This is a genomic window from Neogemmobacter tilapiae (assembly GCF_014652215.1).
Lineage (GTDB): Bacteria > Pseudomonadota > Alphaproteobacteria > Rhodobacterales > Rhodobacteraceae > Neogemmobacter > Neogemmobacter tilapiae.
Genome location: NZ_BMYJ01000009.1, coordinates 63,351 through 113,251, shown reverse-complemented (window position 1 = coordinate 113,251; position 49,901 = coordinate 63,351). Strand labels below are relative to the sequence as shown.

51 protein-coding genes, 2 pseudogenes and 1 riboswitch are annotated in these 49,901 nt (G+C 63.3%); of the genes and pseudogenes, 34 read left to right on the top strand and 19 right to left on the bottom strand.

The window, feature by feature from the left end:
* The 5 genes and pseudogenes from IE095_RS18425 to cobJ all read left to right on the top strand — a co-directional run.
* Positions 1 to 403: pseudogene (locus IE095_RS18425) on the top strand (cobaltochelatase subunit CobN); the annotation flags it as partial.
* Complete coding sequence (cobG, locus tag IE095_RS14325) at positions 400 to 1,686, top strand: precorrin-3B synthase (protein WP_229804808.1); 1,287 nt, start codon at positions 400 to 402, stop codon at positions 1,684 to 1,686. The pseudogene IE095_RS18425 and the gene cobG, both read left to right, overlap by 4 nt.
* A complete protein-coding gene (locus tag IE095_RS14320) occupies positions 1,686 to 2,315 on the top strand; it encodes a precorrin-8X methylmutase (RefSeq protein ID WP_189412355.1) in 630 nt (209 codons plus the stop codon). Before cobG ends, IE095_RS14320 begins: the two co-directional genes overlap by 1 nt.
* The gene (gene cobI / locus IE095_RS14315; RefSeq protein ID WP_229804807.1) at positions 2,315 to 3,040 is read left to right on the top strand and encodes a precorrin-2 C(20)-methyltransferase; all 726 of its coding nucleotides are present in this window, start codon (positions 2,315 to 2,317) and stop codon (positions 3,038 to 3,040) included. The genes IE095_RS14320 and cobI overlap by 1 nt, the downstream gene beginning before the upstream one ends.
* An 11-nt stretch (positions 3,041 to 3,051) precedes the next feature.
* The gene (gene cobJ, locus IE095_RS14310) at positions 3,052 to 3,783 is read left to right on the top strand and encodes a precorrin-3B C(17)-methyltransferase (protein WP_189412411.1); all 732 of its coding nucleotides are present in this window, start codon (positions 3,052 to 3,054) and stop codon (positions 3,781 to 3,783) included.
* On the opposite strand, the gene IE095_RS14305 is transcribed toward cobJ, so the two are convergent.
* Complete coding sequence (locus IE095_RS14305; RefSeq protein ID WP_189412353.1) at positions 3,762 to 4,499, bottom strand: cobalt-precorrin-6A reductase; 738 nt, start codon at positions 4,497 to 4,499, stop codon at positions 3,762 to 3,764. The two genes, cobJ and IE095_RS14305, sit on opposite strands and share 22 nt — an antisense overlap.
* A gap of 1 nt (position 4,500) precedes the next feature.
* Here IE095_RS14305 and cbiE point away from each other — a divergent pair, with 1 nt between their 5' ends.
* From cbiE to IE095_RS14230, 15 genes are all read left to right on the top strand, one after another.
* Positions 4,501 to 5,676: a precorrin-6y C5,15-methyltransferase (decarboxylating) subunit CbiE gene (gene cbiE / locus IE095_RS14300; protein WP_189412352.1), complete on the top strand. Its 1,176-nt coding sequence runs from the start codon at positions 4,501 to 4,503 to the stop codon at positions 5,674 to 5,676.
* Positions 5,673 to 6,062, top strand: coding sequence for a cobalamin biosynthesis protein (locus IE095_RS14295; protein WP_189412351.1), 390 nt, complete (start codon positions 5,673 to 5,675; stop codon positions 6,060 to 6,062). Before cbiE ends, IE095_RS14295 begins: the two co-directional genes overlap by 4 nt.
* Before the next feature lie 9 nt (positions 6,063 to 6,071).
* Positions 6,072 to 6,851 carry a precorrin-4 C(11)-methyltransferase gene (gene cobM / locus IE095_RS14290; protein ID WP_189412350.1) on the top strand — a complete coding sequence of 260 codons (780 nt, stop codon included), beginning with the start codon at positions 6,072 to 6,074 and terminating at the stop codon, positions 6,849 to 6,851.
* 136 nt (positions 6,852 to 6,987) lie between these two features.
* A complete protein-coding gene (locus tag IE095_RS14285) occupies positions 6,988 to 8,292 on the top strand; it encodes a cobyrinic acid a,c-diamide synthase CobB (RefSeq protein WP_189412349.1) in 1,305 nt (434 codons plus the stop codon).
* On the top strand, positions 8,289 to 9,020 hold the full coding sequence (gene cobA / locus IE095_RS14280) for a uroporphyrinogen-III C-methyltransferase (RefSeq protein WP_189412348.1): 732 nt from the start codon (positions 8,289 to 8,291) through the stop codon (positions 9,018 to 9,020). The genes IE095_RS14285 and cobA overlap by 4 nt, the downstream gene beginning before the upstream one ends.
* Positions 9,021 to 9,166: 146 nt before the next feature.
* Complete coding sequence (locus IE095_RS18630) at positions 9,167 to 10,189, top strand: calcium-binding protein (RefSeq protein ID WP_189412347.1); 1,023 nt, start codon at positions 9,167 to 9,169, stop codon at positions 10,187 to 10,189.
* A 56-nt stretch (positions 10,190 to 10,245) separates the two neighbouring features.
* Positions 10,246 to 10,459: riboswitch (cobalamin riboswitch) on the top strand.
* A gap of 33 nt (positions 10,460 to 10,492) precedes the next feature.
* Entirely contained in the window at positions 10,493 to 11,170 is a 678-nt protein-coding gene (locus IE095_RS14270; RefSeq protein ID WP_189412346.1) for an energy-coupling factor ABC transporter permease, read from the top strand.
* 57 nt (positions 11,171 to 11,227) lie between these two features.
* The gene (gene cobF / locus IE095_RS14265) at positions 11,228 to 11,971 is read left to right on the top strand and encodes a precorrin-6A synthase (deacetylating) (protein ID WP_189412345.1); all 744 of its coding nucleotides are present in this window, start codon (positions 11,228 to 11,230) and stop codon (positions 11,969 to 11,971) included.
* Positions 11,972 to 12,056: 85 nt separating this feature from the next.
* Positions 12,057 to 13,079 carry a calcium-binding protein gene (locus IE095_RS14260; protein WP_189412344.1) on the top strand — a complete coding sequence of 341 codons (1,023 nt, stop codon included), beginning with the start codon at positions 12,057 to 12,059 and terminating at the stop codon, positions 13,077 to 13,079.
* A gap of 114 nt (positions 13,080 to 13,193) precedes the next feature.
* Complete coding sequence (locus IE095_RS14255) at positions 13,194 to 14,234, top strand: LacI family DNA-binding transcriptional regulator (protein ID WP_189412343.1); 1,041 nt, start codon at positions 13,194 to 13,196, stop codon at positions 14,232 to 14,234.
* A gap of 91 nt (positions 14,235 to 14,325) precedes the next feature.
* Positions 14,326 to 15,600: an ABC transporter substrate-binding protein gene (locus tag IE095_RS14250; RefSeq protein WP_189412342.1), complete on the top strand. Its 1,275-nt coding sequence runs from the start codon at positions 14,326 to 14,328 to the stop codon at positions 15,598 to 15,600.
* Positions 15,601 to 15,717: 117 nt separating this feature from the next.
* Entirely contained in the window at positions 15,718 to 16,614 is an 897-nt protein-coding gene (locus IE095_RS14245) for a carbohydrate ABC transporter permease (RefSeq protein WP_189412341.1), read from the top strand.
* Positions 16,614 to 17,432, top strand: a complete 819-nt coding sequence (locus IE095_RS14240; protein ID WP_229804805.1) for a carbohydrate ABC transporter permease — start codon at positions 16,614 to 16,616, stop codon at positions 17,430 to 17,432. Before IE095_RS14245 ends, IE095_RS14240 begins: the two co-directional genes overlap by 1 nt.
* 3 nt (positions 17,433 to 17,435) lie before the next feature.
* The gene (locus IE095_RS14235) at positions 17,436 to 19,634 is read left to right on the top strand and encodes a glycoside hydrolase family 2 protein (RefSeq protein WP_229804804.1); all 2,199 of its coding nucleotides are present in this window, start codon (positions 17,436 to 17,438) and stop codon (positions 19,632 to 19,634) included.
* Positions 19,635 to 19,647: 13 nt separating this feature from the next.
* Entirely contained in the window at positions 19,648 to 20,721 is a 1,074-nt protein-coding gene (locus tag IE095_RS14230) for an ABC transporter ATP-binding protein (protein WP_189412339.1), read from the top strand.
* 12 nt (positions 20,722 to 20,733) lie between these two features.
* On the opposite strand, the gene rbsK is transcribed toward IE095_RS14230, so the two are convergent.
* From rbsK to IE095_RS14215, 3 genes are read right to left on the bottom strand one after another with little or no spacing between them, the layout of a single operon-like run.
* Positions 20,734 to 21,651, bottom strand: coding sequence for a ribokinase (rbsK, locus tag IE095_RS14225; protein WP_229804803.1), 918 nt, complete (start codon positions 21,649 to 21,651; stop codon positions 20,734 to 20,736).
* A gap of 2 nt (positions 21,652 to 21,653) precedes the next feature.
* Positions 21,654 to 22,106, bottom strand: coding sequence for an RbsD/FucU family protein (locus IE095_RS14220; RefSeq protein ID WP_189412337.1), 453 nt, complete (start codon positions 22,104 to 22,106; stop codon positions 21,654 to 21,656).
* Positions 22,107 to 22,120: 14 nt separating this feature from the next.
* A complete protein-coding gene (locus IE095_RS14215) occupies positions 22,121 to 22,765 on the bottom strand; it encodes an SGNH/GDSL hydrolase family protein (RefSeq protein WP_189412336.1) in 645 nt (214 codons plus the stop codon).
* 83 nt (positions 22,766 to 22,848) lie between these two features.
* Between IE095_RS14215 and IE095_RS14210 the strand changes: the two genes are divergently transcribed.
* On the top strand, positions 22,849 to 24,120 hold the full coding sequence (locus IE095_RS14210; RefSeq protein ID WP_189412335.1) for a glycosyltransferase family 4 protein: 1,272 nt from the start codon (positions 22,849 to 22,851) through the stop codon (positions 24,118 to 24,120).
* Positions 24,121 to 24,199: 79 nt separating this feature from the next.
* The gene (locus IE095_RS14205) at positions 24,200 to 25,030 is read left to right on the top strand and encodes a PfkB family carbohydrate kinase (RefSeq protein WP_189412334.1); all 831 of its coding nucleotides are present in this window, start codon (positions 24,200 to 24,202) and stop codon (positions 25,028 to 25,030) included.
* On the opposite strand, the gene IE095_RS14200 is transcribed toward IE095_RS14205, so the two are convergent.
* From IE095_RS14200 to IE095_RS14170, 7 genes and pseudogenes are all read right to left on the bottom strand, one after another.
* Positions 25,031 to 26,071, bottom strand: coding sequence for a GlxA family transcriptional regulator (locus IE095_RS14200; protein ID WP_189412333.1), 1,041 nt, complete (start codon positions 26,069 to 26,071; stop codon positions 25,031 to 25,033).
* Between the two features lie 4 nt (positions 26,072 to 26,075).
* A complete protein-coding gene (locus tag IE095_RS14195; protein ID WP_189412332.1) occupies positions 26,076 to 27,479 on the bottom strand; it encodes a protein adenylyltransferase SelO in 1,404 nt (467 codons plus the stop codon).
* Complete coding sequence (gene msrA, locus IE095_RS14190; RefSeq protein ID WP_189412331.1) at positions 27,476 to 27,976, bottom strand: peptide-methionine (S)-S-oxide reductase MsrA; 501 nt, start codon at positions 27,974 to 27,976, stop codon at positions 27,476 to 27,478. The genes IE095_RS14195 and msrA overlap by 4 nt, the downstream gene beginning before the upstream one ends.
* A 5-nt stretch (positions 27,977 to 27,981) precedes the next feature.
* Positions 27,982 to 28,422 (bottom strand): peptide-methionine (R)-S-oxide reductase MsrB, encoded by a 441-nt coding sequence (gene msrB / locus IE095_RS14185; protein WP_189412330.1) that lies wholly within the window; start codon positions 28,420 to 28,422, stop codon positions 27,982 to 27,984.
* Positions 28,423 to 28,552: 130 nt separating this feature from the next.
* Positions 28,553 to 29,170: a class I SAM-dependent methyltransferase gene (locus tag IE095_RS14180; RefSeq protein WP_189412329.1), complete on the bottom strand. Its 618-nt coding sequence runs from the start codon at positions 29,168 to 29,170 to the stop codon at positions 28,553 to 28,555.
* A gap of 3 nt (positions 29,171 to 29,173) precedes the next feature.
* On the bottom strand, positions 29,174 to 29,926 hold the full coding sequence (gene pssA / locus IE095_RS14175; protein WP_189412328.1) for a CDP-diacylglycerol--serine O-phosphatidyltransferase: 753 nt from the start codon (positions 29,924 to 29,926) through the stop codon (positions 29,174 to 29,176).
* Positions 29,927 to 30,609, bottom strand: a pseudogene (locus IE095_RS14170) (phosphatidylserine decarboxylase); the annotation flags it as partial.
* A 228-nt stretch (positions 30,610 to 30,837) separates the two neighbouring features.
* On the opposite strand from IE095_RS14170, the gene IE095_RS14165 reads away from it, so the two are divergent.
* Complete coding sequence (locus IE095_RS14165; RefSeq protein ID WP_229804802.1) at positions 30,838 to 31,509, top strand: LamG domain-containing protein; 672 nt, start codon at positions 30,838 to 30,840, stop codon at positions 31,507 to 31,509.
* A gap of 37 nt (positions 31,510 to 31,546) precedes the next feature.
* Here IE095_RS14165 and rpoH read toward each other — a convergent pair whose 3' ends face one another.
* Entirely contained in the window at positions 31,547 to 32,443 is an 897-nt protein-coding gene (gene rpoH, locus IE095_RS14160; RefSeq protein WP_189412326.1) for an RNA polymerase sigma factor RpoH, read from the bottom strand.
* A 546-nt stretch (positions 32,444 to 32,989) separates the two neighbouring features.
* Positions 32,990 to 34,054, bottom strand: a complete 1,065-nt coding sequence (locus IE095_RS14155; protein ID WP_189412325.1) for an RluA family pseudouridine synthase — start codon at positions 34,052 to 34,054, stop codon at positions 32,990 to 32,992.
* Between IE095_RS14155 and IE095_RS14150 the strand changes: the two genes are divergently transcribed.
* From IE095_RS14150 to IE095_RS14115, 8 genes are all read left to right on the top strand, one after another.
* Positions 34,053 to 34,361: a DUF6476 family protein gene (locus IE095_RS14150; protein ID WP_189412324.1), complete on the top strand. Its 309-nt coding sequence runs from the start codon at positions 34,053 to 34,055 to the stop codon at positions 34,359 to 34,361. The two genes, IE095_RS14155 and IE095_RS14150, sit on opposite strands and share 2 nt — an antisense overlap.
* Before the next feature lie 45 nt (positions 34,362 to 34,406).
* Entirely contained in the window at positions 34,407 to 35,855 is a 1,449-nt protein-coding gene (locus IE095_RS14145; protein ID WP_189412323.1) for an amidase, read from the top strand.
* A 170-nt stretch (positions 35,856 to 36,025) separates the two neighbouring features.
* Entirely contained in the window at positions 36,026 to 37,087 is a 1,062-nt protein-coding gene (locus tag IE095_RS14140; protein WP_308428905.1) for an ABC transporter ATP-binding protein, read from the top strand.
* Between the two features lie 3 nt (positions 37,088 to 37,090).
* A complete protein-coding gene (locus IE095_RS14135) occupies positions 37,091 to 38,023 on the top strand; it encodes an ABC transporter permease (protein ID WP_189412322.1) in 933 nt (310 codons plus the stop codon).
* A complete protein-coding gene (locus tag IE095_RS14130; protein WP_189412321.1) occupies positions 38,016 to 38,819 on the top strand; it encodes an ABC transporter permease in 804 nt (267 codons plus the stop codon). The genes IE095_RS14135 and IE095_RS14130 overlap by 8 nt, the downstream gene beginning before the upstream one ends.
* Positions 38,820 to 38,838: 19 nt before the next feature.
* Positions 38,839 to 39,864 (top strand): extracellular solute-binding protein, encoded by a 1,026-nt coding sequence (locus IE095_RS14125; protein ID WP_189412320.1) that lies wholly within the window; start codon positions 38,839 to 38,841, stop codon positions 39,862 to 39,864.
* A gap of 72 nt (positions 39,865 to 39,936) precedes the next feature.
* Complete coding sequence (locus IE095_RS14120; RefSeq protein ID WP_189412319.1) at positions 39,937 to 41,379, top strand: amidase; 1,443 nt, start codon at positions 39,937 to 39,939, stop codon at positions 41,377 to 41,379.
* 23 nt (positions 41,380 to 41,402) lie between these two features.
* A complete protein-coding gene (locus tag IE095_RS14115) occupies positions 41,403 to 42,566 on the top strand; it encodes a 3-deoxy-D-manno-octulosonic acid transferase (RefSeq protein ID WP_189412318.1) in 1,164 nt (387 codons plus the stop codon).
* On the opposite strand, the gene thpR is transcribed toward IE095_RS14115, so the two are convergent.
* Positions 42,563 to 43,105 (bottom strand): RNA 2',3'-cyclic phosphodiesterase, encoded by a 543-nt coding sequence (thpR, locus tag IE095_RS14110; protein WP_189412317.1) that lies wholly within the window; start codon positions 43,103 to 43,105, stop codon positions 42,563 to 42,565. The genes IE095_RS14115 and thpR overlap by 4 nt on opposite strands.
* Positions 43,106 to 43,364: 259 nt before the next feature.
* Between thpR and IE095_RS14105 the strand changes: the two genes are divergently transcribed.
* Both IE095_RS14105 and IE095_RS14100 read left to right on the top strand, forming a co-directional pair.
* Complete coding sequence (locus tag IE095_RS14105) at positions 43,365 to 43,814, top strand: NUDIX hydrolase (protein ID WP_189412316.1); 450 nt, start codon at positions 43,365 to 43,367, stop codon at positions 43,812 to 43,814.
* Between the two features lie 52 nt (positions 43,815 to 43,866).
* Complete coding sequence (locus IE095_RS14100; RefSeq protein WP_189412315.1) at positions 43,867 to 44,283, top strand: DUF1178 family protein; 417 nt, start codon at positions 43,867 to 43,869, stop codon at positions 44,281 to 44,283.
* A gap of 48 nt (positions 44,284 to 44,331) precedes the next feature.
* Here the strand turns inward: IE095_RS14100 and IE095_RS14095 are convergent, their stop codons facing one another.
* From IE095_RS14095 to IE095_RS14075, 5 genes are all read right to left on the bottom strand, one after another.
* Positions 44,332 to 44,655, bottom strand: coding sequence for a 2Fe-2S iron-sulfur cluster-binding protein (locus IE095_RS14095; RefSeq protein ID WP_189412314.1), 324 nt, complete (start codon positions 44,653 to 44,655; stop codon positions 44,332 to 44,334).
* Between the two features lie 65 nt (positions 44,656 to 44,720).
* Positions 44,721 to 45,674 (bottom strand): alpha/beta hydrolase, encoded by a 954-nt coding sequence (locus tag IE095_RS14090; protein ID WP_189412313.1) that lies wholly within the window; start codon positions 45,672 to 45,674, stop codon positions 44,721 to 44,723.
* 24 nt (positions 45,675 to 45,698) lie between these two features.
* A complete protein-coding gene (locus IE095_RS14085) occupies positions 45,699 to 46,586 on the bottom strand; it encodes a helix-turn-helix transcriptional regulator (RefSeq protein WP_189412312.1) in 888 nt (295 codons plus the stop codon).
* 24 nt (positions 46,587 to 46,610) lie between these two features.
* Entirely contained in the window at positions 46,611 to 47,096 is a 486-nt protein-coding gene (locus tag IE095_RS14080; RefSeq protein WP_189412311.1) for a hypothetical protein, read from the bottom strand.
* 158 nt (positions 47,097 to 47,254) lie between these two features.
* The gene (locus IE095_RS14075; RefSeq protein ID WP_189412407.1) at positions 47,255 to 48,712 is read right to left on the bottom strand and encodes a DegQ family serine endoprotease; all 1,458 of its coding nucleotides are present in this window, start codon (positions 48,710 to 48,712) and stop codon (positions 47,255 to 47,257) included.
* A 308-nt stretch (positions 48,713 to 49,020) separates the two neighbouring features.
* On the opposite strand from IE095_RS14075, the gene IE095_RS14070 reads away from it, so the two are divergent.
* On the top strand, positions 49,021 to 49,878 hold the full coding sequence (locus tag IE095_RS14070; protein ID WP_189412310.1) for a calcium-binding protein: 858 nt from the start codon (positions 49,021 to 49,023) through the stop codon (positions 49,876 to 49,878).
* Positions 49,879 to 49,901: the final 23 nt, after the last annotated feature.

The following is a 49,901-nucleotide window of genomic DNA, read 5'->3' as shown; positions in this document are numbered from 1 at the left end:
GGCGGCTTTGGGGGGGGAAGCGCCGGCGCTTTATCATCTGGACAGCACGGCGCCGGACCGTCCCCGTGCGCGGACCCTGCCGGAAGAGCTGGCGCGGGTGGTGCGGGCGCGGGCGGCCAACCCCGATTGGGCGGCGGGGATGATGCGGCATGGGTTCCGGGGCGGGGCCGAGATTGCAGCGACCTTGGACCATCTGGCGGCGTTTCAGCAATTGACGCGGGCGGTGCCGGGGCATCTGTTTGACCTTTATCACGAGGCGACCTTGGGGCGGGATGATCTGCGGGATTTCCTTTCGCGGGAAAATCCGGGGGCCTTGGCGGCGATGGAGGACAAGTTCCGGGCCTTGGCCGAGGCGGGGCTGTGGCAGACACGGCGCAATTCGATTGCAGTGGGGTTGGGATGATGGCTTCGGTTGTCAAAGGCCCAGAAACTAAGGGCCCGGAAATCAAAGGCTGGTGCCCCGGTGCGCTGCGGCCCATGCTTTCGGGCGACGGCTGGGTGGTGCGGGTGCGTCCCATGGCGGGGCGGCTGACGCAGGAACAGGCGGCGGGGATTGCTGGTCTGGCCTTGGCGCATGGGAATGGCTGGCTGGACCTGTCGTCGCGCGCCAATCTGCAAATCCGGGGAGTGACTGAGGCCACCCATACGCCCCTGATCGAAGGGCTGCGGGCTTTGGGCCTGCTGGATGCCACGCCCGAGGCCGAGACGCGGCGCAATGTGCTGGTGACGCCGTTCTGGGTGGCGGGGGATGGCGTGCGGGAACTGGCGCTGGCGTTGTCGCAGGCGCTGGTGGCGAGTGATCTGGCCCTGCCCGCGAAATTTGGCTTTGCGGTGGATTGTGGGGAAAGCCCTGTCTTGCGCGGGGCTTCTGCCGATGTTCGGCTTGAGCGGGACGATATGGGGTTGATCCTGCGGGCGGATGGGCTGGCTTGGGGCTGGCGGGTTTCCACAGATCAGGCTGTGCCGATGGCGCTGCAACTGGCGCAGTGGTTTCTGGATTCGGGCGGGTCGCAGGATGGGCGAGGCCGTATGGCGGCGCATCTCGCCGACCCTGATCAGGTCTTGGCCTTACAAGGCTGTTTCCCGACGGCGACCGTGGCGCAGCCCCCCCTCCCATCCTCCCCCACGCGGGGGGAGGAGAGGCCCGGCTTGCCGCTGGATGCGCGCGTGACCAAGGTTCAAAGCGCCCCCCTCCCCCCGCGTGGGGGAGGGATGGGGAGGGGGGGCGCAGCGCCCGGCACCTGCCCTGCGGGTTTTCTGACCGGTCTGGCCTTTGGCCAGATGCGCGCCGAAACGCTGGCCCATCTGGCCAGCCTTGGCCCCCTGCGCCTGACGCCTTGGCGGATGGTCCTGATCGAAGGGGTGAACCAAGCCCCCGAGGATCCTGATCTGATCACCGACCCGGCCGATCCCCTGCTGCGCGTCGTGGCCTGCACCGGAGCGCCCGGTTGCCCTCAGGCCCATCAACCGACCCGCCCCCTTGCCCGCCAACTGGCCCCGCATCTGCCGCGGGGCAAAGCGCTTCACCTCTCAGGCTGTGCCAAGGGCTGCGCCCATCCTGCCGCCTGTGATCTGACCCTGACCGCCGCCCCCGGCGGCTTTCATCTGGGCCGGAACAGCAAGGCCGGTCTTGACGGCCCGCTATTGCCTGCCCATGCCCCTATCTTGTTGGAAATGTTGACCTGATGCCCCACAGTTACGAAACCGACGGCGCGAAAATCTACTTGCAGTCCTTTGCCACCATCCGGGCCGAGGCGGATCTGGCCCGTTTCACGCCCGAGGAAGAAATCGTCGCCGTCCGCATGATCCATGCCGCCGGAATGGTGGGGCTTGAGGCGCATGTCGAATTCACCCCCGGCATGGCGATTGCGGCGCGGGCGGCCTTGGAAGCGGGTGCGCCGATCCTGTGCGATGCGCGGATGGTCAGCGAGGGGATCACGCGTTCACGCTTGCCCGCTGACAATGCGGTGATTTGCACGCTGCATGATCCGGCGGTGCCGGAAATGGCGAAGGCGATGGGCAACACCCGTTCCGCCGCCGCTGTCGAACTTTGGCGGCCGCATCTGGCGGGGTCCATCGTGGCGATTGGCAATGCACCGACGGCCCTTTTCCACCTGCTGAACATGCTGGAAGACCCGACCTGCCCCCGCCCTGCGGCGATCATCGGTTGTCCGGTGGGCTTTATTGGCGCGGCCGAATCCAAGGCCGCGCTGATGCACGCCCCGCCCTGCCCCGCCGTCATCGTGCGGGGTCGCCTGGGCGGCTCGGCGATCACCGTGGCGGCGGTGAACGCCTTGGCCTGCCGGAGGGAATGATGGCGCATATCATCTGCGCGGGCCTTGGGCCGGGCGATCCTGATCTGATGTCGGTGCGGTCTGACCGGGCGGTGCGCAATGCCCGTCTGGTGGCCTATTTCCGCAAGAAAGGCCGCAAAGGTCAGGCGCGCGCCTTGGTCGAGGGGATGCTGCACCCCGAGGCGATTGAACTGGCGATGGAATATCCCTTTACCACCGAAGTCCCTTTCGACAGCCCCGCCTATAACCTTGGCATGGCCCGTTTCTATGACGACTGGGCCATGAAGCTGGCCGCGATGCCGGGCGAAGTGGTGGTTCTGTGCGAGGGTGATCCGTTCTTTTACGGGTCGTTCATGCATCTTTACACGCGGCTGCGGGGGAAGGTTCCTGTGACGGTCGTTCCGGGGATCACGGGAATGCAGGGTTGCTGGCATGCGACGGGGGAACCCATCACCTGGGGCGATGATGTGATGTCGGTGCTGATGGGAACCTTGCCCGAGGAAGATTTGGTCACGCGGATGCAGGCGGCGGATGCTTTGGTGGTGATGAAGACGGGGCGCAACCTGCCCAAGGTACGGCGGGCCTTGGGCCGGGCCGGGCGGCTGGATCAGGCGTGGCTGGTGGAACGGGGGACGATGGCAGGGGAACGGGTGGCGCGGCTGGTGGATGTGGCGGATGACGACATTCCCTATTTCGCGATTGTGCTGGTGCATGGGCATGGGCGGCGGCCCGAGGTGCCGGAATGACTTTTGACAACATGAGCGGCTGGGTGAAAATTGCGGGCTTGGGGCCGGGGGATGCCGCACTGGTGACGCCCGAGGTGATGGCAGCCTTGGCCGAGGCAACGGATGTGGTGGGCTATATCCCTTATGTCGCAAGGATCGCGCCGCGCCCCGGCCTGACGCTGCATCCCAGTGACAACCGGGTGGAACTGGACCGCGCGGGCCATGCCCTGCAAATGGCAGCCGCAGGGGGCCGTGTCGTCGTTGTTTCTTCGGGCGATCCCGGCGTCTTTGCGATGGCCAGCGCGGTGTTTGAGGCGCTGGAGGCGCATCCGGAGTATGCTGATGTCCCCATCGCGGTTCTGCCCGGCATCACGGCGATGCTGGCGGCGGCGGCGCGGGCGGGGGCGCCTTTGGGGCATGATTTCTGTGCGATCAACCTTTCGGACAATCTGAAGCCCTTTGATTTGGTGCTGCGCCGTGTGCGTCTGGCGGCAGAAGGGGATTTCGCGATGGGTTTTTACAACCCGCGTTCGGCCAGCCGTCCGCATCAATTCGGGCAGGTTCTGGCCGCCCTGCGTGAGGCGGGGGCAGGCCCCCGGCTGATCACCTTTGCGCGGGCCGTTTCAACCCCCGAGGAACGCTTGCTGACCGTGACGGTGGATCAGGCGACCGAGGATATGGCCGATATGCGCACCGTGGTTCTGGTCGGCAATTCGGCGACGCGGCGGGTGGGGAATTATGTCTATACGCCGAGGTCGGCATGAAGCCAGCGGATCGCCTGTTCGGGGGTTTCGACCTTCGGCCTTTCAGGAATGAAAGGCCGGTCGATCAGGATGACGGGCAAGCCCAAGGCGCGGGCGGCTTCGATTTTCGCCACGGCACCGCTGCCGCCCGCATTCTTGGCGACGATATGGGTGATGTGATGGGCTTGCAGCAGCGTCCTATCGCCTTGGGTCGTGAAGGGGCCACGGTCGATGAGGACGTCATGGGGCGCGGTCAGATCGACCGCACCGGGATCGACAAGGCGCAGAAGGTAGTGGTGTTCAGGGCGGGGGTTGAAAGCCCCAACATGCTGGCGACCGATGGCCAGAAAGACGCGCGCCGGGTCTTTGGGCAGGGCTTTGACGGCACTGGCAAGGTCGGCAACACGGGTCCAGCGGTCGGCGGGGGCTTCCGCCCAGCCGGGGCGTTCCAATGCCAGCAGTCTGAGGCCCGTCAAAGCGCAAGCCTTTACCGCATGCCCGCTCATCTGCGCGGCGAAGGGATGGGTCGCGTCGATGACATGGGTGATGTGTTCAGCTTGCAAGTAAGCCACCAGCCCCGCAACCCCGCCAAAGCCGCCCACACGCATGGGCAAGGCCTGCGCCACGGGCTTTTCCGTGCGTCCGGCCAAGGAATAGACCGCCTCAAAGCCCTGTTCGGCCAAGAGCCGCGCCAAGGCGGAAGCGTCGGTTGTGCCGCCCAGCAGAAGGATGCGCATCGTGTCTGAACCTTGGGTAACGATCATTGGCCTGAACGAGGATGGACTGGACGGTCTGTCCGCCGCAAGCCGTGCCGCGCTGGAACAGGCGGAATTCGTCTTTGGCGGTGCCCGGCATCTGGAACTGGCGGGGGTGGGCGCAAAGGGCCAGCCTTGGCCCATCCCCTTTTCCACCGCCCCGGTTCCGGCCTTGAGGGGGCGCAAGGTTGCCGTTCTGGCCTCGGGTGATCCCTTCTGGTTCGGGGCGGGCGGCAGTTTGATGGCCGACCTAGGCCCCGGCGAATGGGTCAGCCATCCCGCGCCCTCGTCCTTTCAACTCGCCTGCAACGCCTTGGGCTGGCGGATGGAAGAGGTCCGCTGTCTGGCCCTTCACGCCGCCGATTTTCAAAGCGAAAGGGCGAAATTTCAGCGGGGGGCGCGGCTGATTCTGACGCTGCGGGATGGCGATGCGCCGGTCGCACTGGCCCATTGGCTGGAAAGCATGGGCTGGGGCGACAGTGTGGCCTTTGTCCTTTCCCGGCTGGGTGGTCCGCACCAGACCATCAACAAGGGCCCCGCCCGCGCCATGTCATTCGCGCAGGCCCCTGTCATGGTGGCGCTTGAAATCGCGGGTGCTGTCGGCCTGCCCCGCACGCCCGGCCTGCCTGACGATGGCTTTGTGACCGATGGGGTCATGACCAAGTCCCATATCCGCGCCCTGACCTTGGCCGCGCTTGCCCCCCGGCCCGGCGAGGTGCTTTGGGATCTGGGCGCAGGCAGCGGCACGATTTCGGTGGAATGGTGTCTGGCGGGTGGCATCGCCCATGCGGTTGAACCGAAGGAAACACGGCAGGATTTCATCCGGCTGAACCGCACGGCCTATGGCATTGAAAAGCGTCTGACCCTGCATTCGGGGAAAGCCTTGGACGTGCTGGCAGCCCTGCCCCACCCGGACGCCGTTTTCATCGGCGGTGGGGCCAGTGAGGCGCTGCTGTCAGCCCTTTGGTCGCAACTGCCCCCCGGCACAAGACTGGTGGCCAATGCGGTCACGCTGGAAACCGAAAGCCTTTTGACCCTTTGGCACGGACAAAAGGGTGGCAATCTTTACAGATTTCAGGTGTCACAGGCCGACAGCCTTGGCACAATGCGGGGATGGCAGGCGGAACGGCCTGTCACGCAATGGGTGGTGACACGATGATCATAGCAGGTTTCGGTTTCAACAGCGGGGCCACGCGGCAATCGTTCCAAGAGGCGGTGGATCTGGCCACAGCCTTTCTGGAGGTTCACGCGCAAGAAGGCATCGAGGCACTGGCCACGGCCGAAGACAAACTAGGTTACAACGCGCTGCAACATCTGTCGGGCGAAATGGGTCTGCCGCTCTGGGCCATTCGCCTTGGCGATATCGCGCAAGCCCCCGTCGGCAAATCGGAACACAGCCCTGACCGCTACGGCAACCGCCGTCTGGCGGAGGCGGCCGCGCTGATCGGGGCGGGGCCGGGCGGCAGTCTGATCGGCGACCGCATGGTTTCGACCGACGGAACCGTAACAATTGCACTGGCCAGCGGGCCGGGACGAAATGTGTAAGGAACGAGAATGACCATCCATTTCATCGGCGCGGGCCCCGGTGCCGCCGATCTGATCACCCTGCGCGGCCGCGACCTGATCGCCGCCTGCCCGGTTTGCCTTTATGCCGGTTCGCTGGTGCCCGAGGCTTTGCTGGCGCATTGCCCGCCCGGCGCGCGGATCGTGAACACTGCATCCTTGGACCTTGACGCCATCATCGCGGAAATGGCGGCGGCCCATGCGGCGGGGAAGGATGTGGCGCGGTTGCATTCGGGCGATCTGTCTGTCTGGTCGGCGATGGGCGAACAATTGCGCCGTCTGCGGGCCTTGGACATTCCCTATGACGTGACGCCGGGCGTGCCCTCCTTTGCGGCGGCGGCGGCGACGTTGCAGGCGGAACTGACGCTGCCGGGTGTGGCGCAGTCGGTGGTGCTGACGCGGACCAGCGGGCGGGCCAGCGCGATGCCGGAGGGGGAGGCCTTGGAGAATTTCGCGCGGACGGGGGCAGTGCTGTGCATCCATCTGTCGGTGCATGTTCTGGAAAACGTGGTGGAAACCCTGGTGCCGCATTACGGGGCGGATTGCCCGGTGGCGGTGGTCTGGCGGGCGAGCTGGCCGGATGAGCGGGTGGTCAGGGCGACCTTGGGGACGTTGCGGACGGCCATTGGGGCCGAGATGGAGCGGACGGCGCTGATCATGGTCGGACGGTCACTGGGTGCGACGGATTTCGACGAAAGCCGTTTGTATGCGGGGGATTATGACCGTCGCTATCGGCCCGTGGGCACCGCGCCACGGTTTCCGGGGACATGAGCGGGTTGCCCCCCCCTCCCATCCTCCCTCCAAGGGGGGGGGAGGGGGCGCTTCATGTTTTGGCTTGCGCCCCTGATCAAAGACGCGGCGCGGCCCCTCCCCCCCTGTGGGGGAGGATGGGAGGGGGGGCTTTGCCATGACGCCCGGCCTGCTGATCGCAGCGCCGTCATCCGGCAGCGGCAAGACGACCGTCAACCTTGGCCTGATCGCCGCCTTTCGGGCGATGGGCATCGCGGTGCAGCCCTTCAAATGCGGGCCTGACTATATTGATCCGGCCTTTCATGGGGCGGCGGCGGGGCGGGCTTCGTTCAACCTCGATTCATGGGCGATGGACGGCGCAAGGATCGCCGCCCGCGTCACCAGCCTGCCCGCCGATCTGATCTTGGCCGAAGGGGCGATGGGCCTGTTTGACGGCGTGGCCCGGCCCGGTCTGTCGGGCAATGGGGCCAGTGCGGATCTGGCCGCCCAGATGGGCTGGCCCGTGGTGCTGGTGCTGGATTGCGGCGGTCAGGCGCAATCGGCGGCGGCGGTGGCCTTGGGCTTTCGCGCCTTTCGCCCCGAAGTGCAGGTGGCGGGGGTGATCCTGAACCGCGTCGCCAGCGCGCGGCACGAGGCGCTGTTGCGCGACGGTATGGCGCAGGCCGGGATTGCGGTCTTCGGGGCCCTGCCCCGGCGCAAGGATCTGACCCTACCCGAACGGCATCTGGGTCTGGTGCAGGCCGAGGAAAGCGCAGGGCTTTCGGAAACCTTGGCCGCCTTGGGGGCATTCGTGGCCGAACATATCGACCTTGCCGCCCTGCGCGCCGTGGCTTTGGCCAAGCCGCTTTCGCAGAGGGTGCCAAGCGCCCTGCCCCCCCCCGGCCAACGCATCGCCTTGGCCCGCGATGTGGCCTTTAGCTTTGTCTATCCGCATCTTCTGGCCGACTGGCGTGCCCAAGGCGCGGAAATCCTGCCTTTTTCGCCGCTGGCGGATCAGGCCCCCGATCCGCAGGCCGATGTCTGCTGGCTGCCCGGTGGTTACCCTGAACTCCACGCCGGGGTTCTGGCATCGGCGCAGAATTTCAAAGCGGGGATGCGGGAATTTGCCCGAACCAAACCCATTCACGGTGAATGTGGGGGTTATATGACCCTTGGTGCGGGGTTGATCGACGCCCAAGGCCAGCGTCATGAAATGTTGGGGCTTTTGAGGCTGGAAACCAGCTTTCACGCCCGCAAGATGCATCTGGGCTATCGTTTGGCGACGCTTGCCCATCCCATCCCCGGCCTGCCCGCAGGCCAGCGCCTGACGGGCCATGAATTCCACTATGCGACGATCCTGCACCAACCCGACGCCCCCCTTGCAGAGGTTCTGGACGCCACCCATCAGCCCGTGGCAGAGACGGGGGCAGCCCGTGGTCTTGTGACGGGCAGTTTCTTCCATCTGATCGGCCCCGCAGCATGACCGGCTTTGTCTCCTTTGTTTCCTCTGGCCCCGGCGATCCCGAATTGCTGACCGTCAAGGCCGCCCGCCTGTTGGGGCAGGCCGATGCCGTGCTGTATGACGACCTTTCCGCAGGCGATCTGCTGGCCTTGGCCCGGCCCGAGGCGGATCTGGTCAGCGTCGGGAAACGCGCCGGGCGGCCTTCGCCGAAACAGGATCATGTTTCGCGCCTTTTGGTCGATTACGCGAAAACCGGGCAGCATATCGTGCGGCTGAAATCGGGGGACAGCGGCGTTTTCGGGCGGCTGGAGGAGGAAATTCTGGCACTTGCCGAAGCCGGCATTCCCTTTGAAATCATCCCCGGCGTGACCGCTGCCAGCTCTGCCGCCGCCGCCGCGCAAATTCCGCTGACCCGCCGCCTGACGGCGCGGCGCGTGCAATTCATCACCGCCGCCGATGTGACCGGCGGCCTGCCCGAGGGGCTGAACTGGGCCGCGCTGGCCGACCCTGATTGCACCACCGTCATCTATATGGGACGCCGCACCTTTCCCGCATTGGCCGCCCGCCTGATGGCCGAAGGCCTGCCAGCGGACACCCCCGCCTTGCTGGCCGAAGCGGTTTCGCAGCCGGGGCAAAAGATCGAACGGTTCACCGTTCAGACCCTTGCCAAGACCTTGGAAGGTTCAGGACCAGGCCAGCCCACGGTGATCATCTATGGGCCGCTGATGGAGGTTCCGCCCAGCGCCTGAGTGACAGGTCAAACAGGCTAAAACTCCAAAGAACGGCCCGGCCGGATTCCTAGGGTTGAAGGGGCGCAGTTTGTGCGTTGGCGCACTTGACCGACCCCAAAATCCGACGCTCATATGCTGAAAGCTTGCAGCGAAAAGGTTTGGACATGGCCTTACTTACCATCACGACGCCCGGCATTTACGATTTGCATGAAGCCCCTTGGCTGGGCGGCGAATTTTCCGGGGAAAAGGAAAACCGCATCACGCTGAGGTTTAGCTCGATCAGCCCCGGCGACAGCCTGACGATCATGACGCATGCGGGCGATGATTTTGTCGATGCCTCGGGCTTTGCACCGCAGCTTTACATCTACTTGGGCAGAGGAAACGACACGCTTTATCTGGGCGGCTTTAGCCCGTTCAACGATGGCAGGCCAATCTACTTTGATCAGGCCGGAAACGATGTCGTCCATACGGTTCAATATGCCTTTCTCCATGCGGGCTATGGCAATGACAGCTTTATTGGCGAAACGTTCGGCAGCCAGATTGTGAGTTTTCAGTTTTTGACCGATCTGCTGGAAAATACGACCGCCGCCACCCAAGGGATTCAGATTGATCTGGCCAAAAAGGTCCGGCAGGATCTGGGTGTGTTCGGCAAGGACCTGATCCTGAACTTTGATGGGGTTGTGGGCACCGAGGGGCACGACCGGATTGCTGGCAGCGCATCTTATAATGAGTTGGAGGGGGCGGGCGGCAATGACACGATTCTGGGTCGTGCCGGGGTTGACCAGATCAACGGCGGCGATGGCGCGGATATTCTGATTGGCGGGGCTGGTGCCGATACATTTGATCTGATGGCCCATGACAATGCCAAGGATACCGTGCGCTATCAGTCGATGCAGGACAGCGCGGCGCAGATGGCCTTGGGGGCGGGCGATGTGATCAACGGCTTTGCCGTGGGCGAGGATAAGATCGACCTTTCGCCCATTGACGCCAATGCGGCCCAAAAGGGCAATCAGGCCTTCGTCTTCCGCGCCACGGGCGACTTCCGCTCTAAAGCGGGCGAAGTGCTGGTTGAAATATCCGGCAGCGATTCCCTTGTTCTGGTCGATATCGACGGCGACAGTGCCCCGGAAATGGTGATCCGCGTGGCCGGTGTCACCAATCTGACGGCCAGCGACTTTATCCTTTAGCCGTCGCTTTTCGCCCGCGCGCTTCGCATCCGCGCTTGACCGGATGGGGCAAGGGGTGCGAACTGGCCTTGCAAGGTGTCACGAAGGCGTTACGCGCCAGACTTCATCGGGAACGGGACAGGGTGGACCCAAGCGGCACCCTTAACCCCGACCGCCCCCGCGACTGTAATGCGGTAGCGGGCTTTCAAGGGCCACTGGGGAAACCCCGGGAAGGCGAAAGCCCGCGTTCGATCCGCAAGTCAGGAAACCGGCCTTGCATGGGACGTAACATTCATCCGTCGGGTGGACGGAGAGGAGAGCAACATGCATATCGAAGAGGGCGTCGTCACGGGCGCCAAGATTTTCCTCAGCTATGGCACTGCCGGGGCCGCTGCGCTGTTTGGCGTGAAATTGGCTTATGAGGCGGCGCATCATTCCGGGCTGACCAGCCTGATCAGCCGCAGCGCGATGGCCACTGCCGCCGTCTTTGCCTTCTTTGAACTGCTGCCGCATTATCCGGTGGGCGTGTCAGAGGTGCATTTCATTCTGGGCTCGACCCTGTTCCTGCTGCTGGGCGCGGCCCCTGCCGCCTTTGGGCTGGCGCTGGGTCTGCTGATCCAGGGCCTGTTCTTTGCGCCCTTTGACCTGCCGCAATATGGGATGAACCTGACGACGCTGCTGGTGCCGCTGTTCGGGCTGCAACTGCTGGCGAAAAAGATCATCGCGCCGGATACGGCCTATGTCGATCTGGGCTATGGGCAGGCCTTGGCGCTTTCGACGGCCTATCAGGGCGGCGTTGTGGTCTGGGTGGCCTTCTGGGCGTTCTACGGCATGGGCTTTAACGCGACGACCCTGTCCTCGGTCGGCATGTTCGGCGGGGCCTATATGCTGGTCGTCCTGCTGGAGCCACTGGTCGATCTGGCCGTTTTGGCCGGGGCCAAGGGCCTGCGCGGGTTGAAAGACAGCGGACTGGTGACGCCCCGGCTTTATGCTGCGGCTTGAGCCTTTGCGACAACTGGGTTTAAGGGGGGCCATGCCCCCCTTTTTCATGGGATCAACATGCAGCTTTTCCTGATTGGCATCGGTTCGGGCAACCCGGATCATCTGACCCTGCAAGCGGTCAAAGCGATCAACGCCGTCGACCTGATCCTGATCCCCCGCAAGGGGGCGGGCAAAGAAGATCTGGCCGATCTGCGGCGGGATATTCTAGCGGCTGTGCTGACCAACCCGGCGACCAAACTGGTGGAATTCGACCTGCCGGTGCGGGATGAAGCGGTGGCGGATTATGCGGAGCGCGTGAACCTGTGGCATGACGCGATTGCCGGGGTCTGGGCTGAAAACATCGGCGGGGCCGAAAAGGTGGCGCTGCTGGTTTGGGGTGATCCTTCGCTTTATGACAGCACCCTGCGCATCGCCGCCCGCCTGTCCCCCGCGCCCCAGATCACCGTCATTCCCGGCATCACCTCGATCCAAGCCCTGACGGCGGGCCATGCCATTCCGCTGAACGAACTGGCCGAACCCGTCACCATCACCACCGGGCGGCAACTGCGCGACCATGGCTTTCCGATGGGCGTCAAGGCCTGCGTCGTGATGCTGGACGGCGAATGTTCCTTTCAGACCCTGCCGCAGGAAGGGCTGCATATCTGGTGGGCGGGCTATGCTGGTATGGCGCAGGAAATACGGCTGTCGGGGGCATTGGCCGAAACCGGCCCCAAGATCATCGCCGCAAGGGCCCAGGCGCGGGCCGAACACGGCTGGATCATGGACATCTACCTTTTGCGCCGCCGCCACGATAACATTTGACTTTGCCCAGACGGCAAAGGACATTTTCGCCATTCAGTCACATTCCGCCATTTTCGCGGACAAACTCATTTGAAAGGAAAATCCCATGGTCGAACGTATTCTAGATCCCTCTGGCAGCATGGATGCCGATCTGCGTGACCCCGGCGATGGTTCAGGCTTGGACAATGATCTGGTTTGGGTCGTGTCCTATGCCGGGATCGCCCCGGCCTTGCACAATATTTATACGGGCGCAGGCACCGATGTGATCGACACCTATGATGCCAACGCCAACAATGGTCACCTGATCCATGCCGGTTCCGGCAATGACACCGTCTATGGCGGTCGGGCGGCGGACAGTGCGCTCGATTCATCGGGCAACGATTTCTATGATCTGGGGGATGGCAACGATTCCGCCTATGTCGGCAAGGGCAACGATGTTTATCGTGGCGGGGCAGGCACTTATGATTCCGTCGTCTTTCTTTACACCTATGCGGACAACGGCAACTATACCCTTGCCACAAACGGCGTGACCTTTGATCTGGCCAAGACCGGTGCGCAAAACTTGGGGGCTTTGGGGCGCGATCAGTTTTCGGGTTTTGAGAATGTTGCCGGCACGCACAGCGCCGACCGCCTGTTCGGTTCCGGTGCTGCGAACCAGTTGGACGGCTATGATGGCAACGATCTGCTGGCAGGACGCGGCGGCAGCGACCTGATCACCGGCGGACAGGGCCAAGATCGGCTGATCGGCGGGGCCGGTGCCGATAGCATCATGCTGTTCGAATCCCTCCGCGCGCGCGACACCATCGTCTACTCCAGCCTGTCCGACAGCGGTCCGGGCGTCAGCTACAGCCGTCTGGACCGGATTCAGGATTTCGATGCCCGCAATATTGCGGCAGGCGACAAGATTGACCTTCGCGCCCTGGATGCGGTGGCCGGAACCGCCGCGAACGAAGCGTTCCAATATCGCGGTTCGGGCGAATTCGGCTCGGCCCAGGGCGAGGTGCGGGTGCGCTTTCTGAACGGGGCCTATCTGGTCGAGGTGGACACTGACGGTGATGTCGCGGCTGAAATGGCCTTCCGCGTCTATGTTGCGCTGGGAAGCCTTGACCGGCAGGACTTCTTGCTTTGAGGCGTGCAAGGGGGCTGCGGGCGATGCCCCGGCCCCTTTCCAAAGGAAAAGCTTGCCCCGTGGCCCTATTCCTGACAACAGTTACAAAAATTTACTAAAGAAACGCGTCGGGACATGGTCACGCTGAAGGAAATTGCCAAAGAGGTGGGGGTTTCGACCGCCACGGTTTCGCGTGTCCTGAACTTTGACGCGACGCTGGCGGTCACGCCGCAGACGCGGCAGGCGATCATCGAGACCGCTGAAAAGCTGGATTATGCCACGCCACGCGCGCGGCGCGGCGGCAGCAAAGCGGCGGCCCCTCCGGCCTTGGCCAAGATCGCGCTGGTGCATTTTCTGGGGCCGGAACAGGAGTTGATTGATCCCTATTATGTCGCCCTGCGTCTGGGCATCGAAAGCCGCTGTGCCGCGTTAAAGCTGGAAACGGTCAAGGTCTATCACACGGACCACATGCCCGATGCGGCGCTGCTGAAAGGCGCGGATGGGGTCATTGCCATCGGGCGGCATGACGGGGCCGAAATCAACTGGCTGCGCAAGCACAACCGCCACATCGTCTTTGCCGATTTCACCCCGCCGGGCGAGGAATTTGACAGCGTCGAAAGCGATCTGGGGCTGGCGACACGACGGCTTTTGCAGGCGCTGACCGACCTGCACTATCGCAAGATCGGCTTTGTGGGCTGGGTGGATCAGGCTTTGGGTCAGACCAGCGAACAGCCGGAAAAGCGCTATCTGGCCTATGTTGACTGGATGCAGGCGCATGGGCGTTATGACCCTTCGATCTGTCTGGCGGATCAGAACACCGAGGACAGCGGCTATCGCCTGACGCGGCTGATCCTTGACCGCAAGACCCGGCCCGACGCGATCATCACCTGCAACGACAATATGGCCGTGGGGGCCTATCGCGCCGCGCATGAACTGGGCCTGCGCATTCCCGAGGATGTGGCCATCGCCAGTTTCAACGACATTTCGGTGGCGCAGTTCCTGAACCCGCCGCTGTCGACCGTCCGTCTGCCCGCCGAGGAAATTGGCGAATCGGCGGTCGATCTGCTGATGGAACGGGTGGCCGGGCGCAAGATCGGCAAGCGCATTGCGCTGGGTTCGACGATGATCTGGCGCGGCTCATGCCTTGCGCCAAAAGGGAAATCTCGCGCCGACTAAATTTTTACTAAACTTGTTGCGCGAAGAGGCGCGGTCTTTTACCACTATGGAACGGGGGAGGAGAATCCCCGACGACATATGGGAGGAAGACATGAACCGTTTTGCGGCGCTTTCGCGCACGACAATGTTTGGGCTGATGACCGGAGCCAGCCTGCTGGCCGCCAGCGCAGCGATGGCCGAAGAGATCACCGTTTGGTGCTGGGATCCGAATTTCAACGGCGCGACGATGAAGGAAGCGGCGGCCCGCTATACCGCGATGCATCCCGATGTGACCTTTAACATCGTCGATTTTGCCAAGGCCGATATGGAACAAAAGCTGCAAGCGCAGCTGACCTCGGGCACGACCGAAGGTCTGCCGGACATCGTTCTGGTCGAAGACTACGGCGCTCAGAAATACCTGCAATCCTTCCCCGGCGCGTTTGAACCGCTGACCGACAAGGTCGATTACAGCGGTTTCGCACCCTACAAGGTGGAACTGGCGACGCTGGACGGGCAAACCTATTCGCTGCCCTTCGATTCGGGCGTGACGGGGCTGTTCTACCGCACCGACATTCTGGCCGAGGCGGGCTATAAGGCCGAAGATCTGCAAGACATCACCTGGGAGCAGTTCATCGAGATTGCCAAAGTGGTGAAGGAAAAGACCGGCCATCCGATGCTGGGGATCGACCTGAACGACGCCGGCGCGATCCGCATTCTGCTGCAATCGGCGGGAAGCTGGTATTTCAACGCCGACGGCACCGCCAATCTGGCCGGGAACCCGGTGTTCAAGGCCAGCCTTGAGACCTATGCCAAACTGCTGCAAACCCCGGAAATCTATAAGCCTGTTTCAGGCTGGGCCGATTACACTGGCGGCTTTACCAGTGGCGAGGTCGCCTCGGTCTTTACCGGCGTGTGGATGACCGGCACGATCAAGGCTGCGAATATGTCGGGCCAGTGGGGTGTCGCCCCCTTGCCGAAACTGTCGGGGGTTGAGGGCGCGACCCATGCCTCGAACCTGGGTGGGTCAAGCTGGTATGTGCTGGCCTCGTCCGAGGAAAAGGCGACGGCGGTGGATTTCTTGGCCGAAGTCTGGGGCAAGGATGCCGATTTCTATCAGAAAATTCTGGTGGACAACGGCGCTGTCGGTTCGCTTTTGGCGGCCCGCGATGGTGATGCCTATAAAGCCTCTGACGAATATTTCGGCGGGCAGGCTGTCTGGCAGAACTTCTCGGACTGGTTGGGGGCGATCCCGCCGGTGAACTATGGCCTGTTCACCAACGAAGTCGATGCTGCCGTGGCGGCACAGCTTCCGGGTCTGGCTGCGGGCGGTTCGGTCGATGACGCAATTGCCGCCATCGACGCGCAGGTGCAGCAGCAGATCCAATAAGCTCCTCCCGTTCGGGCAAGGGCCGGAAAGCATTGCTTTCCGGGGGTAAAGCCCGGACAATTCCGGGGGGCCGCAATGCCCCCCGGACATGATTTCCGTCAAAATGCGAGGGCAGCGATGGGCAAGTTCCGCCTTGGCCGCAGTGAAAATGTCTATGCTTGGCTGTTTCTGGCCCCGGCGCTGACATTGCTGGCCATCTTTATGGTCTATCCGATCCTCTGGTCGCTGTGGATGAGCTTTCAGACCGGCAAGGGGGTGAACACCCAGTTCGGCGGTCTGGCCAACATCTATCGCCTCACGCAAGACCCGGTTTTCCTGCGGGCGCTGACCAATACGCTGATCTTCCTGATCATTCAGGTGCCGATTATGATCGTGCTGGCCATTCTGGCCGCCGTCGCCCTGAATGACCCGAAACTGCGCGGCCGCGCCTTTTTCCGCACGGCGATCTTTCTGCCCTGCGTCACTTCGCTGGTCGCCTATTCCGTCCTGTTCAAGTCGATGTTCGCCACCGACGGCGTGGTGAATGACACGTTGATGTGGCTGCACATCATTTCCAGCCCGATCCCATGGCTGGCGCAGCCCTTTTGGGCGAAATGCCTGATCATCATCGCCATTACGTGGCGGTGGACGGGCTATAATATGATCTTCTTTTTGGCCGCGCTGCAAAACATCGACCGTTCGATCTATGAGGCAGCGCGGATTGACGGCGTGCCCGCTTGGGCGCGGTTCGTCTATTTGACGGTGCCAATGTTGAAACCGGTGATCCTGTTCACCACGGTGATTTCCACCATCGGCACGCTGCAACTGTTTGACGAGGTGAACAACATCACGGCCAGCGGTGGCGTCGGTGGGGCCCCGGCGGATTCGACGCTGACCCTGTCGCTGTATATCTACAACCTGACCTTCCGCTTCATGCCCAGCCTCGGCTATGCGGCGACAGTCTCTTACGTGATCGTGGTGCTGGTCGCTCTGCTGACCGCCCTGCAATTCTTTGTCGCAAGGGAGCGGAAATGATGAACCAGGCCCTTCCCCTGATCCGTCGCACGCTGGTTTATGGCGCGCTTTCGCTGGCGGCCTTCCTGTCGGTCTTTCCCTTCCTTTGGATGGTGATCGGGGCCACCAACCTGAGCGCCGACATCACCAAGGGCCGCGTCATGCCCGGCTCGGCGCTTTGGACGAACATCCAGAATTTTGCGGCCCAAGTGGACCTGCCACTGGTGCTGTGGAATTCGACTTGGGTCGCCGTCGTCGGCACGGCGCTGACGCTGCTGGTGTCCTCGATGGCAGGCTATGCGTTTGAGATGTTCCAGTCGAAATTCCGGGAACGGCTTTTCGGCAGCCTGCTTTTGATGCTGTCGATCCCCTTTGCCGCGCTGATGATCCCGCTGTTCGTGATGATGTCCAAGGCGGGGCTGATGAACAGCTATACTGCGATCATCGCCCCCGGCGTGGCCTCGATCTTTATCATCTTTTACTTTCGGCAGGCCACCAAGGCCTTTCCTGGCGAATTGCGCGATGCGGCGCGGATTGACGGGCTGAAAGAATGGCAGATCTTTTGGTATATCTACATGCCTGTGATGCGGCCCACCTATGCTGCGGCCACGATCATCGTCTTTATGGCGAACTGGAACGCCTATCTTTGGCCGCTGATCGTGCTGCAAACCAATGACATGAAGACGATCACGCTGGTCGTCTCGTCTCTCGCTTCGGCCTATGTCCCCGATTTCGGTGTGGTCATGGTCGGGGCCATCGTGGCCACCCTGCCCGTGGTCATTGTCTTCTTTGTCCTGCAACGCCGCTTTGTCGAAGGCCTGCTGGGTTCGGTGAAATAAGGAATGAACATGCGCGTGACGACCAACTTTAACGACGACTGGACCTTTGACGGGAACAAGGTCCGCCTGCCCCATAATGCGGTCGATCTGCCGTTCAACTATTTCGACGAGACTTGCTATCAAAAAGGTTTCACCTACGAAAAGACCTTTAGCGCCGATCCCGCCTGGGCGGGGCAAGAGGTGCAGGTGATCTTTGATGGGGCGATGGCGGACAGCCGCGTATTGCTGAACGGCGAGGAATTGGTCGCGCACAAGGACGGCTATACCCCCTTTGCGGCGCGTCTGACGGGCAAGTTGCGCGACGGGGCGAACACCCTGACCGTGCATATCAATGGCCGTGAAAACCCCCTGATCCCGCCCTTTGGCGGGCAGATCGACTATCTGACCTATGCCGGGATTTACCGCGATGTCTGGCTGCGGGTGACGGCCCCCGTCAGCATCGGCCTGACCAAGATTGAAACGCCGGATGTGCTGGCCGACCGCAAGACGGTGACAGCGCGGGTGGCTTTGGACAATCCCCAAGGGCTGGCGCTTTCCGGCCAACTGACCGCCACCCTGCGCGATAGCGCGGGGGCGGCGCTGGCGGAAACGACTTTGGAGGTGACCGGGGCCGAGGTTTTCCTGACCTTCACTGGGCTGGAAGGCATCACCCTTTGGGATCTGAACAGCCCCGCCCTCTATCGGCTGGACCTGTCGCTGCAAACGCCCCATGGCCATGACGCCACCGAAACGAGTTTTGGCTTTCGCTCGGCCCAGTTCACGCCAGAGGGCTTTTTGCTCAATGGCCGCCGCCTGAAACTGCGGGGGCTGAACCGTCACCAATCCTTCCCCTATTCCGGCTATGGCATGGGCCGCGCAGCGCAGGAACGTGACGCGGAAATTCTGAAAAACGAGCTGCGGCTGAACATGGTCCGCACCTCGCATTATCCGCAATCGCCCTGGTTCCTGGACCATTGCGACCGCATCGGCCTGCTGGTGTTCGAGGAAATCCCCGGCTGGCAGCATATCGGCGGTCTGGAGTGGCAGGCGGAATCGGTGGAAAACGTGCGGCGGATGATCACGCGGGACTGGAACCATCCGTCGATCGTGATCTGGGGCGTTCGGATCAACGAAAGCCAGGACAGTCACGATTTTTACGCCAAGACGAACGACTTGGCGCGTGATCTGGACAGCACGCGGCCCACGGGCGGCGTGCGCTACATCACCGACAGCGAGATGCTGGAAGATGTCTACACGATGAACGACTTCATTCTGGGGAATGAGGAATTGGGCGGCAATCGCCCCCGCACGCCGCTGCGCCCGCAGCAAGAGGTGACGGGTCTGGACCGGGTGGTTCCCTATATGATCACCGAATTCGGCGGGCATATGTATCCCACCAAATCGCAGGATCAGGAACAACGCCAAGCCGAACATGTGCGCCGTCACCTAGAGGTTCTGAACGCCGCCTATGGCGATACGCAAATCTCCGGGGCCATCGGCTGGTGCGCCTTTGACTACAACACCCACAAGGATTTCGGATCCGGCGACCGCATTTGCCATCACGGCGTGATGGACATGTTCCGCGAGCCGAAATTCGCGGGCCATGTCTATGCCAGCCAATCGGACATCGCTGAGGGCGTGGTCTTGGAACCCGTCACCTTCTGGGCGCGGGGGGAACGCAACATCGGGGGCATCCTGCCGCTGATCATTCTGACCAACTGCGATGAAATTGAACTGGTCTATGGCGACAAGCCGCCGAAACGCGTCGGGCCGGACCGCGAAAACTTCCCCCACCTGCCGCATGCACCGGTGGTTCTGGACCGCCGCCATTTCACCGATGCCGAACTGGGGCTTTGGGGCATGTCCTGGGAACATGGGACCATTCGCGGCTATGTCGATGGCAAGCTGGTCGCCGAACGCAAATTCGCCGCTGACCCTGTGGCGCATGAATTGCAGGTGGTGGCGGATGCTACGCAAATCGGCGTGCATGACGAGGTGCGTGTGATGATCCGGGCGCTGGATCAGGTGGGGAACAAACTGCCGTTCTTTACCGACCCCGTGTCGATCAGCGTCAAGGGTGCCGAACGCCTTGGGCCGGGGCTTGTGCCGCTGCGGGCCGGTTCCACGGGCTTCTGGCTGCGGGCCAATGCGGCCGGGCCGATTGAAGTGACCGTGCAGAATGACCGTCTGGGCAGCCGGACCATCCATCTGACAGCCGGGTAAGGGGGAGCGGAGCATGAGTGGCGTCACACTGCGCGGGGTGCGCAAAAGCTATGGCGGGCTAGAGGTTATCAAGGGCGTCGATCTGGACATCGCCCCCCGCGAATTCGTGGTCTTTGTCGGGCCTTCGGGCTGTGGCAAATCCACCCTGCTGCGGATGATCGCGGGGCTGGAGGAAATCTCTGGCGGCGAATTGCAGATCGGTGGCACCCGCATGAACGAGGTGGACCCCTCGGCCCGTGGCATCGCGATGGTGTTTCAGACCTATGCGCTTTACCCCCATATGACCGTGCGCGAAAACATGGGGTTCGCCCTGCGTTTTGCCGGGCTGTCCAAGGCGGAAATTGACAAACAGGTGATGGAAGCGGCGCGGGTTCTGGAACTGGAACCCCTGCTGGACCGTAAGCCCAAGGCCCTGTCGGGTGGGCAGCGCCAGCGTGTGGCCATCGGTCGCGCCATCGTGCGCCATCCGCAGGTGTTTTTGTTCGACGAACCCCTATCGAACCTCGACGCCGAATTGCGGGTGCATATGCGCATCGAAATCGCGCGGCTGCACAAAAAGCTGAACGCCACGATCATCTATGTCACCCATGATCAGGTGGAGGCGATGACCCTCGCCGACAAGATTGTCGTGCTGCGCGCCGGGGTGGTGGAACAGGTGGGCAGCCCGCTGACCCTTTATGATGACCCCGACAACCTGTTCGTCGCGGGCTTTATCGGCAGCCCCAAGATGAACTTCCTGCCTGCTGTGGTGGACGCGGGCGGCGCTTTGCGCCTGCCCGATCATGGCGACCAGATCCTGCCCGCCCTGCCCGCCTCGGCGAAACTGTCGTCGGGCACGCAGGTCACGCTGGGCCTGCGCCCCGAACATTTCCGCCCCGATGGTGCCGCCGGATTGCGGCTGACCGTCGATCTGGTGGAACATCTGGGCGGCGAAAGTTTCGCCTATGCACGGCATGGCGAGGGTGGTGAGGTGATCACCGTTTCCACAGGCGACAGCCGCGCGCTGGAATCGGGGCAAAGCTTTGACGCCCGCTTTGACCCGTCCAAGGCGCTGCTGTTCAACGCTCAGGGCCTGCGGTTGCGGTAAGGGGGCAGCCCCTTACCCTTGCAACAAGCCGTCAATCTCGGCCCGCTCGGGCGAGGAGGCCGCCGCCCCGACCCGCGTCACGCTGATCCCCGCCGTGGCATTGCCAAAGCGCAAAGCCTCGGCAATCGGCTTGCCCTCGGCCAAGGCCACCGCGAAACCGCCGTTGAACGCATCGCCAGCCCCGGTCGTGTCAATAACCTTGCCCGCCGAAACCACCGGCACATGCAGCGTCTGCTGCGCGTCGTGATACAGCACCCCATTCGCCCCCAGCGTCAGGATCACCGCCCCCACGCCCCGCCGCAACAAAGCCTCGGCTGCCGCCTTGGCCTCATCCAGATTGGTGACGGGCAGGCCCGTCAGCAATTCCGCCTCGGATTCATTCGGCGTCAGATAGTCGCACAAGGCCAGCATCGCATCCGACAGTTCCGCCGCCGGGGCCGGGTTCAGGATCGTCGTCACCCCCGCCGCCCGGGCGATGGCCAGCCCGTGATGGGCGGGGGCGATGGGTTGTTCCAACTGGGTCACAAAGACCCCCGCCCCTTCGATCAGCGCGCGGTTCGCCTCAATATCCTCCACCGCAATACGCCCCGCGGCCCCATTGGCCACGATGATCGCATTGTTGCCGCTGTTGCTGTCCACAAAGATAAAGGCCGCCCCGGTATAGCTTTCGTGATCCACCTTTACCGCCGGTTTCACCCCGGCCTTGCCCCAGATGTCCCGCGCAATTCCGGCAAAGGCGTCGTCGCCAAGGCGTGTGATCATATGCACATCGCCCCCCGCCTTGCCCGCCGCCACCGCCTGATTGGACCCCTTCCCCCCCGGCCCCAGCACAAAGCCCTGCCCCAGAATGGTTTCGCCCATCTGCGGCATCCGCTGCGCGCGATAGGCTGTGTCGGCCACAAAGATCCCCAGAATGACAATCGGTTTCATCATCATTCCTTTGGCGCAATTACGCCCTTGCGCAGGATGATACAGCCGTAAAACCGCGTCTCACCGGTCTGGATCACCGCAAAGGCCCCTTTGGCCCGTTCATAAAAATCGAACCTCTCGATACCAATCATCGGCCGCGAACGCCCTTCGGCTTGATCAATTTCAACCTGCACTTCGGCTTGCACCGGTTCCAGCCGGTCCGGATGGCCAACAACCTCCATCCGTCCGGCAAAATCATCGACAAACGTGTCCAAAGGCAGCACAGACAGCACCGCTTGCGCCGCCTCGGCACTCGTCAGGTTCTCCATTCGCAAGAGCTTGCCCATCACCGTCTGCCGCGCGATGCTTTCGGCGGGAAAGTTCGTGTCAGAAATCACGATCGTATCGCCATGCCCCATCGCCCGCAGCGCATAAAGCACATCGGCATTCAGCCGATTGTCCAAATTCTTCAGCATTGTCCTCGCTCCCCTTAACCGAAATGGCGCTGCACGGCTTTTGCCAGCACCGCACCCAGAATGTGATGCGCCTTGGCGTCATAATGGATGCCGTCCACCGGCGACACAGCGATATGATCATCCGCATCGACAAAGCCCAGCCCATTGCGTTCCGCCACCACCCGGATCGCCACCCCCAAGCCCTGCGAACGCGCCGCCGAACCCTCGAAAATCTCGGCCAAGGGGCCCACCTCTTGCACCTTTGGTGGGGCCACCAGCAGGATCTGCGGGGCCCCATTGTTCGGCCCGCATTCCGATTGCCGGATCAGCCGCACCATCCGCTCCAGCGACAGGGCAATATCCGCCGCATTCATCGCAAAGCGCGGTTTCAGATCATTCGTGCCCAGCTTCACGATCACCAGATCCAGCGGCTTGTGGCTTTCCAAAATCGCGGGAAGGATCGTCATCCCGTTCCGGTGCGGCCCCTCTACCGGATCATCATGGCAAACCGTCCGCCCGCCATGCCCTTCGGCGATCACCTCATAATCTGCGCCCAAGGCGCTGGCCATGACGTTCGGCCAACGGTCGGCGCGGTCCAGACGGAAGCCCTGCCCCCAAGCGGGGATGGGGCCGGTGCCATGCGTGTTGCTGTCGCCATAGCAAAGAATGGTGCGGGTCATTTTGGGGCGGTCCTGTCAGGCTTGCTTTGCCGCATCAGGCCCGGCATTCAGGAAAGATGCAAGCCGTCTTGGAAAGGGAAGTCATGGTGAAGCGTTTGATCCGACGGCTTTGGCGGCGCTTGCACGGTCGGCCCCAGCCGCAAAAGATCAAATCGCCCCGCGCCGGAAAGCCAAAGCCCCGCCTTCATCCCCTGCCCCCCGGACGCCCCACCGTCGCAGATCGGCCCAGCGTTCTGCTGATCACCCACAATGCCAGCCGCTCCGGTGCGCCGATGGTCGCCTTGGACATCGGGCGCCGCTTGTCGCGCGATGTCAATCTGGTGACCTTTTCGGTCGGCCCTGGCGAATTGCTGCCGTGGTTTCAACAGGATGCCAGCGCCATCTATGTCGGGCAGGGCAAGCCCGACCAGATCGACCGCCAACTGCGCCAGATCTTGCGGCGGCATCAACCCGCTGCGGTGGTCGTCAACAGCATGGCCAGCCGCGCCGCCTTCCCAGCCCTCCGCGCCTCGGGTCTGCCCGTCCTGATCCTGTCGCATGAAATGGCCAGCCGTCTGGCGAACCGCCAAGAAATCCGCGAGATCACGGCTTGGGCCAAGCGCGTCCTGATCTCCTCGCCCATGGCCGCGGTTGAGGCTTTTGGCGAGGATCGCGCCCTTTGGCCCCCAAACCACCGCATCCTGCCGCAGGGTCAATGCGCCGTGCCCCCCTTTGACGCCGATCCCACCGCGCAAGCCCAAGACGCCGCCCGCCTGCGCGCCCTTATGCGCCCGGCGGGGGCTGAGGGGCGGATCAATGTCATGGGCATGGGCAGCCTGATCCTCAGCAAGGGTTGCGATCTGTTTCTGGAAATGGCGCGGCAGGTGCTGGCCAACCCCGACCGCCCCGATGTCGCGTTTTTCTGGTTCGGCAGCCCGCCCAGTTCGGGCCGCGATACCTATACCACGCTGCTCAAGGTGCAGGCCGGGCAAGCGGGGTTCGATTTTGACAAGGTCTTTGTCGGCAAGACCGGCCTGCCCGATCTGGCGCAGTCCATGGCCAATGTCTTTGTTCTGCCCAGCCGGTTGGACACTTTGCCGAATGTCGCGGTTGACGCGATGATGGCCGGTGCACCCGTTGTCTGCTTTGACCGCGCCTCGGGCATAGCCCCCCTGATCACCGCAGCAGGACAGGCGCAGCCCTGCCTTGCCCCGCCGCTGGATGCCGGGGCCTTGGCGGAACGCGTCTTGGTCCTGGCGCGCGATGCCGCCCTACGTCAAAACGTGGGTCAGGCCCTGCAAAGCCATGCCCGGCCAATCTTTGACCGCGACACCTATCTGGAGGCCGTCGCCGCCGAGGTGCAGGCCCTGATTTAGCCCACCCCGAACAAGCTGTTGCTTTTGCAACCCAAAGCGGTAGCGTGACCTTGGCAGCATCACGATTGGGCAGGGTCAATTGGCAGCAAAGGAAGGCCCGGTCGTTCTGGTGGTGGGCAGCCTGCAACAAGAGATCGTGGTGCGCGTGCCCAACCTGCCGTTGGCCGGTCAGCATGTGACGGGCGGGCCTTGGCAGCCGGTCTTTGGCGGCAAGGGCGGTTTGCAGGCCCAAGCGGCGGCCCGTGCCGGGCAGGCGCGGCTGTTGGCGGCCTTGGGTCACGACAGTTTCGCGGGATTTTTGCGCGATGGATTGCGGCTGGCCGGGGTCGATGATGCCTTTCTGCAAAGCCGCGATATGACGGGCTCCGGCCTGCGGCTCACCATTCAAGACGCAGACGGAGCTTTTGCCGGGGTCAGCGTCGCCGGGGCCAATCAAACGCTGGATGTGACGGCGCTGGAGGATCCCGAACTTTGGCGCTGGGTCGGCCTGCTGCTGTTGCAGGACGAACTGCCGCCCGAGGTCAATCAGACCGCCGCCCAATCGGCACGCGGCCGCGGCCTGCCCGTGCTGCTGCACCTGTCGCGGCCTGGGAACAACATGGCTGATGTCTTGCCGCATATCACCCATCTGGTGATGGACGCCCCCGCCTTGGATGACCCCATCGACAGCCTCGACGCCGCCGCCCAGCAGGCCCAAAATCTGCATCCGCATCTGGCTGGAGTGGTGGTTCTGGCAGGGTCCAAGGGGCTGGCCGCCCGCGACCGGGGCCGCGTCTTCACCCTGCCCGCCTCGCGCCAGCGCCCGCATCCCAGCGCCAGTGACGACTTTTGCGGCACACTCGCCACCGCCTTGGCCCGCGGCCTGCCCTTGGAACCCGCCTGCCTTTTGGCGCGCAAGGCGATGGGCTGACTATTCCCCCGCAGGCCCCGCCCGCCCGCCGAAATGCGAAAAGCGGTGCGGCGAGACGCCGAATTTGGCGCGGAAGGATTTCGAGAAATGCGAGGTGCTGGCATAGCCGCAGGCAATCGCCACATCGGTCACCCGCATATCGGTTTCCGCCAGCAGCGCCCGCCCCCGTTGCAGGCGCAGATCGTTCATATAGCGGATGGGCGCGACCCCCAGATAGCGGTTGAACAGCCGCTCAATCTGCCGCCGCGACACGCCCAGATGATCGGCGCAGGCGTCCAGATCAAAGGGTTCCTCGATCCGCGCCTCCATATAGGCAATCGCCTCGATCAATCGTTCGTTCCGCGTTCCCAGACGGGCGGCCAAGGACGTCGTCTGTTCATCCGCCTCCACCCGCCGCCGGGTCAGCAGGCACATGTTCATCACTTCTTGGGACAGCGCCGCGCCGTATTTGTCGTGGATCAGTTTCAACATCAGATCGGCGGCGGCCACCCCGCCCGCGCAGGTCACGATCCGGTCGTCGATGCAAAAGACCTGCCGCGCCGGTTCCAGATCAGGCCAGGTTTCGCGGAAACCTTGCAGGTTTTCCCAATGCAGCGTGAAACGCCGCCCCTTCAAAATCCCGGCCTTGGCCAAGGCATAGGCCCCGGTGCAAAGCCCGCCCACGATCCGTCCCCGCCGCCACTGACCGCGCAGCCAGTCGCCCAAGGCCGTCGTCACATGCGCCTCCGGCTCCACGCCCCCGCAAACCATCACAAATTCGCGCGGTTCTGACGTGCCAAAGCCTGCATCGACCATCACCGGCACGCCATTGGAACAGGAAACCGGCTGGCCATTTTCCGACAGGGTTTCCCAGCGGAACAGCACCTGCCCCGTCAACTGGTTCGCAATCCGCATCGGTTCAATCGCCGCCGAAAAGGCCAGCATGGTGAACTTCGGCATCAGCACGAAACTGACCTCAATCGGCCGGTCCACTGGGTCCAGCGTCACATGCGCCACGCCCCGCGCCACAAAGCGGGTGTCTGGGGTCTGAATCTCGGTCATCACCTTACGTGCCGCAGAAGGTGCGGTATGCTCCAAACCCAGATGGCGCGGGAAGTCGATAGCGGTCAAGCCCCGCGATGTCGCAAAATGGCCGGTCCAGTGCTTTTGTCAGTGAATCGAAGGGGGCCATGTCGCCCTTTTGGGCAGCGTCCAGCGCCTCCTCCACCAGATGGTTGCGCGGAATACGCGCCGGGTTGTGGGCTTCAATCATCGCGGCGTCCGGGTTTTCGGCCTGCCAGCGCACCAACCAGTCGCGCCCCTCGGGCACCTGCGCAAGGAAAGCCCCGGTGTCGCCCTTTGCCGCCTGCACCAGTGCGCGGAAGGTGAGCGTGTGGTCGGCCTTGGCCTCCATCATCGCATTCAGCAAGTCTTCGGTCAGATCAGGGTTCGGCGCAGCAAGCCCCAATTTCAACGCCAGCACGTTTTGCAGATCACGTTGAAACCACTCGGCAAAACCATCAATCACCGCACTTGCCTGCTCAATCGCCCTGTCCTCATCCGCGTCGATCAGCGGCAACAAAGCCTCGGCCAGTCGTGCCAGATTCCACCGCGCAATCCCCGGCTGGTTGCCATAGGCATAGCGGCCCTGACGGTCGATGGAACTGAACACCGTTGCCGGATCATGCGCTTCCATAAAGGCACAAGGCCCATAGTCGATGGTCTCGCCGGAAATCGTCATGTTGTCGGTGTTCATCACGCCATGAACAAAGCCCAACCCCATCCATTGCGCGATCAGCCGCGATTGCCGCGCCCCCACCCGTTTCAACAGGCCCAGCGCATCATCCGGGGCCAGATCCGCATCATGCCGCCGGATGGCATAGGCCAGCAGCCGCCGCAGACTGTCGATGTCGCCCCGCGCCGCGACGAACTGGAACGTCCCCACCCGCAGATGGCTGCCCCCCACCCGCGCCAGAACGGCACCGGGCAAGGCCCCGGCCTCGCGGTAGACATCCTCGCCTGTCGCCACCACCGCCAAGGCCCGCGTCGTGGGCACGCCCATGGCAAACATCGCGCGGCTGATCACATATTCCCGAAGCATCGGCCCCAAAGCGGCCTTGCCATCCGCGCCCCGGCTGAACGGCGTGCGGCCTGAGCCTTTCAGATGGATGTCCCACCAGCGCCCATCCTGCCCCTGCACCTCGGCCAAAAGCATCGCGCGGCCATCCCCCAGACTGGGGGAAAACCCGCCGAACTGATGCCCGGCATAGGCCATGGCCAAGGTCGTGGCCCCCTCGGGCGGGGTCTGGCCGGACAGCATCTGCGCCAGCCCTGCATCGTTGGGGTCCATCCCCAACTCCCCCGCCAACCCACGATCCAGCGCCACCAAGGCGGGCGCCGGAAAGCGGGCGGCCTGAAAGGGCAGATAGAGCCCTTTCAGATCATCAGCATAGGAATTCCCGACAATCATTCCGCAGTGCGCCGGGGCAGAACCCAGCCGCGACGGGGGAAGTGGCAGGTATAGCCATTCGGGTTTTTCACCAGATAGTCCTGATGGTAATCCTCCGCCTCCCAGAAATCACCCAAGGGTTCGACCTGCGTCACCACCTTACCGGGCCACAGACCCGAGGCATCCACATCGGCAATCGTATCCAAGGCCACAAGCCGCTGTTCTTCGGACGTGGTGTAAATCGCCGAACGGTAGGACATGCCGATGTCATTCCCCTGCCGGTTCACCGTGCTGGGGTCGTGGATTTGAAAGAAAAACTCCAGCAACTGCCGATAGGTCAGAACGGTGGGATCAAACACCACCTCCAACACCTCGGCATGGGTGCCGTGGTCCTTATAGGTCGCGTTCTTCACATCGCCGCCGCTGTAACCCACGCGGCTGGACACCACCCCCGGCATCTTGCGCACCAGATCCTGCATGCCCCAGAAACAACCGCCCGCCAGAACTGCCTTTTCCATCGTCCTCACTCCACCTGATCCAGATAGTCGCCGTAGCCCGCCGCTTCCATGTCGTCCCGATGCACGAACCGCAAGGACGCCGAGTTGATGCAGTAACGCAAACCGCCCCGGTCGCGCGGCCCATCGTTGAACACATGGCCCAGATGGCTGTCGCCATGCGTCGAACGCACCTCCACCCGGATCATCCCATGCGTCGTGTCGCGCAATTCCGTCACATGGGCCGGTTCGATGGGTTTCGTGAACGAAGGCCAGCCGCAGCCCGATTCATATTTGTCGGACGAGGCAAACAAAGGCTCACCCGACACGATGTCCACATAGATCCCCGGATCCTTGTTATACAGCAGCGCCCCTGTCCCCGGCCGTTCCGTGCCGCTTTGCTGCGTCACGCGGTATTCTTCGGGGGAAAGCCGGGCAATCGCCTCGGCCGATTTGGCATAGGTTGTCATGGAACTGATCCCTTTTTTGCGGAATGTTCCATAGATGGCGTCGAAAGGCCAGAAAGCAACGCTAAGCGGGTGATCATGTCAAACCGATCACGCGGATTTGGCCGTAGGATGGGCCATTGGCCCATCAGCCCTACCCCCGTTTCGTCAACCGCAGCAAGGTCATCAGCCCAAAGGGCGGCAAGGCAATTTCTTCCGCCAGTTTCAGATTGTCCTGCCCCAGAACCTGCCCCCGGTCGAAATCCGAATGCCAGCCCAGCCAATCCGCCAAAGGCGCTGCCAGACGTTCGGCCATCGCCACGAACCCCTTTTCCCGCGCAAAATGGTTCACCACGAACAGCGACCCGCCCGGTTTCAGCACCCGCGCCATTTCCGCCATCACCCGTTCCGGCTCCGGCACCACCGACATGATGTGCAAGGCCGCCACATGGTCAAAGGTATTGTCCGCATAGCCCAGATGCCGCGCGTCCATTTCCCGCAGTTCCGCCACTTGGGTCAGGTTCTTTTCCAGAACCCGTTCTTCCGCTTTCGCCAGCATCTCGGGGCTGGCATCGATCCCCGTCACCCGCACATCGCCATTGTAGAGGTCCAGCGACATGCCTGTCCCAACGCCCACCTCTAGCAAGGCCCCGCCCCGCGCATTCACCATTCCCGCCACCCGCCGCCGCCCCGCACTGGTCACCGCGCCAAAGGTCAGGTCATAGACCGGCGCCCAGCGGGCATAGGATTTGCGCATGGCCTGCATGTCCATGGGTCAGCTCTCCGTCTTGGCAGGGCGTTGCCTGCGATGGTGGCGAAACGCGAAAGGCAAGGTTGCCAGATAGACCAGGCCCAACAGGAAAAGCGTAAACCAGGGGTAATTCAGCGCCAGAACCGCCAGCACCACGAATGCCACCAGAATGTAACGGGCGTTTTCGGCATAAACGGTCGAGGATTTGAACGACCAAGTCGGAATCCGGCTGATCATCAGCACGGCAATTCCCACCGTCCACAGCGCCACCACCACGGCGGGCAACCGGAAATCGGTAAAGAATTGCAGATACATCGGCATCAAGGCCAGCAGCGCCCCCGCAGGCGACGGCACGCCCTTGAACCAGACCTTCCCTTCCAAAGCCGGGCTTTTGGATGAGGTGTTGAACCGCGCCAGCCGCAAGGCGCAGCAGATCGCCAGCACCAGCACCGCACCCCAACCCACCCCACCCAGACCGTTCAAGGTCCAGAAATACAGGATGATGCCGGGGGCCACGCCGAACGACAGGAAATCGGCCAGCGAATCCAGTTCCGCCCCAATGGCGCTTTCGCTGGACAACAGCCGCGCCACACGCCCATCCAGCCCGTCCAAAAGCGCCGCCAGCACGATCAGGATCACTGCCGCCTGCACCTGCCCCGACACCGCAAAGCGCATCGAGGTCAGCCCGCAGCACAGGGCCGACAGCGTCAGGAAGTTCGGCAATAGCTGCACCAGCTGCAACTCGCGCCGTTTGCGCGGGGGGGATTCCTCGGTCATTCGCGCCGCACCTGCGTCTGCGCGCCGCTATGCGCCAGATTGGCCAGCACCGTTTCACCCGCCACGGCCACCTGCCCGACGCCCACCAAAGGCAGCACGCCCTCGGGCAGATAGACATCCAGCCGCGACCCGAACCGGATCAGCCCAAAGCGTTCGCCCGCCCGCAATGCCGAACCAACATGGGTGAAACACAGGATCCGCCGCGCCACCAGACCCGCGATTTGCACCACCGCAATCTTGCGCCCGTCCGCCAGTTCGATGGCCAGCGAATTGCGCTCGTTGTCGTCCGACGCCTTGTCCAGCGAGGCATTCAGGAACTTGCCGGGGCGATAGGCGATGGCCGCCACCTTGCCCGCAATCGGGGCCCGGTTCACATGGCAGTTGAACACGTTCATAAAGACGCTGACCCGCAGCAAAGCCTCTGGCCCCATCCCCAGTTCCGGCGGCGGCACGGCCCGTTCGATCAGTTGCACCACCCCATCGGCGGGCGACAGGATCAGCCCTTCGCCCTGCGGGATGAACCGTTTCGGATCACGGAAAAAGTAATAGCACCAGATGGTGGCGATGACGCCAACCCAGCCCAAAGGCTCCCACAGCCAGAACAGCACCAGCGTCACCGCCGCAAAGATCGGCAGAAAGCGCCACCCCTCGGGGTGCATCGGTTTCAGAACAGTGGCAAGCATCGCGCCGGGTGTCGACATATTCGGGCCTTCGTCTTCAAGGTTGCGGCCCTGTTAGCCGAAGCCCGCCCCCGTGACAAACAGAAACGACACTTTCCAGCAAATTGCGACGCAAGGCCGCCCAAGGCCGGGCGGAATCCGCCCAGCGCGTTGATGCCCCGAAAGCCACGTCATGACCAGTCCCGAAGGCAAAACACGCCCTTGCTCTTGGCTTTGCTCCGCCGTCGCGCCATGCTTGGGCTTGAAACCTGCCGACCGGAGTATGGGATGATCTTTGACCTCAGCAAGCCTTTGCCCGCTGCAACATGGCATGATGTTGCTGTTCAGTCCGCCATAATCGAAGGCAAAAGCTGTCTGCGTGTCACACTTTCAGACCGGGCCGCCCAAGGCACCTATGGCGTTGACTACGTCGATCAGCCGACCTTTCTTCAACTGCCCGTCGATTTCATGAACGGCAAGATTGAGGTCGACATTCTGTCAAGGCTCTTGCCAGATGCCCCAGATTACGCGCGGGGCTTTGTAGGCCTCGCATATCGCATAAGCCCCAAGGCGGACCACTTCGAGTCGGTCTACCTGCGTCCGACCAATGGCCTGCGGCTTGATCCGCCCCCACCGCGCGATCAACGCGCGATTCAGTATTTTGCCTATCCGGACTGGAAATTCGACCGTCTGCGCAACGAAGAACCGGACGGCCCTTACGAAGCCGCAGCCGACATAGCCCCCGACCAATGGATCAATTTGACTTTGGAGATCGACCGGAACCAACTGCGCGCCCGCGTGAACGGTGCCCTGACTTTGGACATTGCAACGACAAAGGCCGACCCTGCCTCCGGCGGGATCGGCCTCTGGGTTGATATCGGGACCGAGGGTTTCTTTTCAAACCTCAGAATTGAGCGGCGCTAGCCCACCCTATCCGTGAGCGGCGTCGCCAATCGCGCAATCAGGCCGGAACCACCATCCCCTTGCCCTTGGCCAGATCGCGCATCTTGGCTTGCAGCTTTTCAAAAGCCCGCACCTCGATCTGCCGAATGCGTTCCCGGCTGACGCCATAGCTTTCCGACAGTTCTTCCAGCGTCACGGGTTCATCCGACAGGCGGCGCTGCACCAGAACGTCCTTTTCACGCTCGTTCAGCACCGACATCGCCTGCACCAGCAATTCGCGCCGCGTGTCCAGCTCGTCCTTTTCGGCATAGTGCTGGGCCTGATCGCTGTCTTCATCCTCCAGCCAGTCCTGCCATTGGGTCGAACCATCGCCATCGCTGCCGATCTGCGCGTTCAGGCTGGCATCGCCACCCGAAAGACGCCGGTTCATGTCGATCACGTCCTGCTCGCTCACGTTCAGGTCGGTTGCAATCCGTGCCAGATTTTCTGGCCGCAGATCACCATCCTCCAACGCGCCCACCTTGGCTTTCGCCTTGCGCAGGTTGAAGAACAGTTTTTTCTGCGCGCTGGTGGTGCCCAGTTTCACAAGGCTCCACGACCGCAGAATGTATTCCTGAATGCTCGCCCGGATCCACCACATCGCATAGGTCGCAAGGCGGAAGCCTTTCTCCGGATCAAAGCGTTTCACGGCTTGCATCAGACCCACATTCGCCTCGGAAATCACTTCCGCCTGCGGCAGGCCATAGCCACGATAGCCCATGGCGATTTTCGCAGCCAAGCGCAGGTGTGACGTCACCAACCGGTGGGCCGAGGCCGAATCCTGATGATCGACCCAAGCCTTGGCCAACATGTATTCTTCTTCCGGTTCCAACAGCGGAAATTTCCGGATTTCCTGCATATACCGGTTCAGCCCTTGTTCCGGGCTCGGTGCAGGCAGATTTGCATAGGTGCTCATAGCGCCCCCCATATGTGCTGCCGTCCATCATGGCCCGGCAGGACAGCAACGCTAGGCCTGTTATCGCCTTCACGCAAGGCGCGACCTTAGCTTCATTTGATGAACAATGTGTGTATCCCCGCACAGTTCCGTAAGAGGGCTGAAATATGGATAACAAAACTGTCAAGTTTAGTTTCGGCGCGCCGTCCAACCGCCTTTCAGGGGGCATCGAGCCCCCATCAAGGCGGGGGGCTTTCGGCCCCCACGGGCGCTTTGCGCCCTCCCCCCGAGGATATTTTCAAAGAAAAGATCCAAATGCGGGAAAGAAATTGTTAACCCGCCTGATGCAGATTGAACGGGCGGTACAGGCAGGGATGCCGATGACCGTAAGAGAAGATGGCCCCGTTCAGCAGCGCTGAACGGGGTTCTTTCATCTCATTCCATCTTTTCTTTTCAAATATCCCGGGGTCCGGGGCAGAGCCCCGGCGGCGCAAGCCGATCGCAACGGCAACGCGCGGCGCGGGCGCGACGCTGTGGCCCGTGCCACCTCAACGCGCCGCCTCCACCCTATCCCCGCAGCGCCACCAGCAGCGCCTGCATATCCCCCGGCAAGGCGCTTTCAAACGACAGCTCCTCACCCGTCACCGGATGCACGAAACCCAAGGTCGCCGCATGCAGCGCCTGGCGCGGAAAAGCCTCGGCCAGTTCCGCCCCCGGCAAACGACCCGGCAACCGCCACGCCCCGCCATAGGTCGGATCGCCGATCAGCCCATGCCCCGCATAGGCCATATGCACCCTAATCTGATGCGTCCGCCCGGTTTCCAACCGGCATTCCACCAGCGACACCGCCCCTTCGGCCAGTTCCTCAACCACCCGCACCCGTGTCACCGCATGACGCCCCTGATCCCAGACCACTGCTTGTTTCTGCCGGTCGGTCTTATGCCGCGCCAGATGCGTTGCAATCCGCAACACGCCCCCCGGCTCGAACCCAATCCCCCGCAACCCCACCAGACGCGGATCGGCGGCCGAGGGCACGCCATGCGCCACCGCCAGATAGGCCCGCAGCAACGAATGGTCGCGAAACTGCCGCGCCAGCCCGTGATGCGCCCGGTCGGATTTCGCCACCACCAGCAAGCCACTGGTTTCCTTGTCGATCCGATGCACGATCCCCGGTCGCTGCACGCCGCCTACACCCGACAGGCCCCCGCCGAAATGGTGCAGCAGCGCATTGACCAGCGTGCCGCGCGGGCTGCCGGGGGCCGGATGCACCACCATCCCCGCCGGTTTGTCGATCACGATCAGATCGGCATCTTCCCAAATCACGTTCAGGGGAATGTCTTCCGCCAGCATTTCCGTGGGCAAGGCGGGCGTCAAAAGCAGGATCAGGCTTTGCCCCGGACGCGCCTTGGCCTTGCCATCGGTCAGCGGCAGGCCCGTCTCGGCATCCAGAACCTCACCCTCGGCCAGCATCCGCGACAGGCGCGTGCGCGACAGCGCCGCTTCCTCTGGCACCGCCTGCGCCAAGGCCTTATCAAGACGGTCGGGCGGATTGTCGTCCAATGTCACGATCAGCCGCCCGGGTTCTCCGGTCAGACCTTCATCATCCTCGTCCTCTGCCACGGAATCCGTCATGCAAGACCCTCTCGATGCGCCAGAACCCCGGCTGCCGCCCAGCCTGCGGCTTTTGAAATGGCTGGTGATGGGCCTGACCCTCACCATGATTGCGGGGGTCATAACCGTGGTCGTCCTGCTTGTCACCCGCATGCCCGACTATAGCCCCACGAATTTCCCCGACAATCTGGCGATGCCCGCCGGGGCCGAACCGCAGGCCATCACCCAAGGCCCCGGCTGGACCGGCGTCGTCACCACCGACGGGCGGCTCTTGATCTTTGGCTCGGATGGCGCACTCCGGCAGGAAATCACCGTCGATCTGCCCTAGACGCCCTGCCCGGCATGGGCCAGCATGGCGCAAAAGAGGTGTGCCATGGTTGAAGATTACGGCGTAAGCGATGCAACAGGTCTGGCGGCGCTGGTCGCCAGCGGGCAGGTCTCGCCCACGGAACTGCTGGATGACGCGCTGCGCGCCGTCGAAAGGCTGAACCCCGCTCTGAATGCCGTGGTCTTGATGCAAGAAGGCGTCGCCCGCAAGGCCATCGCACAAGGCTTGCCGCAAGGCCCCTTTCTTGGCGTACCCTTCCTGCTGAAAGATCTGGGGGCCGAGGCGGTGGATTTCCCCTCGCACAACGGCTCGCGCCTGCTCGCCAACACCCGCTATGATCAGGACAGCAGCATTTTCAAACGGATGCAGGCCACTGGCGTTGTGACCTTTGGCCGGACCACCAGCCCCGAGGGCGGCATCGGCACCGCCACCGAATCCGCCGTCTATGGCGCCCCCACCCGCAACCCTTGGAACTTGGACCATACCCCCGGCGGATCATCGGGCGGGGCGGGGGCGGCTGTCGCGGCGGGGATCGTCGCCTTTGCGCATGGGTCGGACGGCGGCGGTTCGGTGCGCATTCCCGCCTCCTGCTGCGGGCTGTTCGGCTTTAAACCCACCCGCGCCCGCCTGCCCGACGGCCCCTATGCCGGTGAGGGCTGGGCAGGCATGGCCATCGACGGTTTCCTGACCCGTTCCGTCCGCGACACCGCCATCATGCTGGATGCCTGCGAAGGGGCCGATCTGGGTGCCCCCTATTGCGCCCCGCCCTTGGGTGCAGGCCATGCCGCCGCCATCAGCCGCCCGCCGCGCCGCCTGCGTGTCGCGGTGTGCGAGACGACCTTCACGGGCGAGGCCATCCACCCCGATTGCCGCGACGCCGTCTTGCAGACGGCCAAACTGCTCGAATCACTCGGCCACCATGTCGAAATGGCCCGACCCCGCGCCGATGTCACGGGCATGATGCGCGCCTGGACCGATCTGGTCGGCGTCGGCACCGCTTTGGCCGTCACCAGCGCCCTGAAGGGGCGGCCCCTGTCGGCGGATCTGGTCGAAGCCGTCGGTCGCGGCGCTGTGGCCTATGCCGCCACCCTGCCCCCCACCCGCTACTTGCAGGCGGTCGGCGAAATCCACGCCTTTGGCCGCCAGATGGCCGCCTTCTTTGAACCCGAGGATGGCGCAGGCCATGACATCCTGCTTTCCGCCACCCTCGCTGAACCGCCCGCCAAGGTCGGCCGCTTCGCCCACGTGACCGAGGATTACGTCGCCTACCGCACCGGCCCGAACGGCATTTTCGCCTATTCCCCCTTCTGCGCTGTCTTCAACGCCTCTGGCCAGCCCGCCGCCAGCCTGCCCTTGGCCCAATCCGCCATCGGCCTGCCCATCGGCCTGCATCTGGCTGCCCCCTTTGGCCGGGATGAGGAACTGATCGCCCTCTGCGCCGAAATCGAACGCGCCGCCCCTTGGGCACACCGCAGGCCCCCAGCGCCGCAGTGATCCATCGAACAGACCAATCCATCCCCGCCCACAAATCGGGCAATGCCGCTTTCAGCGGCAATTGCCGTCGCAAAACCGCTTGCTTCCTGAACCCACCCCGTCAAATATGATCAAAACACCGCGCATCCCGCGCATCAAAAACCCCCGCGTTCTGCGCAAGGAGGTGCTGCTTGGATCTGGCAATCGAGGCGCTGGATGTCGTCAAGGCTTTCGGTCAGGGCACATCGGCGGTCAGGGCTTTGGACAATGTGTCGGTCGGCATCCGGCGCGGCGAATTCTTCACCCTTCTTGGCCCCTCGGGCTGCGGCAAGACCACGCTGTTGCGGCTGATCGCGGGGTTTGAGGCGCCGACTTCCGGCCAGATCCTGCTCGACGGGGCCGACATCACCGCCCTGCCCCCCAACCGCCGCCCGGTCAACACCGTCTTTCAATCCTACGCCCTGTTTCCCCATCTGACCGTCGCCCAGAACGTCGCCTTCGGCATGGAAATGCAGGGCCGCCCCAAGGCCGAGGTCGCCCAACGCACTGAACGCATGCTGGCGCTTGTCCGGCTGGACGCCTTGGCCGCACGCAAGATTGGCCAATTGTCCGGCGGCCAGCAACAGCGCGTCGCCCTTGCCCGCGCCTTGGCCCCCGAACCCCGCGTGTTGCTGCTGGATGAACCGCTTTCCGCGCTTGATCTGAAACTGCGCCGCGAAATGCAGGGCGAATTGAAACGCCTGCAACAGGAAACCGGCATCACCTTCATCTTCGTGACCCATGATCAGGAAGAGGCCCTCACCATGTCCGACCGCATCGCCGTGATGCAGTCGGGCCGCGTGCAGCAGGTCGGCGCCCCCCGCGACATTTACACCAAACCCGTCAACCGCTTTGTCGCGGATTTCATTGGCGAGACGAATTTTCTGGAGGCCGTGGGCGAAGCTGCGGGCTGGCGTCTGGCTTGCGGGGTTCTGATCCCCGGAACTGCCACCCCCGGACAAAGGGCGACGCTGGCACTCCGCCCCGAACATCTGCGCCCCGCGCCCGAAACGGGCGACCTGCCCCTGCCCGCCCGGATGGAACGCGCCGTCTATTCCGGCACCGACACCCATTGGCACCTGCGCCTGTCTTGCGGCACGGCCCTCACGCTTCGCCGCCCGAACAGCGACGCCGCCACAGCCGCCCCGCCCAATCCCGGCACCGACATCACGCTGGGTCTGAACCCCGCCCTTGTCCAACGGCTGGAGGATTAGGCGATGACCCCAGCCGCCACAGGCCAGGCCGAGGCCGCCCGCCGCCGCGCCAGCGCCCGCAATGGCTGGCTTCTGTCGGCGCCGGCTCTGCTGATCCTGACCCTCTTCGCCTGCGGCCCGCTGCTCATCGTTCTGGTCTATTCCTTCCTGACCCCCGGCCAATACGGCAATGTCGTCGGTGAATTTTCCCCCGATGGCTGGATCGGCGTGCTTTACAGCCGCGACATCTTTGACGACACGCTGGTTCTGGCCGATGCCCATCTGACCATCTTCTGGCGCTCGGTCAAACTCTCGCTCATGACCACGCTCATCACCTTTGCCTTGGGCTTCCCGACCGCATGGTTCATCGCCACGCGCCCCCCCAAGGCCCGCGCGATGTGGCTCTTCCTGATCACCATTCCCTTCTGGACCAACCTTCTGATCCGCACCTTTGCCATCAACGAGGTGATCCGCAACGACGGCATCATCAACAGCCTGCTGATCTGGGCGGGTCTGATCGACCAGCCGCTGCGCATGATCTACACCGATGGGGCCGTTCTCGCGGGCATGGCCTATGTCTATCTGCCGCTCATGGTTCTGCCGCTGTTTGCCGCCATCGACCGTTTCGACATGCGCCTGCTTGAGGCCTCTTATGATCTTTACGCCAGCCGCTGGGCCTGCCTGCGCCGCGTCATTCTGCCCATCGTCCGTCCCGGCATTGTCGCGGGATCGATCCTTGTCTTCGTCCCCTCGCTTGGCGCCTATGTCACCCCCCGCGTTCTGGGCGGCGGCAAGAACATGATGATCGGCAATTTCATCGAATTGCAGTTCACCCAGGGCCGCAACTGGCCCTTGGGTGCCGCCCTGTCCATCCTGCTGCTGGTCGTCGTGGCCTTGGCCCTGATCCTTTACGTCCGTGCCGCCGAGGGCGGTGAAAGCGAAGGTCGCCATGGCTGACCGCCGCTTTCAAGTCGCCCGCCTGCCGGGCTTCGCCACCATCGCCGTTCTGGTGTTTCTGGCGCTGTATCTGCCCATCCTGACGCTGGTCGGCTTTGCCTTCAACGCTGAAAACTCCATCTCGGTCTGGGGCGGCTTTTCGCTGAAATGGTTCGCCGCCGCCTGGAAAAATCAGGCGGTGCAGGATGCCGCCCTCCGCTCGCTCACCATCGCCACGCTGTCGGCGCTTATCGCCACATCCGTCGCCACCTTGGCGGCCTTGGGCACCACCCGCAGACCCGCCTTTCGCGGGCGCGGCTTTATCTATGTCATGATCAACCAGCCCCTGATGGTGCCGGAAATCGTCACCGCCGTCGCCCTGCTGATCCTGTTCGGTATCGTCAAACAGGCCACCGGCTATCAGGGCCTTGGCTACCTTGTCGCCGCCCATTCCGCCTTTTGCATTCCCTTTGCCTATCTGCCCATCCGCGCCCGTCTTGCGGGCATGGATGCCAGCCTCGAAATCGCCGCTGCCGACCTTTACGCCAGCCCCATCGCCACCTTCCGCCGCGTGACCCTGCCGCTTCTGGCCCCCGGCATCATGGCGGGCGCCATGCTGGCCTTCGTCATCAGCCTTGACGATGTCGTCATCACCGAATTCGTCAAATCCGGCGGACAAGACACTCTGCCCACCTATATGCTGGGCCAGATGCGCCGCGCCATCACGCCCGAGGTGAACGCCATTTCCACCCTTCTGCTGGCCCTCACCGTGGCCCTGCTGACCGCCTTCTTTCTGCTGACACGCCAAAAAGACTGACCAAATGGGGAGTATCAAGATGACACGTTTTCTGACCACCGCCGCCCTGCTGCTGGGCACCACGGGCCTTGCCCAGGCCGAGGGCACGCTGCAACTCTACAACTGGGGCAACTACACCAGCCCCGAACTTCTGGCCAAGTTTGAGGCTGAGACCGGCATCAAGGTCACCGTCACCGACTATGACAGCAACGATGTGGCCTTGGCCAAGATCGAGGCGGGTGGTCATGGCTTTGACCTGGTCGTGCCTTCAGCCAACTATGTGCCGATCTGGGTTGAAAAAGGCCTCGCCGTCGAATTTGACCTAAGCAAGCTACCCAATCACGCCAACATCGCCCCCGAATGGAAAGATGTTGAATGGGACAAGGGCCGCACCCATTCGATCCCTTGGCAATGGGGCTCCACCGGCATGGCGGTGAACACCGCCGTCTATGGCGGCGACATCAACACCAGCGCCGTCTTTCTGAACGTGCCTGACGAATTGAAGGGCAAGATCAACGTCGTCCCCGAAATGAACGACATCGTGAACCTCGCCGTCATGGCCAATGGCGGCCAGCCGTGCAGCGAAGATACCGTGGTGCTGAAAGCCGCCCGTGACGCCCTGCTGGCGGCGAAACCCGACTGGCTGTCGATGGACTATGGGGCCACCGAAAACCTGTCGAACAACAACTGGGCGGCCTCGGTCAACTGGAACGGATCGACCATGCGTGCCCGTCTGGCCAATCCGACCGTCGCTTACGGCTATCCGAAAGAAGGCTATCCGCTGTTCATGGATTCCGTGATGCTGCTGTCCGACGCGCAGAATGTCGAAGAGGCGTATAAATTCCTCGATTTCATCATGGTGCCGGAAAACGCCGCGATGATCTCGGCCTTTGCGCGCTATGCCAACGGGATCGCCGGTTCGGAACCCTTCATGCCCGAAGACATGAAAACTGCGCCCGAGGTGATGATCCCCGAGGAATTCAAGGCGGCAGGCGTCTTCCTTCCGACCTGCGGGCCGAAGGCGCAGGAATACATCACCGCCATCTGGACCGAACTGCAAAAGTAAGGCGCTGCGATCAGCGTTGAAAGGCGGGGGTTTCACACCCCCGCACCCCCGTGGGATATTTCAAAAGAAAAGATGAACATTCATGAACTGGGCCTTGCCGGCCTGACCGGCGCAATCCGCGCTGGGGCGGTTTCGCCTTCCGAAGTCATGGCAGCCACGCTCGACCGCATCGCCCGCGTCAACCCCGCCCTGAATGCCGTGGTCTCGCTTCTGGACGCCGATCACCTGATGGCACAGGCCCGCGCCGCCGATGGCGTTGCTGGCGTTGCTGGCGTTGCTGGCGTTGCTGGCGTTGCTGGCGGCCCGCTGCATGGCGTGCCTTGGGCCGTCAAGGATCTGGTCGCCACAGCCGGCCTGCGCACCACCTGGGGCTCGCCCCTCTATGCGAACCACGTGCCGCAAAAGGACGATCTTCTGGCCGCAAGACTGCATGCCGCGGGCGCGATCTTTATCGGCAAGACCAATGTCCCCGAATGGGGTCAAGGCAGCCACAGCTACAACCCAGTCTTCGGCGTCACCCGCAACCCCTATGCCACCGACCGTTCCGCCGGGGGATCCTCCGGCGGGGCCGCCGCCGCCTTGGCCGCGCGGCTGGTCGCCGGGGCCGATGGCTCTGACATGATGGGCAGCCTGCGCAACCCCGCCGCCTTTTGCAATGTCTACGGCTTTCGCCCCAGCTGGGGCCTGATCCCCCAAGATGCCGTGGGCGATACATTCCTCGCCACCCTCGCCACCGATGGCCCTATGGCGCGCGACATTGACGATCTGGCGCTGATCCTGCGTGTCATGGCGGGCAACCACCCCGCCACCCCCTTTGGACGCGGCGATTTCACCGGCATCGAACCCGTCGATCTGCGCGGCCAGCGCATCGGCTGGCTGGCCGATTGGGGCGGGGCCTATCCGATGGAACCCGGCATTCTGGACCATTGCGAAACCGGCCTGAACCTTTTCCGCGATCTGGGGGCCACCATCGAACCCCTTGCCCCGCCCTTCCCCGCCGACGCCCTTTGGCAATCCTGGACAAGCCTGCGATCTTTCCTCACCGCCGGGGGCAAACGCGCGCTTTGGGAAAACCCGGAAACCCGCGTCCAGCTGAAACCCGAAACCCTTTGGGAAATCGACCAAGGCCGCGCCATCACCGCCGAGGCGCTTTATAAAGCCAGTGAGACCCGCTCCCGCTGGTATGCCCGCGCCGCCCGGCTTTTTGAAACCTATGATGCGCTGATCCTGCCTTCGGCCCAAGTCTGGCCCTTTCCCGCCACATGGGATTGGCCGAAATCCATCGCGGGCCAGACAATGGACAGCTATCACCGCTGGATGGAGGTGGTCATTCCCGCCTCGCTTGCCGGACTTCCCGCCCTTGCCCTGCCCTGCGGGCTGGGGGTCAGCGGCCTGCCCATGGGCTTGCAACTCATCGGCCCCGTGGGTTCGGATGCAAGGCTGCTGGGCATGGGGAAAGCCTATCACAAGGCCAGCGATTGGCCCGGTCGCCTGCCGCCGGACTTGCCCGTTTGACCACGGAAAGCTAGGGCTGGGGCATGATCCTTTATCGCCTGCTCCTTACCCTCATCTTCCCGCTGCTTGTCCTGCAAGCCCTCCGCAAGGGCGGCCTTGGCGAACGGCTGGGCGGCGGTGCTGCCTCCCCTCCCGGCCTCTGGGTCCACGGCGCATCTGTCGGTGAACTCACCAGCGCGCGGGGCCTGATCACCGCCTTGGCCGCCGATGAACCGATTGTCGTCACCTGCAACACCGCCACCGCCCGCGCCATGGTGCAGGGCTGGGCCATCCCCGGCGTGCAGGCCCGCTTTGCCCCCTTTGATCTGCGCTGGTGCTTGGCCCGCTTTCGCCGCCGCCATCAGCCCCGCGCCCTGATCCTGATCGAAAGCGAGCTTTGGCCCAACCGTATGCTGGCCATGGCCGGGCACCTTGCCATGGTCGGCGCCCGTATTTCCGAAGGCTCCGCCGCAGGCTGGGCAAGACGCGCCCCCGGCCTCATCCGCCAGATGCTTTCGGGCGTCACCTGCCTGTCCGCCCAGGATCAGGCCAGCGCCGCCCGCTTTACAGCCCTCGGCCTGCCCCCGGATCGCCTCGCCCCCAGCCTTATGCTGAAAACCGCCGTCAGCCTGCAAACCCGCCCTTTGCCCTTTGAACCGCCCGGCCCCCGTGACACATGCCTGCTCGCCGCCAGCACCCATCCGGGGGATGAAGCCCTGATCCTCGCCGCTTGGCCCACGGCCCAGACCGCAGGCTTTGAAACCCTCATCCTCGCCCCCCGCCACCCTGAACGTGGCGATGCCATTGCCCAGCTTGCCCCCATGGCCCGCCGCTCCAAAGGCGACGTGGCGACGAAGGGCGTCTATCTGGCCGACACTTTGGGCGAGATGGACTATTGGTATCGCATGGCCGGCACGACCATCATCGGCGGATCCTTCACCGACCGGGGCGGCCATACCCCCTATGAACCCGCCGCCTATGGCTCGGCCATCCTCCACGGCCCCGACACCGCCAATTTCAGCGAAGTCTTTGCCGCGCTCGACAGCGCCAACGCCGCCCTTGCCACCACCGCCGAAAACCTTGGCCCCACCCTAGCCCAACTGACCAGCGCCCGGCAGGCCGCCCTCCGCCAAGCGGCGCAAAGCCTGCTGGCCGAAACCGCCGACCTTGGCCCCCTTTTGGACCGCCTTCGCCGCGCTTTGCCCTAGGTCAGCGGATATTCCGCCAGAATCTGATACTGCGACCCCGGCCAGGATTGATACAGCGCGAAACCATCCACCCGCCAAGCCGCCGTCCGAAACCCGATATGGCTGACCACCGTCCGCTCAATCGCCCGTGCCTGATCCGCGTTCGGTCGCCGCAGCCGCGCCAGGGTCACATGCGGCACAAAGCGTTTCGCCGGGATCGTCACCCCCGCCCGCCGCGCCGCCGTTTCCACCTTGGCCTGCATCGCCACCAGGGCCGCATTCTCGGCAACCCCCGCCCAAACCGCATGCGGCTTGGCCCCGCCAAACACATCCAAACCCGACAGCGTCAGATCAAAGGCAGGCAACCGCAAAGCCTCCATCGCCTCATGCACCGCCTGCAACCTGCCGCTATCCACCTCATCCAGAAAGGCCAGCGTCAGATGCAGGCTCTCCTCGGGCATCCATGTCGTCAGATCATCCGGCAAATCCAGCATCGCCTGCACCTGCAACAGCGGGCGCAGGGCTTCGGGCGGCATCGGCAGGGCAAGGAAACAGCGCATAGCCCACAGCTAGACGAAACCCGCCAGACGATCCACCCTCCTCAAGCGCCCCGCCCCCGCCGCGCGATTTTGTTCGATTTTGCAAAGGACGAAGATCCAAACCGCTCATCCAGCCGCTTTTTGTGACAATCGAGTCGGATTTGCACCATTCCAAGGCTTGAATCGCCGTCATAGGAACATAGTTGATAGACATAATCCGACCAACGATTCATACTTATCCACAGGTTTGAACCACAACAGATTGGCCGGTCAGGCAAAGATGAACAAGATGCGCGATCCCATCCAGAACGAAAGGGCCGTCCAACTGGGCGCTTTGTGCTGGCGCGTGGATCATGGCATGGTTCAGGTTCTTCTTGTCACCAGCCGCGAAACCGGGCGCTGGGTCATTCCCAAGGGCTGGCCGATGAATGGCAAAAGCCATGGCGATGCCGCCCTGCAAGAAGCCTATGAAGAGGCCGGCGTCAAAGGCCGCTTGGGGCCGATGCTGGGCGATTATGCCTATGACAAGGTGAAACACCGCGATCAGCCCAAGGCCCGCCTTCTGCCCTGCCGCGTGCAGGTGCATGGCGTTCAGGTCACAGCGCTGGCCGAAGACTTCCCCGAGGCGCGCGAGCGCCGCCGCGAATGGGTCAGCCTGTCCGAGGCGGCGCTGCGTGTCGATGAACCGGGGCTCAAGGCCCTGCTGTCGGGTTTTCAGCCACAGGCTTGAACTCGAGCTGGAAATCCTTAGGTTCCCCCTGTTCGCCAAGGTGTTCCGCCCGATGATCCGCTACAGCCTATCCTGTTCCAACGGCCATGACTTTGAAAGCTGGTTCCCCTCGGGTTCCGGCTATGACGCCCTGCATGCCAAGGGGCTGGTCACCTGCCCTGAATGCGGCTCGGCCCAGGTCGAAAAGGCCCTGATGGCCCCCCGCGTGGCCCAGATGGAACCCAAGGCCCGCCTGCGCGGCGAGGCGACCGAACGCGAAAAAGCGCTCGCCGAACTCCGCCGAAAGGTCGAGGAAAATTCCGAATATGTCGGCATGAACTTTGTCGCCGAGGCCCGCGCCATGCACGAAGGCGACAAGCCCGAACGGTCCATCCACGGCGAGGCGCGGGCGGATGAGGCGCTGAAACTGCTGGAGGACGGCATCCCCGTCGCCCCCCTGCCCTTCATGCCCAAGAACAAGGCGAACTAGCGCCCGAACTCTAAAAATTTTCGACGAAAATTTTTAGAGTGTTCCCGCTCAGATCTGCTTCTCCGGCATCTGCACCCGCAGCCCATCCAGCGCGTCCGAAACCTTGATCTGGCAGGTCAGTCGCGACCGCACCGGGTCGGGCGACCAGGCGAAATCCAGCATATCCTCTTCCATCGCGTCCTTCTTCGGCAGCTTGTCCACCCAAGCGGCATCGACATAGACATGGCAGGTCGAACAGGCGCAGGCCCCGCCGCAATCGGCCTCGATCCCCGGAATGCCGTTGTCCCGCGCGCCTTCCATCACCGTCATGCCATTCCTGACCTCGACGACATGTTCCCGCCCGCTGTGTTCGACATAGGTGATTTTCGCCATGGCTACCTTCCTTCGCTGCGCCCTGATCTAGCGGCAAAGTGCCGGCATTCACAAGGCCCCGACGATCACCCTTTTGCGGGCAAAAGGAAATCCAGCACAGCGGGCAGGCGGGCCTGCCAGAAGGTTTCGAAATGCCCCGCGCCCTTGTCGACCCTGACCATCAGGTCGTCGCCCGCAACATAGCCTTTGGCCAGCAGGCTCTCTGTCAGCGCAATATGGCTGTCGGGGTAAAAGGCATCCAAATCCTCGGTGCCCCGATCCAGCCAAAGCCTTGTGCCCCCCGGCGCGGGGAAATGCGCGGCCGCCGCCTTGCGCCAAGCCGCCGCCAGCCGCTTGCCACCATCCTCGGGGAACGGCCCAAAGTCAGGCGCCTGCGAGGCCGGGCCGAACAGCACCAGATGCGCCGACAACGCCGCCCCCGCCGCAAAGACATCGGGCCGCGTCATCAGCGCCTCGACCGCAATCGTGCCACCCATCGACGCCCCTAGGATCATCGCAGGCCCCTGTGCCAAGGCCATCCGCCCCGCCGCCATCGGCAGCAGCTCCTCCGCCAGAAAACGCAGATAGGCGTTCGACGCCAAGGGCCCTTCGCAACTGCGCAGCACCAGATCGGCCATTTCGCCGTCCAGCGCCGCCAGAACGGTTTCGGAATTGTATTCCATCGACCGTGCCGCGCCCGAATGCACCGCCACGATCCGCGCCGCCTGCCCGCCCTTTTCGATATGCGCCTGCATCGCCCGGTCCAGCTCCCATGCCGTGCCGCTGTAGGATGCCGCCGCGTCAAACAGGTTGCCCCCGTCTTGCGCCACGATCACCGGCAGCGGTTCATCCAGCGGCACCACATCGGCAGGCGGCTGCCACAGCGTCACCGCCCGCGGCCCGACATGGGCCGAGGTGACCTCGGGCAGATATTCGATGCTTCCCCAATCCGCTTGCGGTGCGGCCAAGGCCGGAAAGGGCAGCAGCGGGGCAAAGACGGCAGCGGTTCCAAGGGTCAGGCTCTGGCGACGGGTCAGCATGGGGTTCCTTTCGTTTCCCTTTGGCTAGGCGATTTCCCCCGCCCCGTCGTTGCGCGCCAAGGTCAAATCCTGTTGCCCCGAGCCCTGCCGCACCTGCGAGGGCGGCAGGCCGAAATGCCGCCGAAAGGCCTGCGAAAAGGCCGAATGCGATTCATAGCCCAGTTGAAAGGCCACATCCGACACCCGCCGACTGTCATGCGACAGCACGACCCAGGCATGGGCCATCCGCCGCTGATGCAGCCAGTCGCTGACCGACAGCCCGTAAATCCGCGCCACATGCCGCTTGAAGGTGGATGCCGAACAGCCCGCCAGACGTGCCAGATCGGGCAGGCCGGGATTGTTGCGCCAGTTCTGCTCCAACACCTCGCCAATCCGCTGATCTGGGCTGGCCACCGCGCTGGCCGCCCACAGCGCCAGAACATCCGGCCCGTTGTCCTCGACCGCTGCCAGCAGGAATTGTTGCAGGATCACCTCGGCCATCGCGGGGCTGGGCGCGCCCCGCTCGATCAGATCGCGCGTGCCCCCGGCCAACAGCGCCAGCCGCCCGCCTTGCCGCAGGGCCACATGGGCCCCCGCCACCGCGCCCTGCGCCACCAGACCCAACCGCGCCATCGCGCGGGTCAGGGCGGCCGGGCGAAAGAACAGCATAAAGGATTGGTAATCCGCGCTGTCTTCGGTCTCCACCCTTTGGCCCGCACGATAGGCCAAAGCCTCACCTGCCCGGAAATCCGCAACTACAGGACCATCGGTCAGGCGCTTTTGCCCCGCCATGATCACGCTGATCGCAGGCCAGGAAAAGACCAAGGCCATATGCCCCGGTCGCCCTGCCCCCCGATGCGGATAAAACAGGACATCGGGCCCCGGCCCGTCTTGCAGCAGCACATCGGGCAGAAAGAAAGCATGCGCGGTCATGCGCCATCCTGCCCCGACTTGTCGCTAATAGGAACCCAGTTTCACATTCTTGACCCGCGCCAGTTCCACCCCGTCCGCCCCATGCGCCGTTACCGTCACCGCATAGACATGCTCGCGCCCACCCGAACAGGGCGGCAGATAGCCCACACTGGCATATTCCCCCCGCGCCCTTGGCGCGCTGAACATCCGCACCCCGTCCGGCAGGGCATCGGTTTCCCCCGGCAGAGCGGCAATCGCCACATCGCCCGGCGCGGTAGCAATTTCGACCACCCCGTGCCCCCCGTCAAAGGCCAGACTGGGATAGCTCAGGTCATTGAACCACAGACGCAGCGCCACCGCCGCCTCGGGCACCCCTGTCACCTGCATCGGCGGCGTATCCCCTGATCCGTCTTGCAACCGGCAATGCTGGCCCGCGGGAACCGTCACACCATCCCAAGGGGCCAGCAGCGCCACTATCATTTCCGCCTGCGCAGGCAGGGCCGTTATCATCAGGGCGATCATTAGGCGCATCTTTTCCTCCGGTTTTGCGCCAGATTAGGCGTTCAAACCCGCCCCGTCCTGTTGCCCCCCGCGCAAATCCTGTTGTGCAAAGACCAAACAAAACGGCGGGCGAAGGTTGCCCTTCGCCCGCCGCCCGCAAACCCCGCCGTCACGGCAGCGGGATCGCGTTATTCTTCTGCCGGGGCCATCGCCCCATCCTCCACCGACACCGCCACGAAACGCGGGTTCCCCCCCGTCCGCACCAACAGAAGCAGCGACTTGCGTCCGCCCTCCTTGGCCTCGGCAATCCGGTCCTCCAGATCCTTCACCAGAACCACCGGCTGTTGCCCGGCCTCGGTGATCAGATCGCCCTCACGCAAGCCTTTCGCAAAGGCTTCAGACGTGCCGTCCACCTTGACCACCAACAGCCCCTTGGTCGCCGGATCAATCCCCAGCTCCGCCGCCTTCGCATCATCCAACTCGGTCACCGTCATGCCCAGGATCATCGCCTCAGCCGGTTTCGCAGGCTCACCCGAGGTCAGAACCGTCGTTTCCGCCTCGGCCTCCTCGCGCCGGCCCAAGGTCACCTGCACGGTTTCCGTCTTGCCTTCGCGCAAGATCACCACCGGCACCGCCTCGCCAATCGGCGCATCGGCCACACGGCGCGTCAGATCGCGCACGTCTTTCACCGAACCGCCATCAAAGCTGGTGATCACATCGCCCGCCAAAAGCCCCGAATCCTTGGCCGGACCATCGGGAACATCGGTGATCAGCGCCCCTTCGGCCACGGCCAGACCCATCGCTTCGGCCACATCCGGCGTCACATCCTGAATCCGCACCCCCAGCCAACCGCGCCGGGTTTCCCCGAATTCACGCAACTGATCGACGACCTTGGTCACCACATTCGACGCCATCGAAAAGCCGATGCCAATCGACCCACCATTCGGCGACAGGATCGCGGTGTTCACCCCGATCACCTGCCCATCCATGTTGAACAACGGCCCGCCCGAGTTGCCCCGGTTAATCGCCGCATCGGTCTGGATATAATCGTCATAGGTGCCCGACAGCTCGCGGTTCCGCGCCGAAACGATCCCTGCGGAAACCGAAAAACCCTGCCCCAGCGGGTTGCCCATCGCCACGACCCAATCGCCCACGCGCATCAGATTGCTGTCACCAAAGCTGACGAACGGCAGCGGCGTCGGGCTTTCCACCTTCAGCAACGCGATGTCGGTTTTCGGGTCCGTCCCGATCAGTTTCGCATCCAGTCGGTTGCCCGAAAAGAACTCGATCTCGATCTCATCCGCGCCTTGGATGACGTGGTTGTTGGTCACGATGTAACCGTCTTCGGAAATCACGAACCCCGAACCCAAGGCCTCCGACCTTTGCGGTCCATCCGGCGCATCACCGTTCCGCTCCATGAAATCGCGGAAGAATTCGTCAAACGGGCTGCCTTCCGGCATCTGCGGCCCGCCGTCCATCGGCGAGGCGATGACCGACGACGTGGTGATGTTCACCACCGAAGGGCTGATCTGTTCGGCCAGATCGGCAAAGCTTTCGGGCGCGCCACGGCTATGGCCAGGCAGCGCGGGCATCACGGCCAGCATCAGCCCAAGACCGATGGCAGCCAGGAAAGAAGTGCCCCGCATCCGCGCCACATCGGCAGCGTTCTCGCGGGGGAAGGTCACGGCGACAGAGGGCACCTGAGGGCTCCTTTCACAATTCAGACAAGGCACGGATCAAACCGCACCAAAGCGATGGCACGAACCTAGGCCGCGCTTGCACGAATTGCAAAGCAGGTTTCAACTTCTCAATCGCTTGTGAAATCGCGTGCGAGGGGCGAGGGGCGAGGGGCGAGGGGCGAGGGGCGAGGGAAGGTTGGGCCCAGAAAGATGGAAAACAAAAGCCATTTGTGATAACCGGATGGTGATTTCATCACGCCGTATTGGAGAGAACCATGGCCCGTTTCACCTATTTCCCCGCCGACCCCTTTGAAGCCCCGCCTATTGGGGGTCAGACCTATATTGCCATCGTCCTTCCCACGGCCCTGACCGATGTACATCTGAACGGCAACACGCTGCGTCTGGATGGCGGCTTTGCCGCCAGCGTGAACTATATCGGATCGGGCTTTGGTCTTTCCGTGGTCGGCGGTGTTGCGGATGTCACCGCAGGGACGATCAACGGCCTGAATATGCGATACGAAGGGCGGCAGGTGCTGAAGGTCACCGGCCTGAATGTCAATGCCGAGGCGATGTTCAATTTTCTGCAAGCCGATAACTATCTTGGCTACTTCAACTTGATCGCCAAAGGCCATGACCGCGTCGATGGCACCAACCTTGCCGATGCTATCTCGGCTTGGACCGGCAATGATACCGTCTATGGCGCCGCCGGGTCGGACAGTGTCGATGGCTACAACGGCAAGGACGTGCTTTATGGCGGCGCAGGCGCAGACACCCTCAACGGCCAAAAGGGGCAAGACATTCTCTTTGGCGGCAAAGGGGCAGACGTCTTTCTCTTTGACGAAGCGCCCGGCCTCGCCCATCACGACCTGATCCGCGATTTCAAACCTGGCGTCGATGAAATCCACCTCGACAACGATGTGTTTACCGAGATCGGGCCGCTCGATGTTCTGGCCGCCGAATCCTTCCGCACCGGCAGCGCTGCCGTCGATGGCGACGACCGCATCATCTATCAGAAATCGACGGGCTGGCTGTTTTACGATCCCGATGGCTCAGATTTCGCGGAAAAGATCGCCTTTGCCCGCGTCAAGGCAGGGCTGACCCTGACCGCCAGTGATTTCGTGGCCATTGACTGAATCAAAAGGGCCGGTGCATCGCA

Excerpts from the sequence above, each read along its gene's own strand:
- cobG (WP_229804808.1), top strand. The coding sequence starts at position 400 with ATGATGGCTTCGGTTGTCAAAGGCCCAGAAACTAAGGGCCCGGAAATC.
- IE095_RS14320 (WP_189412355.1), top strand. The coding sequence starts at position 1,686 with ATGCCCCACAGTTACGAAACCGACGGCGCGAAAATCTACTTGCAGTCC.
- cobI (WP_229804807.1), top strand. The coding sequence starts at position 2,315 with ATGGCGCATATCATCTGCGCGGGCCTTGGGCCGGGCGATCCTGATCTG.
- cobJ (WP_189412411.1), top strand. The coding sequence starts at position 3,052 with ATGAGCGGCTGGGTGAAAATTGCGGGCTTGGGGCCGGGGGATGCCGCA.
- IE095_RS14305 (WP_189412353.1), bottom strand. The coding sequence starts at position 4,499 with ATGCGCATCCTTCTGCTGGGCGGCACAACCGACGCTTCCGCCTTGGCG.
- IE095_RS14295 (WP_189412351.1), top strand. The coding sequence starts at position 5,673 with ATGATCATAGCAGGTTTCGGTTTCAACAGCGGGGCCACGCGGCAATCG.
- cobM (WP_189412350.1), top strand. The coding sequence starts at position 6,072 with ATGACCATCCATTTCATCGGCGCGGGCCCCGGTGCCGCCGATCTGATC.
- IE095_RS14285 (WP_189412349.1), top strand. The coding sequence starts at position 6,988 with ATGACGCCCGGCCTGCTGATCGCAGCGCCGTCATCCGGCAGCGGCAAG.
- cobA (WP_189412348.1), top strand. The coding sequence starts at position 8,289 with ATGACCGGCTTTGTCTCCTTTGTTTCCTCTGGCCCCGGCGATCCCGAA.
- IE095_RS18630 (WP_189412347.1), top strand. The coding sequence starts at position 9,167 with ATGGCCTTACTTACCATCACGACGCCCGGCATTTACGATTTGCATGAA.
- IE095_RS14270 (WP_189412346.1), top strand. The coding sequence starts at position 10,493 with ATGCATATCGAAGAGGGCGTCGTCACGGGCGCCAAGATTTTCCTCAGC.
- cobF (WP_189412345.1), top strand. The coding sequence starts at position 11,228 with ATGCAGCTTTTCCTGATTGGCATCGGTTCGGGCAACCCGGATCATCTG.
- IE095_RS14260 (WP_189412344.1), top strand. The coding sequence starts at position 12,057 with ATGGTCGAACGTATTCTAGATCCCTCTGGCAGCATGGATGCCGATCTG.
- IE095_RS14255 (WP_189412343.1), top strand. The coding sequence starts at position 13,194 with ATGGTCACGCTGAAGGAAATTGCCAAAGAGGTGGGGGTTTCGACCGCC.
- IE095_RS14250 (WP_189412342.1), top strand. The coding sequence starts at position 14,326 with ATGAACCGTTTTGCGGCGCTTTCGCGCACGACAATGTTTGGGCTGATG.
- IE095_RS14245 (WP_189412341.1), top strand. The coding sequence starts at position 15,718 with ATGGGCAAGTTCCGCCTTGGCCGCAGTGAAAATGTCTATGCTTGGCTG.
- IE095_RS14240 (WP_229804805.1), top strand. The coding sequence starts at position 16,614 with ATGAACCAGGCCCTTCCCCTGATCCGTCGCACGCTGGTTTATGGCGCG.
- IE095_RS14235 (WP_229804804.1), top strand. The coding sequence starts at position 17,436 with ATGAACATGCGCGTGACGACCAACTTTAACGACGACTGGACCTTTGAC.
- IE095_RS14230 (WP_189412339.1), top strand. The coding sequence starts at position 19,648 with ATGAGTGGCGTCACACTGCGCGGGGTGCGCAAAAGCTATGGCGGGCTA.
- rbsK (WP_229804803.1), bottom strand. The coding sequence starts at position 21,651 with ATGAAACCGATTGTCATTCTGGGGATCTTTGTGGCCGACACAGCCTAT.
- IE095_RS14220 (WP_189412337.1), bottom strand. The coding sequence starts at position 22,106 with ATGCTGAAGAATTTGGACAATCGGCTGAATGCCGATGTGCTTTATGCG.
- IE095_RS14215 (WP_189412336.1), bottom strand. The coding sequence starts at position 22,765 with ATGACCCGCACCATTCTTTGCTATGGCGACAGCAACACGCATGGCACC.
- IE095_RS14210 (WP_189412335.1), top strand. The coding sequence starts at position 22,849 with ATGGTGAAGCGTTTGATCCGACGGCTTTGGCGGCGCTTGCACGGTCGG.
- IE095_RS14200 (WP_189412333.1), bottom strand. The coding sequence starts at position 26,071 with ATGACCGAGATTCAGACCCCAGACACCCGCTTTGTGGCGCGGGGCGTG.
- IE095_RS14195 (WP_189412332.1), bottom strand. The coding sequence starts at position 27,479 with ATGATTGTCGGGAATTCCTATGCTGATGATCTGAAAGGGCTCTATCTG.
- msrA (WP_189412331.1), bottom strand. The coding sequence starts at position 27,976 with ATGGAAAAGGCAGTTCTGGCGGGCGGTTGTTTCTGGGGCATGCAGGAT.
- msrB (WP_189412330.1), bottom strand. The coding sequence starts at position 28,422 with ATGACAACCTATGCCAAATCGGCCGAGGCGATTGCCCGGCTTTCCCCC.
- IE095_RS14180 (WP_189412329.1), bottom strand. The coding sequence starts at position 29,170 with ATGGACATGCAGGCCATGCGCAAATCCTATGCCCGCTGGGCGCCGGTC.
- pssA (WP_189412328.1), bottom strand. The coding sequence starts at position 29,926 with ATGACCGAGGAATCCCCCCCGCGCAAACGGCGCGAGTTGCAGCTGGTG.
- IE095_RS14165 (WP_229804802.1), top strand. The coding sequence starts at position 30,838 with ATGCTTGGGCTTGAAACCTGCCGACCGGAGTATGGGATGATCTTTGAC.
- rpoH (WP_189412326.1), bottom strand. The coding sequence starts at position 32,443 with ATGAGCACCTATGCAAATCTGCCTGCACCGAGCCCGGAACAAGGGCTG.
- IE095_RS14150 (WP_189412324.1), top strand. The coding sequence starts at position 34,053 with ATGCAAGACCCTCTCGATGCGCCAGAACCCCGGCTGCCGCCCAGCCTG.
- IE095_RS14155 (WP_189412325.1), bottom strand. The coding sequence starts at position 34,054 with ATGACGGATTCCGTGGCAGAGGACGAGGATGATGAAGGTCTGACCGGA.
- IE095_RS14145 (WP_189412323.1), top strand. The coding sequence starts at position 34,407 with ATGGTTGAAGATTACGGCGTAAGCGATGCAACAGGTCTGGCGGCGCTG.
- IE095_RS14135 (WP_189412322.1), top strand. The coding sequence starts at position 37,091 with ATGACCCCAGCCGCCACAGGCCAGGCCGAGGCCGCCCGCCGCCGCGCC.
- IE095_RS14130 (WP_189412321.1), top strand. The coding sequence starts at position 38,016 with ATGGCTGACCGCCGCTTTCAAGTCGCCCGCCTGCCGGGCTTCGCCACC.
- IE095_RS14125 (WP_189412320.1), top strand. The coding sequence starts at position 38,839 with ATGACACGTTTTCTGACCACCGCCGCCCTGCTGCTGGGCACCACGGGC.
- IE095_RS14120 (WP_189412319.1), top strand. The coding sequence starts at position 39,937 with ATGAACATTCATGAACTGGGCCTTGCCGGCCTGACCGGCGCAATCCGC.
- IE095_RS14115 (WP_189412318.1), top strand. The coding sequence starts at position 41,403 with ATGATCCTTTATCGCCTGCTCCTTACCCTCATCTTCCCGCTGCTTGTC.
- thpR (WP_189412317.1), bottom strand. The coding sequence starts at position 43,105 with ATGCGCTGTTTCCTTGCCCTGCCGATGCCGCCCGAAGCCCTGCGCCCG.
- IE095_RS14105 (WP_189412316.1), top strand. The coding sequence starts at position 43,365 with ATGAACAAGATGCGCGATCCCATCCAGAACGAAAGGGCCGTCCAACTG.
- IE095_RS14100 (WP_189412315.1), top strand. The coding sequence starts at position 43,867 with ATGATCCGCTACAGCCTATCCTGTTCCAACGGCCATGACTTTGAAAGC.
- IE095_RS14095 (WP_189412314.1), bottom strand. The coding sequence starts at position 44,655 with ATGGCGAAAATCACCTATGTCGAACACAGCGGGCGGGAACATGTCGTC.
- IE095_RS14090 (WP_189412313.1), bottom strand. The coding sequence starts at position 45,674 with ATGCTGACCCGTCGCCAGAGCCTGACCCTTGGAACCGCTGCCGTCTTT.
- IE095_RS14085 (WP_189412312.1), bottom strand. The coding sequence starts at position 46,586 with ATGACCGCGCATGCTTTCTTTCTGCCCGATGTGCTGCTGCAAGACGGG.
- IE095_RS14080 (WP_189412311.1), bottom strand. The coding sequence starts at position 47,096 with ATGCGCCTAATGATCGCCCTGATGATAACGGCCCTGCCTGCGCAGGCG.
- IE095_RS14075 (WP_189412407.1), bottom strand. The coding sequence starts at position 48,712 with ATGCGGGGCACTTCTTTCCTGGCTGCCATCGGTCTTGGGCTGATGCTG.
- IE095_RS14070 (WP_189412310.1), top strand. The coding sequence starts at position 49,021 with ATGGCCCGTTTCACCTATTTCCCCGCCGACCCCTTTGAAGCCCCGCCT.